Origin of the sequence: Hymenobacter convexus (genome assembly GCF_030580955.1) — a bacterium.
GTDB lineage: Bacteria > Bacteroidota > Bacteroidia > Cytophagales > Hymenobacteraceae > Hymenobacter.
Genome location: NZ_JAUQON010000014.1, coordinates 1 through 57,671, shown reverse-complemented (window position 1 = coordinate 57,671; position 57,671 = coordinate 1). Strand labels below are relative to the sequence as shown.

The 57,671-nt window shown below is 62.8% G+C and carries 38 protein-coding genes, 1 tRNA gene and 1 rRNA gene (1 of these 40 running past the window's edge); 24 read left to right on the top strand and 16 right to left on the bottom strand.

The features are described from left to right. Positions 1 to 920: the 5' end (the start) of a T9SS type A sorting domain-containing protein gene (locus Q4S41_RS22250; RefSeq protein WP_305033343.1), read on the bottom strand. The gene continues 1,387 nt to the left of window position 1, outside the view; 920 of the gene's 2,307 nt are visible here — the first part of the coding sequence; its start codon is at positions 918 to 920; its stop codon lies beyond the left edge, outside the window. 523 nt (positions 921 to 1,443) lie between these two features. On the opposite strand from Q4S41_RS22250, the gene Q4S41_RS22245 reads away from it, so the two are divergent. Both Q4S41_RS22245 and Q4S41_RS22240 read left to right on the top strand, forming a co-directional pair. Next, positions 1,444 to 4,446 (top strand): glycoside hydrolase family 3 N-terminal domain-containing protein, encoded by a 3,003-nt coding sequence (locus Q4S41_RS22245; protein WP_305033342.1) that lies wholly within the window; start codon positions 1,444 to 1,446, stop codon positions 4,444 to 4,446. Between the two features lie 213 nt (positions 4,447 to 4,659). Beyond that, positions 4,660 to 6,285: a 3-(methylthio)propionyl-CoA ligase gene (locus tag Q4S41_RS22240; RefSeq protein ID WP_305033341.1), complete on the top strand. Its 1,626-nt coding sequence runs from the start codon at positions 4,660 to 4,662 to the stop codon at positions 6,283 to 6,285. Between the two features lie 31 nt (positions 6,286 to 6,316). Here Q4S41_RS22240 and Q4S41_RS22235 read toward each other — a convergent pair whose 3' ends face one another. The 7 genes from Q4S41_RS22235 to nagB form a co-directional block, all read right to left on the bottom strand. Beyond that, positions 6,317 to 6,820, bottom strand: a complete 504-nt coding sequence (locus Q4S41_RS22235; RefSeq protein ID WP_305033340.1) for a DUF2059 domain-containing protein — start codon at positions 6,818 to 6,820, stop codon at positions 6,317 to 6,319. 33 nt (positions 6,821 to 6,853) lie between these two features. Continuing rightward, entirely contained in the window at positions 6,854 to 7,654 is an 801-nt protein-coding gene (gene proC, locus Q4S41_RS22230) for a pyrroline-5-carboxylate reductase (protein WP_305033339.1), read from the bottom strand. Between the two features lie 142 nt (positions 7,655 to 7,796). Continuing rightward, positions 7,797 to 8,978, bottom strand: coding sequence for an acyltransferase family protein (locus Q4S41_RS22225; protein WP_305033338.1), 1,182 nt, complete (start codon positions 8,976 to 8,978; stop codon positions 7,797 to 7,799). Positions 8,979 to 9,132: 154 nt separating this feature from the next. Then, the gene (locus tag Q4S41_RS22220; RefSeq protein ID WP_305033337.1) at positions 9,133 to 10,344 is read right to left on the bottom strand and encodes an anhydro-N-acetylmuramic acid kinase; all 1,212 of its coding nucleotides are present in this window, start codon (positions 10,342 to 10,344) and stop codon (positions 9,133 to 9,135) included. 194 nt (positions 10,345 to 10,538) lie between these two features. Further along, complete coding sequence (locus Q4S41_RS22215) at positions 10,539 to 11,855, bottom strand: RagB/SusD family nutrient uptake outer membrane protein (protein ID WP_305033336.1); 1,317 nt, start codon at positions 11,853 to 11,855, stop codon at positions 10,539 to 10,541. Positions 11,856 to 12,036: 181 nt separating this feature from the next. Further along, positions 12,037 to 15,237 (bottom strand): SusC/RagA family TonB-linked outer membrane protein, encoded by a 3,201-nt coding sequence (locus Q4S41_RS22210; RefSeq protein ID WP_305033335.1) that lies wholly within the window; start codon positions 15,235 to 15,237, stop codon positions 12,037 to 12,039. A gap of 169 nt (positions 15,238 to 15,406) precedes the next feature. Then, a complete protein-coding gene (gene nagB / locus Q4S41_RS22205) occupies positions 15,407 to 17,344 on the bottom strand; it encodes a glucosamine-6-phosphate deaminase (protein WP_305033334.1) in 1,938 nt (645 codons plus the stop codon). 276 nt (positions 17,345 to 17,620) lie between these two features. Here nagB and Q4S41_RS22200 point away from each other — a divergent pair, with 276 nt between their 5' ends. The 4 genes from Q4S41_RS22200 to Q4S41_RS22185 all read left to right on the top strand — a co-directional run bounded on the left by Q4S41_RS22200 (position 17,621) and on the right by Q4S41_RS22185 (position 24,788). Beyond that, complete coding sequence (locus tag Q4S41_RS22200; RefSeq protein WP_305033333.1) at positions 17,621 to 20,773, top strand: SusC/RagA family TonB-linked outer membrane protein; 3,153 nt, start codon at positions 17,621 to 17,623, stop codon at positions 20,771 to 20,773. A 90-nt stretch (positions 20,774 to 20,863) separates the two neighbouring features. Continuing rightward, on the top strand, positions 20,864 to 22,429 hold the full coding sequence (locus tag Q4S41_RS22195; protein WP_305033332.1) for a SusD/RagB family nutrient-binding outer membrane lipoprotein: 1,566 nt from the start codon (positions 20,864 to 20,866) through the stop codon (positions 22,427 to 22,429). A gap of 111 nt (positions 22,430 to 22,540) precedes the next feature. Beyond that, positions 22,541 to 23,779 (top strand): hypothetical protein, encoded by a 1,239-nt coding sequence (locus Q4S41_RS22190; RefSeq protein WP_305033331.1) that lies wholly within the window; start codon positions 22,541 to 22,543, stop codon positions 23,777 to 23,779. A 148-nt stretch (positions 23,780 to 23,927) separates the two neighbouring features. Then, positions 23,928 to 24,788, top strand: a complete 861-nt coding sequence (locus Q4S41_RS22185) for a hypothetical protein (protein ID WP_305033330.1) — start codon at positions 23,928 to 23,930, stop codon at positions 24,786 to 24,788. Here Q4S41_RS22185 and Q4S41_RS22180 read toward each other — a convergent pair. Together Q4S41_RS22180 and Q4S41_RS22175 are read right to left on the bottom strand one after the other, a co-directional pair. Further along, positions 24,785 to 26,593 (bottom strand): glycoside hydrolase family 10 protein, encoded by a 1,809-nt coding sequence (locus Q4S41_RS22180; protein WP_305033329.1) that lies wholly within the window; start codon positions 26,591 to 26,593, stop codon positions 24,785 to 24,787. The genes Q4S41_RS22185 and Q4S41_RS22180 overlap by 4 nt on opposite strands. A gap of 206 nt (positions 26,594 to 26,799) precedes the next feature. Further along, positions 26,800 to 27,090 (bottom strand): hypothetical protein, encoded by a 291-nt coding sequence (locus tag Q4S41_RS22175; RefSeq protein ID WP_305033328.1) that lies wholly within the window; start codon positions 27,088 to 27,090, stop codon positions 26,800 to 26,802. A gap of 151 nt (positions 27,091 to 27,241) precedes the next feature. On the opposite strand from Q4S41_RS22175, the gene Q4S41_RS22170 reads away from it, so the two are divergent. From Q4S41_RS22170 to Q4S41_RS22155, 4 genes are all read left to right on the top strand, one after another. Further along, on the top strand, positions 27,242 to 28,084 hold the full coding sequence (locus Q4S41_RS22170) for a hypothetical protein (RefSeq protein ID WP_305033327.1): 843 nt from the start codon (positions 27,242 to 27,244) through the stop codon (positions 28,082 to 28,084). Positions 28,085 to 28,308: 224 nt separating this feature from the next. Then, positions 28,309 to 29,190 carry a rhomboid family intramembrane serine protease gene (locus Q4S41_RS22165; protein WP_305033326.1) on the top strand — a complete coding sequence of 294 codons (882 nt, stop codon included), beginning with the start codon at positions 28,309 to 28,311 and terminating at the stop codon, positions 29,188 to 29,190. Positions 29,191 to 29,279: 89 nt separating this feature from the next. After that, entirely contained in the window at positions 29,280 to 30,287 is a 1,008-nt protein-coding gene (locus Q4S41_RS22160; protein ID WP_305033325.1) for a zinc-binding dehydrogenase, read from the top strand. Between the two features lie 146 nt (positions 30,288 to 30,433). After that, positions 30,434 to 30,700 carry a hypothetical protein gene (locus tag Q4S41_RS22155; protein WP_305033324.1) on the top strand — a complete coding sequence of 89 codons (267 nt, stop codon included), beginning with the start codon at positions 30,434 to 30,436 and terminating at the stop codon, positions 30,698 to 30,700. A gap of 116 nt (positions 30,701 to 30,816) precedes the next feature. Here Q4S41_RS22155 and Q4S41_RS22150 read toward each other — a convergent pair whose 3' ends face one another. Further along, complete coding sequence (locus Q4S41_RS22150; protein WP_305033323.1) at positions 30,817 to 32,211, bottom strand: FAD/NAD(P)-binding protein; 1,395 nt, start codon at positions 32,209 to 32,211, stop codon at positions 30,817 to 30,819. Between the two features lie 79 nt (positions 32,212 to 32,290). Continuing rightward, positions 32,291 to 33,259: an ADP-glyceromanno-heptose 6-epimerase gene (gene rfaD, locus Q4S41_RS22145; protein WP_305033322.1), complete on the bottom strand. Its 969-nt coding sequence runs from the start codon at positions 33,257 to 33,259 to the stop codon at positions 32,291 to 32,293. Positions 33,260 to 33,442: 183 nt separating this feature from the next. On the opposite strand from rfaD, the gene Q4S41_RS22140 reads away from it, so the two are divergent. The 5 genes from Q4S41_RS22140 (at position 33,443) to Q4S41_RS22120 (ending at position 41,444) form a co-directional block, all read left to right on the top strand. Beyond that, entirely contained in the window at positions 33,443 to 34,378 is a 936-nt protein-coding gene (locus tag Q4S41_RS22140) for an ABC transporter substrate-binding protein (RefSeq protein ID WP_305033321.1), read from the top strand. A 98-nt stretch (positions 34,379 to 34,476) separates the two neighbouring features. Then, a complete protein-coding gene (locus Q4S41_RS22135; protein ID WP_305033320.1) occupies positions 34,477 to 35,478 on the top strand; it encodes a FecCD family ABC transporter permease in 1,002 nt (333 codons plus the stop codon). An 87-nt stretch (positions 35,479 to 35,565) separates the two neighbouring features. Beyond that, the gene (locus tag Q4S41_RS22130; protein WP_305033319.1) at positions 35,566 to 35,982 is read left to right on the top strand and encodes a 6-pyruvoyl trahydropterin synthase family protein; all 417 of its coding nucleotides are present in this window, start codon (positions 35,566 to 35,568) and stop codon (positions 35,980 to 35,982) included. Between the two features lie 117 nt (positions 35,983 to 36,099). After that, positions 36,100 to 37,212: a lipid-A-disaccharide synthase gene (gene lpxB, locus Q4S41_RS22125; protein ID WP_305033318.1), complete on the top strand. Its 1,113-nt coding sequence runs from the start codon at positions 36,100 to 36,102 to the stop codon at positions 37,210 to 37,212. 257 nt (positions 37,213 to 37,469) lie between these two features. After that, entirely contained in the window at positions 37,470 to 41,444 is a 3,975-nt protein-coding gene (locus Q4S41_RS22120) for an IPT/TIG domain-containing protein (protein WP_305033317.1), read from the top strand. Between the two features lie 349 nt (positions 41,445 to 41,793). Here the strand turns inward: Q4S41_RS22120 and clpX are convergent, their stop codons facing one another. Continuing rightward, positions 41,794 to 43,017, bottom strand: a complete 1,224-nt coding sequence (gene clpX / locus Q4S41_RS22115) for an ATP-dependent Clp protease ATP-binding subunit ClpX (RefSeq protein ID WP_305033316.1) — start codon at positions 43,015 to 43,017, stop codon at positions 41,794 to 41,796. A 295-nt stretch (positions 43,018 to 43,312) separates the two neighbouring features. Here clpX and Q4S41_RS22110 point away from each other — a divergent pair, with 295 nt between their 5' ends. From Q4S41_RS22110 to Q4S41_RS22100, 3 genes are all read left to right on the top strand, one after another. Next, the gene (locus Q4S41_RS22110; protein ID WP_305033315.1) at positions 43,313 to 47,494 is read left to right on the top strand and encodes a hybrid sensor histidine kinase/response regulator transcription factor; all 4,182 of its coding nucleotides are present in this window, start codon (positions 43,313 to 43,315) and stop codon (positions 47,492 to 47,494) included. Between the two features lie 323 nt (positions 47,495 to 47,817). Further along, positions 47,818 to 48,462 carry a GNAT family N-acetyltransferase gene (locus Q4S41_RS22105; protein WP_305033314.1) on the top strand — a complete coding sequence of 215 codons (645 nt, stop codon included), beginning with the start codon at positions 47,818 to 47,820 and terminating at the stop codon, positions 48,460 to 48,462. Positions 48,463 to 48,535: 73 nt separating this feature from the next. Beyond that, positions 48,536 to 48,700 carry a hypothetical protein gene (locus Q4S41_RS22100; protein WP_305033313.1) on the top strand — a complete coding sequence of 55 codons (165 nt, stop codon included), beginning with the start codon at positions 48,536 to 48,538 and terminating at the stop codon, positions 48,698 to 48,700. A 108-nt stretch (positions 48,701 to 48,808) separates the two neighbouring features. On the opposite strand, the gene Q4S41_RS22095 is transcribed toward Q4S41_RS22100, so the two are convergent. The 3 genes from Q4S41_RS22095 to Q4S41_RS22085 form a co-directional block, all read right to left on the bottom strand. Further along, a complete protein-coding gene (locus tag Q4S41_RS22095) occupies positions 48,809 to 49,525 on the bottom strand; it encodes a ClpP family protease (protein ID WP_168674339.1) in 717 nt (238 codons plus the stop codon). 147 nt (positions 49,526 to 49,672) lie between these two features. After that, positions 49,673 to 50,995, bottom strand: coding sequence for a trigger factor (gene tig / locus Q4S41_RS22090; RefSeq protein ID WP_305033312.1), 1,323 nt, complete (start codon positions 50,993 to 50,995; stop codon positions 49,673 to 49,675). An 88-nt stretch (positions 50,996 to 51,083) separates the two neighbouring features. Further along, positions 51,084 to 51,165 (bottom strand) — tRNA-Leu (locus Q4S41_RS22085). Positions 51,166 to 51,365: 200 nt separating this feature from the next. Between Q4S41_RS22085 and Q4S41_RS22080 the strand changes: the two genes are divergently transcribed. The 6 genes from Q4S41_RS22080 to Q4S41_RS22055 all read left to right on the top strand — a co-directional run. Further along, positions 51,366 to 53,564: a RelA/SpoT family protein gene (locus Q4S41_RS22080; RefSeq protein ID WP_305033311.1), complete on the top strand. Its 2,199-nt coding sequence runs from the start codon at positions 51,366 to 51,368 to the stop codon at positions 53,562 to 53,564. 2 nt (positions 53,565 to 53,566) lie between these two features. Further along, positions 53,567 to 53,899 (top strand): CHY zinc finger protein, encoded by a 333-nt coding sequence (locus Q4S41_RS22075; RefSeq protein ID WP_305033310.1) that lies wholly within the window; start codon positions 53,567 to 53,569, stop codon positions 53,897 to 53,899. 260 nt (positions 53,900 to 54,159) lie between these two features. Further along, positions 54,160 to 54,630 carry a Fur family transcriptional regulator gene (locus tag Q4S41_RS22070; protein WP_305033412.1) on the top strand — a complete coding sequence of 157 codons (471 nt, stop codon included), beginning with the start codon at positions 54,160 to 54,162 and terminating at the stop codon, positions 54,628 to 54,630. Next, a complete protein-coding gene (locus Q4S41_RS22065; RefSeq protein WP_305033309.1) occupies positions 54,627 to 54,977 on the top strand; it encodes an STAS domain-containing protein in 351 nt (116 codons plus the stop codon). The genes Q4S41_RS22070 and Q4S41_RS22065 overlap by 4 nt, the downstream gene beginning before the upstream one ends. Positions 54,978 to 55,089: 112 nt before the next feature. Continuing rightward, positions 55,090 to 56,358, top strand: a complete 1,269-nt coding sequence (locus tag Q4S41_RS22060) for an adenylosuccinate synthase (RefSeq protein ID WP_305033308.1) — start codon at positions 55,090 to 55,092, stop codon at positions 56,356 to 56,358. Positions 56,359 to 57,510: 1,152 nt separating this feature from the next. Next, a 16S ribosomal RNA gene (locus Q4S41_RS22055) occupies positions 57,511 to 57,671 on the top strand; the annotation flags it as partial.

Here is a 57,671-nt window from a genome sequence, read left to right as displayed (position 1 = left end):
ACCGTCAGCGTCTGAGCGCCGCTGGCAGTGGCCGTGCCGCCCGCGAATTCCAGGTTGCCATAGGTCCGGTCGGTGGTGAGCGGGCCAAAGCTGCCGCCCCGGTACTGGAACGTGCTCCCCGCCAAAAACGAAACCGGGCCGTAATTGTCGGAAGCGACTTCCTGGTTTAGCGTGGCGCCGCTTTCAAAGACCGCCAAGCCGGTGGCGCCGCTGAAGGAAGCGCCGGTGTACGCGTCGCCGCTGCCGGCGTAGACGATGGAGAGCGAACCCCCGCTCACAAAACGTACCGTGCCGGCCGTGGCCCCCTGGAAGGTGTGCGTCACCAGACCGTTGCCGTTGCTACTGGACGCATTCGTAAACGTCAGGGCGCCGGCTATGTTGGCCGTGGCGTTGGGAAAAGGCCCCGTGTTGGTGCCCATTAAAAAATTGAGGTTTGAACGCGTGTTGTTGTTGCCGTTCGCGCCGTCGCCAATAACCTTGACCGTGGACCCGCTTTCGGCCACCAAATCGTCAATCGCTGTGGTGGTTTCGTCGAAGGATGTACCGGTGAGCAGGGCCCGGCCCGTAATGGTGATGTTTTTGAAGGTGGCCGCGTTGTTAGCGGTCGGGACGTGCAGTTCCACGTTGCCCCGAAGGATGAGCCGGCCAATCGACTGCGAGGAGGTAGTCCCCGAACTGCCAAAGTTTACGCTCACAATCTTGGGCGAAGCCGTGGTGCCGCCCTGAATGATGAGGATGTCGCTGTCCAGTTGAGTGAGGCGAGTCAGGCCGCCGCCCGTCGGGACGGTGTTCCAACTGGCGGCAGTGGCCCAGTTGGCACTGGTTCCGTTAGCGCCCTGCCAGTAGTACGTCGCTGACTGGGCCTGGGCGGCAGCCGAAAAGAATAGCAGCCCGCACAGGAAGAGTATTGCAGTTTTCACTACGGACAAGCCGGAGCCAGTGAGCGAGGAAGACCGCAATGAATCTGTAGATTTAGTCATAGCTTATGTTGTTTTTTTGCAAGTTTGGCCGCAAGTTACAAGAGAAGTGTCTTGAAATGAAACTAAATAAAGAATAATAACGTAGGGGTAATTCCATTAAGCACGACATTAATAGTATAAAATAATTGATAATCAATGAGTTTTTGATTAAAAAAAAGCCGATAATTAGAATATAAATAGTTAATTTGTTTTATATAAATAGGATTCCCCAATTGGGACCGGGGTGTTAGCAGTAGCAGAGTCGCCTTTATTGGCAAGTAAAAGGTAGTTTGGGAAGGATTATGGTGAGCCGGCAATAAATTGCGCTTGAGCCTTGCTTTTTGCCAAGTCATCAATTCCAAATCCACTTCACGCTACTGCCTTGTCATTTCCCACCTTCCTTGTTTCACTATTCTTAATCAGCTGCTCCTTTGTAGCTCAAGCGCAACACCCAAGAAGTGCCAAGCCTTCGGCTCCGGCCAGGGTGCTGATAAAAAAGTCAATAGCCAAAAAAAACAATATCAAGAAGGCTGTTTCTAAGCCTGCTGCCGCCAAAGCGCCGGCCTTCACCCGCTACCTGCACTCGCCCTGGGTCGATAGCGTGATGCGCACGCTCACGCCCGACCAGCGCGCCGCGCAGCTGTTCATGGTGGCCGCGTATTCCAACCGCAAGCGCATCGACGAGGACTCGATTTCGGCGCTCGTCCAGCATTATGGCATCGGCGGGCTCATTTTCTTTCAGGGCGGGCCGGTGCGGCAGGCCAAGCTGCTGAACCGCTACCAAAGCCAATCGAAAGTGCCCCTGCTGGTGGCGCTGGATGGCGAATGGGGCGTGGGCATGCGCTTGGACAGCATCGTGAAATTCCCGTACCAGATGAGCCTGGGCGGCGAAACCGATACCACGCTGCTCTACGACATGGGCCGCGAAATTGCCCACCAGTTCAAGCGCCTGGGCATGCACGTCAATTTCGCGCCGGTGGTGGACGTGAATAACAACCCCGCCAACCCGGTTATCGGCTTCCGGAGCTGGGGCGAAAACCCGGCCGCCGTGGCCCGCGACGGCCGCCAATACATGCGCGGCATGCAGGACGCCGGCATCCTGGCCGTGGCCAAGCACTTCCCCGGCCACGGCGACGTGGACGCCGACTCCCACCTGGCCCTGCCCACGGTGCGCGTCGACCGCCGCCGCCTCGATTCGCTGGAGCTGCCGCCCTTCCGCAGCCTGATGGCGGGCGGGCTGGGCGGCATGATGGTGGCCCACCTCAACGTGCCCGCCCTGGACACAGTGAGCGGGCCCAGCACGTTGTCGAAACCCATTATTACGGGTTTGCTGCGCGATGAAATGGGCTTTAAAGGCTTGATTTTCACGGATGCCATGAACATGCGCGGCGTTATCAGCATGTTTCCGGCGGGCGAAGCCGATGTGCGCGCCATCATGGCCGGCAACGACATTCTGGAGTTCAGCAAGAACATTCCGCTGGCCTTGCGCATGGTGCGCGCCGCCGTGGACAGCGGCCGCCTCACCCAGCAGGAAATCGACGTGCACTGCCGCCGCGTGCTGGCCCTCAAGCAATGGTCGGGCCTGAACCACTACCGGCCCGTCAAGCTCCAGAACCTCTACGAAGACCTCAACCCGCCGCACGCCCAGTACCTCAGCCACCGCTTAACCGAGCTGAGTATCACGCTGCTGCGCAACCAGAACAACCTGCTGCCCCTGCAGCGCCTCGACACGCTGCGCATTGCCACGCTGGTGCTCGGCGGCTCGCCGCGCGATACCACCGATTTCCAGAAAGCCGTGGCCGACTACGCGCCAGCCGCGCATTTCCACGTTTCGGCCACGCCTTCGCTCGATGAATTGACGAAGCTGCGCGCCGCCCTCAAGCCGTACAACCTGATTTTGGTGGGGCTGCAAAACCTGGGCCGCCTGCCCGCCACCAGCTTCGGCATCACGCCCGAAGACAACCTGCTGCTGCGCGAGCTGGCCGACCAGAAGCAAACCCTGGTGCTCAGCGTGTTCGGCTCGGCCTACGCCGTGGCCAAGGTGCGCGACCTCGACCGCGCCGCCGCCGTGGTGCTGGCCTATCAGGAAAGCGAAAACGCCCAAAGCCTAGCCGCCCAGGCCATTTTTGGCGGCATCGCGGCCACCGGCCGGCTGCCCGTGACGGTGAGCGACCGGTACCCGCGCGGCTTCGGGCTGCGCACCGTGCCGGGCTTCCGCCTGCGCTACGCCAACCCCGAGGACGAAGCCATGGACCCGCGCCTCGAAGCCCGCGTGGACAGCCTGGTGGGCCGGGCGCTGGCGGCGCAAGCCTTTCCGGGCGGGCAGGTGCTCATTGCCCGGCGCGGCACGGTGGTGCTCCGCAAAAGCTATGGCAACCAGACGTACGCGGGCTTCGGCGACGTGGCGACTATTGATAACAAGAAAAAAACCAGAGTCGCAGATGCCGATAAATCAGTGACCGTGCCCCGCCCGGTGCGCAACGACGACCTCTATGACCTGGCTTCCATGACCAAGCTCATGGCCGCCACGCCGGCGCTGCTCCGGCTGCAGGGCCAGGGTAAATTCAGCCCCGACAGCGCGATGGGCAACTATTTCAGTTTCCTGCGCGGCACCAACAAGGCCGATTTGAAGATGCGCGACGTGCTGACCCACCAGGCCCGGCTCAAGGCCTGGATTCCGTTTTGGCAGGAGTTGCGGAAGAAGAACGGCGAAATGCGCCGCCGCTATTTCCGAGCCGATTCGTCGGCGCGGTTTCCGCTGCCGGTGGCGCAGGGTCTGTGGGCGCGCAAGAAGCTGCCGGCCCGCATATATAAGGAGATAGGGGAGTCGCCGCTGAATGAGAAGCCGGGCTACGTGTACTCCGACCTGTCGTTTATTCTTTATCCTGAACTGGTTAAGGCTCGCACGGGGCAGACGTTCGACGCATTTTTGCAGCAGCAGGTGTACCGGCCGCTGGGCGCCACCACGCTGGGCTTCCGGCCCACCAACCGCTTTCCGCTCAGCCGCATCGTGCCTACGGAAGTGGATTCGGCCTTCCGGCGGCAGCTGCTGCACGGCACCGTGCACGACGAAGGCGCGGCCCTGCTCGGCGGCCTCTCGGGCCACGCCGGCCTATTTGGCGATGCCAACGACGTGGCCAAGTTGGCCCAGACCTACGCCTGGGGCGGGCGCTACGGCGGCCAGCAGCTGTTCGACAAAACCATCATGGACGAGTGGACCCGCTGCCAGTTCTGCCCCGACAACCGGCGCGCCTTGGCCTTCGACCGCCCCGCCGCCAACCCGACGGTGAATTCGGCTAAATCGGCCTCGCAGCGCAGCTACGGCCACACGGGCTTCACCGGAACCTACTTCTGGGTCGAGCCGGAAAAGGATTTGGTGGTGATTCTGCTCACCAACCGGGTGCACCCCACGCGTCGGAATAATAAGTTGACCGAGTTGAGCGTGCGCTCGTCGCTGCTGCAGCTGGCCATTGAGGCGGCGCGGTAGGCAGTTATTATTAAAGATTATTGAAGCGTGTAGAAAGCAGAAAGCTCGTCTGGACTATCAGATGAGCTTTCTGCTTTCTACACGCTGGCGTTACTACCTGAACTGGCTCACTTTTACGGAGGTGGCACGAGAAACCTCGCTCTGAAGGCTTAGCGGAAGATAACGCTCAAATCTGCTACCTTACGGGCCTACTCCCATTCCCACCGCCCTGCTATGTTAGGACTAATGATGGCCGAGCCGCTGCGTGTGGCCACAATCATCGAGCACGCCGCCAAGTGGCATTCCGATACCGAAGTTGTATCGCGCCTGCCCGAGGGCGGTATCCACCGCTACACCTACGCTGCCGCCAACCGCCGCACCAAGCAGCTGGCCCAGGCCCTGCACCAGCTCGGCATCGAGAATGGCGACCGGGTGGGTACCCTGGCCTGGAACACGCACCGCCACTTCGAGCTTTACTATGGCGTGGCGGGCATCGGCGCGGTGTGCCACACCATCAACCCGCGTCTGTTTCCGGAACAGCTCGTTTACATCATCAACCACGCCGAGGACCGGCTACTGTTCTTCGACCTCACGTTTCTGCCCCTGGTGGAGCGGCTGGCGCCGGTGTGCCCCACCGTGGAGAAATGGGTGCTGTTGGCCGGACTGGAACACCTGCCCAAGCAGTCGGCCCTGCCCGGGCTGTGTAGCTACGAAGACCTGCTGGCGGCCGAAGATGGCCACTACGAGTGGCCCAGCTTCGACGAAAACACGGCCTGTTCGCTCTGCTACACCTCCGGCACCACCGACCAGCCTAAGGGCGTGCTCTATTCGCACCGCTCCACGGTGCTGCACGCGCTGGGCATCTCGCTGCCCGATTCGCTGGGCTGCTCGGCCCTGGATGTGATAATGCCCGTGGTGCCCATGTTCCACGTCAACGCCTGGGGCCTGCCCTACGCGGCCCCGCTCAACGGCGCTAAGCTGGTGCTGCCCGGCGCCGGCATGGACAGCGCCAGCTTGTATGAGCTGATGGAAGCCGAGGGCGTCACGTTCTCGGCCGGGGTGCCCACCATCTGGCTGGCGCTGCTGCAGTTTATGCGCGAAGGGCACCGGAAATTCAGCACGCTGCGGCGCACGGTGGTAGGTGGCTCCAGCTGCCCGCCGGCCCTGATGAAAGCTTTTGTGGACGAGCTGAACGTGACCATCACCCACGCCTGGGGCATGACGGAAACCAGCCCGCTGGGCACCGCCAGCCGCCTCAAAGCCAACCAGCTGGACCTGCCGGCCGACGAACAAGCGGCCATCCTGACCAAGCAGGGCCGGGTGGTGTTTGGTGTTGATATGAAGATTGTGGGCGACGACGGCCACGAGTTGCCGCACGACGGCGTGGCCTTCGGCGACTTGCTGGTGCGCGGGCCCTGGGTGGTGCGCGACTACTACCGCGCGCCCACGCCCGGCGAAATGACGGCCGACGGCTGGTTTCGCACCGGCGACGTGGCCACCATCGCCCCCGACGGCTTCATGCAAATCACCGACCGCTCGAAGGACGTCATCAAGTCGGGCGGGGAGTGGATTTCCAGCATCGACCTCGAAAACCTGGCCGTGGCCCACCCCGCCGTGGCCGAAGCCGCCGTCATCGGCGTGCCCAGCGCCAAGTGGAGCGAGCGGCCCTTGCTGGTGGTGGTGCGCCGGCCGGGGCTGGATGTGTCGAAGGAAGAGATGCTGGCCTTTTTCCGGGGCAAAGTGGCCCGGTTCAGCGAGCCCGACGCAGTAGAATTCGTGGATGCGTTGCCGCACACGGCCACCGGGAAGATTCTGAAAACGCAGCTGCGGAAGGATTTCGCGGGGTATTCGGTGGCGTGATTCTGAAAGTAAATCGCAGAGCGCCTGACTGCTATTTGGCTTCCATCTTTTTTTGGATGGCTTCCTGTAGTTCCGGGATGTGTTCCGTGACGCGGCGCTGGCCTATTTCCATCCCCGCCTGCATCATTTGCGGCATCATCGAAGCAAACTTTCGGCCCGTCGCAGATTGGTAGAATTTCGTAACCTCACGCAATTCTGATTCTGAGAACTTCTGCGCATAAGCTTCGGCCAAGTCGGGGCGAATCGTTTCGAAGCTCATGTACTTTGAGAAAAAAGCTCGCATCTCGGGCTCATAGGCTTTCAGCTCCGGCCGTTGCTGGAGTTGAGCGGCCAGCATTTGGTCGATGATTTTCATGAAAGACTCAGCAGTATAGATTGAGCCCAGTAATTCGGAAGCAGCTTGGCGCTGGCCGGGAGTGAGAGCATTGAGGCGTGCTTTGTCGGCAGTAGCCGTAGCAGGGGCATTGGATTGGGCTTTGGCAGGTGCGCCCACAGCAAGTAAGGCGGCGGCGAGGGGAAGAAAACGAAGTGTCATGCCCAAATAACGGGAGCAATAATAGAGTACAAACTATTTTCCCAGTTCCTCGGCCCGGTCGCGCGCGGCGCCGGCCCCGGCCATGAGGCCCTCGCGCACTGCACCGGCGCCAAAAGCTTTTAGGGCGGCCTCGGTGGTGCCGCCTTTGGAGGCCACTTTGGCAATCCAGTCCTCGCAGCTCAGGCCCGATTGGGAGTAGAGTTCCACAGCGCCGCGGAAGGTCTGGCTCACCAGTAGCTCGGCTTCGGCGGGGGCGAAGCCCATTTGGGTGGCCGCGTCCATGAGGGCGCCCATGCAGTAGTACACGTAGGCCGGGCCGCTGCCCGAGATGGCCGTGCTGGCATCGATGGCACTTTCTTCTTCCACGTACACCGTTTTACCGGTGGTGCTGAGCAGGTTTTGCACCTGCACCAGTTCGGCCCGGGTTACCTCGTCGGTGCTGGTGAAGGCCGTCATGCCCATGCCAATCTGGGCCGGCAAGTTGGGCATAGCCCGGATGACCTTGGGCGTACCCAACTCCTCCCGGATGGTCGAAATGCGCACGCCGGCCATAATGCTGAGGATGACCTGCTGCGGCTGCACGTAGTCGCGCAGCACTTCAAACAATGCTTTGGAGTCCTGGGGCTTCACAGCCAGAATGATGATGCTGGCGCCCGGCACGCACTCGGCCGGCGCGCCCCACACGGTGCCGATTTCGTGCGCGGCCAGCGCCGGCACCCGCTCCGGCGAGCGGGCCAGCAGGCGCAGGTCGAGCCGCGAGGTGATGTGGGCGCGCACGAAACTGCGGGCGTAGGTGAGGCCCATGTTGCCGCCGCCGATTATGAGAATTTTCATAGGTATGGATGGATTTCCAAGCCGTAAAGAACGTCACCACCTGTCATCCTAAGCGCAGCGAAGGACCTTATCACGCCAGAACAATTTGTCTCAACGTGATAAGGTCCTTCGCTGCGCTCAGGATGACAGGACGAAAACGAAATCACACCTTCAGCACCACGCCCTTCTTATACATCCAGTTCAGTATGAAATACCAGATGACGATGAGCGTGACCGCGCCCACCAGCGAGGCATTGCGTGGGTCCTGGAAAAAGGGCGCGATGCTCCACTCGTAGAGCCACTCCTTCAGCCCCCCGGTTTTGCCGCCGGGCAGCGCCAGCTTGAACAGCCCGAACGTGCGCGAAAGCAACGCCGACAGGCAGAACACCAGAATGGCGTTGACGCCGTAGACCAGCGCCGGCCGCGTCCAGGCGCGGTAGCCCTGCACGTCGCACAGCCAGTAGAGCGCGGCCAGGCCAGCCATGGCCAGCCCGCCGCAGTAGAGCACATAGGGACTGCTCCATAGCGCTTTGTTGATGGGAAACCACGGCGCCCAGCATAGCCCGAAGATGATGAGCCCGCCCGCCGCCACAAACAGCCAGGCCACTTTGGCGGCAGGCTCCTGGTCTTTGCGGCGCAGCCACTGGGCCGTGAGGCAGCCCAGCAGGCCGGTGCCGAGGGCCGGCAGGGTACCGAGCAGGCCTTCGGGGTCCCAGGTTTTGCTTTGTTTCCAGAGGTGAGCTTCGGTGAAGACGGTGCGGTCGAGCCAGGCGCCGAGGTTGGTGGCGGGCTCCAGGTTGGCGGGGCCGAAGCCGGGCACCGGTACCAACTGCATCAGCACCGCGTAGCCGATGAGGAAGCCGACAATCAGCCACACCTGGGTGCGCCAGTTGGTTTTCAGAAAGATGAAGCTGCACCCCAGAAACACCAGCGCAATGCGCTGCAACACGCCCATGATGCGGACCACCGAGAAGTCAAACTTCGGATAAAGCGACAGCAGCAGCCCCAGCCCAAACAGCACGCCCGCCCGGCGTAGCACCCGACCCAGCACCGCGCCCTGCGGTCCACCGTGCTGCTTGATGCCATCGAGCGCATACACCAGGCTCACGCCCACGATGAACAGAAAAAACGGAAAAATCAGGTCCGTGGGCGTACAGCCGTTCCATTCGGCGTGCTCCAGCGGCGGGTAGATGTGGCCCCAGTCGCCGGGGTTGTTCACCAGTATCATGGCCATCACGGTGAGGCCCCGAAACACGTCAAGGCTGATGAGGCGGCCGGGTTGCGAGGCCTCCGCCAGCGGCAGCGTACCGGTGGTTTCGACGGCGGCTTGGGTAGTCGTTTGCATGGGTGGGAGAGATATTTGAATAGCAAAAGAACGTCATGCCGAGCGCAGCCGAGGCATCTCGCGTGCGCAATGCAAATCAATCGATTGGATTACTTCGGCACGCAAGATGCTTCAGCTGCGCTCAGCATGACGTTCTTCATTCGTGCGGGCAATTTCAACCCGGAAACGACACCTTGCCCATGCCCACGGCCGGCACCCGCTGCCGCCCTGTGCCAATAGAAACCGGTTGCCCCGCCACCGCCTCATTGGCCAGCACCGCAAACAATATGGCTTCCTTCGCATCGCCCGACACACCCAGCACATCGGTGCTGGCAAAGCGCGCCGCCGGCAAATGCCGTTGCAAAGCGGCCATCAGCGCCGGGTTGTGGGCACCGCCGCCACTGGCGTACACCGCCGTGGGCGCGGGCCGCTGGGCAAAGGCTGCCTGCACGGCCCGCGCCACGCCCAGCGCGCTCAATTCGGCCAAGGTGGCCAGGGCGTCTTGCAGCGTCAGCGTTTCGGTGTTGGTGCGGTGTTGGGCTTCGGCTAAGTAAGCGGCGCTGAATAACTCGGGGCCGGTGGTTTTGGGCAGGGGCGCGGCGAAGAATGGATGGTCGAGCAATGCCGCCACCAAGCCCTCATGCACGCGGCCGGCCAGGGCCAGGCGGCCGTCCTCGTCGTAGGCCAGCTCTGGGTGGTGGGCGCGCACGGTGGCATCGAGCAGGGTGTTGCCGGGGCCAGTGTCGGTGCTGAAGGCGGTGCTGGCGTCGCCGCCGGTGCGGGGCAGGTAGGTGAAATTGGCAATGCCGCCGAGGTTGAGCAGCAGCCGTTCCTCCTCGGGGCTGCTGAGCAGGAGGAAGTCGCCGTAGGCGGCCAGGGGCGCGCCTTCGCCACCGGCCGCAATGTGCTTCTGGCGGAAGTCGCTGAGCGTGATGATGCCCGTGCCCACGGCCACGTGGTCGCCGTCGCCGAGCTGCAGGGTGGCATTCAGGGCAAAATCGGGGCGCTGGTGTTGGTGGCGCGGGGCGTGGTAAATGGTCTGGCCGTGGCTGGCAATGAGGTCCACTTCAGTTGAGTTGATGCTCCACTCGCGCAGGCAATCCAGCACGGCGCGGGCGTGTAGCTGGCCCAGCCACGGATTCAGCAAAGTCAGGTATTCCAAACTCACCTGCTCGCGGGCAAACACCTGGCGGATGCGGGCCTTCGTGTCCTCGTCATATGGCACAGTGCGGAATTGCTCCAGCTCCAGCCGCGTGCCGGGGCCGTGCCCGGTGAGGCGGCACAGCGCCACATCCAGCCCATCGAGCGAGGTGCCCGACATGAGGCCGATGATGCGACGGCTGGGCTGGGCGGCCAGTTGGCAGAGGCGGGCGAGGTAGGAATTCATGGATTTATCAGGAAGTTTTGAGGGCACAAGAACGCCATTTTGGGACTGCCTGACGCGGGCGCCTCACCCCCTGACCCCCTCTCCCAAAGGAGAGGGGGCACCGGTTATGCTACAAGTCATGAATCGTTTGGCTCCCCTCTCCTTTTGGAGAGGGGCCGGGGGTGAGGCGCCCACGTCAGGCGGACTATCAAATCCTACAGCACCGGGTCCGTCGGCGTTTGCGAGTTGTTTTCGCGCTCGGTGCGGGGGTAGGGGAAGAAGTTGCGGTTGCGCTCGGCGCCGGTGGTGCCGGCAGCGGGGCGGCCGAAGCGGCGGCTGTCGGCCAGGCGGAAGCCCTGGAAGGCCAGCTCGATGTCGCGGTTGCGCAGAATGTCGGTGAGAATGTCGGCGGCGGTGAGCGGGCCGGCGTAGGGCCCCAGCCCGGCGCCGGGAGGCGCGGTGGGCAGCGTGCCCGCAAACGTAGCGGTGGCCGTGCTGGTCCGCACCCGGTTCAGTTCGATAACGGCGTTGGGCAGGTCGCCTTTGCGGGCGTAGGCCTCGGCCCGAATCAGGAGCATTTCGCCCGGGAGGTACACCGGAATGGGCGCGCTATTAGCCGTGTAGAAGCCCGTGCCGAGGTTCTGGGTGGCCGTGGGGTTGGTGCGAATGTAGAAGGGCAGCCGCCGGTCGCCGGCCTCGGGCGTGAGCGCGCCGGTCAGGCCCAAGGTAGCGTTGAAGGGCTCGAACACGTTGCGGTTGCCGAAGGCCACCTCGAAAATGGGATTACGGGTGTTGTCGTCGTAGTTGAAGACGGACCGTTTGGTGAGGTCGACGCGGCCGGCGGCGGCAATGGCCTTGTCGTAGTCGCCGGCCTCCAGGCTGTAGCGCGCAATCAGGGCCTGCAGGGTGTTGGGCAGGTCGATGCCGGGCACAATCTTGGCGTTGAAATCGGCCGAAACGGGCGTGGCGGACAGTTGCGTGGCGGCCGTTTCGAGTTGGGCCACGGCGTTTTGCAAGGCCTGCGCGCGGGGCACGAAGGGCGCGTTTTCCTGCACCGCCAGCGGCACTTGCTCGAAGTATTGCGCCAGCGTGCCCAACGACAGCGCCCGGAAAATGCTGGCGTAGGCCACGATGCCGCTGCGGGTGCCCGCCTCGGGGGCGTTGCCCACGTTGGCCAGCACCAGGTCGGCGTTGGCTTTCACCAGGTTGGCCTGCGTCCAGAGGTTGCGCACCACGCCGTTGGCGTTGGTGACGCTGCCGCCGCCCAGGCTCACGTTATATTCTTCGATGTTGCCCACGTTGAGAATGGTCAACTCGCGGGTGCTGAGGCCGCCGGCCGCCACCGAGTTGTAAATAACACTCAGCAGGCCGCCCGCGCTGTAGCGGTACTGCAGGCCGTTGCAGAGCGTAATCAGCCCGTCGGACGAGGTCACGACCTGCGGCTGCAGGGCCGAGCTGGGGTTGAGGTATTCTTTGTTGCAGCTGCCAAGCGACAGGGTTAGCAGGGCTGCGAGGAGAGTATGGTTTTTCATTGGGATGAAGGCTGGGAAGTGGAGGGAGCACCTGTCTAATAGGCCGTCATGCTGCGCGGAGGCGCAAGCCGTAGTCGAAGCATCTCTACCGCAGAAGTAAATGATTTGCGTTGCGCAGTAGAGATGCTTCGACTGCGCTCAGCATGACGTTCTTTTAACCGATTGCATGTGCTCAACTGAATTAAAACGACGCCGACAGCTTGAGCTGGTAGGTGCGTGGAATGGGCACGTTGCCGAAGTCGATGGCGCGCAGCAGGTCGTTGGAGCCGCCGGCGCTGGTTTCGGGGTCGAAGCCGTTGTAGTTGTCCCACGAAATCAGGTTGCGGCCCACCAGCGACACAGTCAGGTTGCTGATGTACTTGCTGAGCGTGGGCAGCGTGTAGCTCAGTGCCGCCTCGCGCAGCTTCACGAAGGAGCCGTCGTCGACCCGGAATTCCTGGGTGTTGTAGATGGCGAAGATGTAGCCGCGCGGCAGCGTGCCGCGCAGTTCCTGCTCGGCCAAATCGCCAAGGCCTACGCCCTGGCGGGTGCGCTTGTCGGCGTTGAACACGCTGTTGCCCTGCACGGCGTCGGCCAGCAGGTGCAGGCTCAGCTTCTTGTAGGTGAGGTTGGTGCTCAGCGAGCCCGTCCATTTCGGGTTTGGGTCGCCAATAATCAGGTTGGCTATGGCCGAGCCGGCGGCGTAGCTGGGCTGGCCGTTGGCCTCGCGGGCGGGGGTGAAGGTGGTGGCGCCCACGGCCTGTCCGGTGGCGCGCTCGTCTTGCGGGAAGCCCTGCGGCGTGAGCAGCAGCGAGCCATCGGCATTACGCGCGTAGCCCGAGCCGTAGAATACGCCGGCCGGCTGTCCGGCCAGCAAGTACACCGGCGCGCCGGCCGCGTTATCGACGGAAATAGTCTGGGTGCTGCCGTTCGAGCCGGGCAGCTCCAGCACTTTGTTGCGGTTGCGGTTATAGAGCGCCGTCACGTCCCAGGTGAAGTTTTCGGTTTTCACGGGCACCAGCGTCAGCTGCAGCTCCACGCCGCGGTTTTCCATGCGGCCCACGTTGTTGAAAATGGACGAGCCGCCCGTGGAGGCCGCCAGGTTGCGCTGGAGCAGCAGGTCGGTGATTTGCTGGTTATACACCGTGATGCCCAGCCCGATGCGGTCTTTCAGAAAGCCCAGGTCGGCCCCAAATTCCAGCTCCGAGTTGCGTTCGGGCTTCACGTCGGGGTTGGCCAGCTGGGTGCCGGGCGTGAGGGTGTTTTTGCCCAGGAAGCCCACCGGGTTGAACTGGTAGAAGCGGCCGTAGGTGGGCAGAATCACTAGGTTGCCGGCCTCGCCGTAGCTGGCCCGCAGCTTCAGGCTGTTGAAGGTGTTGGCGTAGGCCGCATCGCGCCAGAAGCCCAGGTCCGACACCACCAGCGAGCCGCTGATTTTGGGGTAGAGCTGGTTGGTTTGCGAGGGCGAGAACTTCGTGGCCTGGTCGCGGCGCAGCGCCCCCGTCAGGAAAGCCAGGTTGCGGAAGCCGATGGTGGCCTGCCCATAGTAGCCGCTCAGCGAGAACTTGTCGAGGTTGTAGCTCGACACTACGGTGGTGCTGCTGGCCCCGCTCACGGTGGTGATGAAGGGCGCCAGGTTCTGGCCCTGGGTGGCCGTGAGCTCCTGCTGGCTGTACTGGTAGTTGTAGCCGGCGCGCAGGTTTAGCTTCAGGTCTTCGGTGAAGGACAACTCGTAGGCTGCGTTCAGGTCGGAGTTCAGCTGCAGGGCCACGTTGTTGGCGTTCGAAGCGAAGCCCAGCGGGTAACGGGCCGCCGGCAGGCCGGCCGTGGCCTGGTAGGGGTAGGGCCGGATGTAGCCCTGGCCCACCTGCGCAAAGGCATCAACACCAAACACGTAGTCCAGCGAAAAGCCTTTGAACGGCGTCAGGTTCAGCTGCACGTCGCTGATGGTGCGGTTCACGCCCTGCGTAAACTTCATGTCCTCGATGGTCGAGAGCGGGTTCACGCGGGTGGGCTCCACGGCCAGCAGGTTGCCGCTGGCGTCGCGCTGGGTGATGTCGTAGATGTTGTTGGTGATGTTCACCGAGTTAATCGGGCTGTAGAACACGTTGCCGTTGGCCTTCTCGTTCGAAAAGCTGTTGATATAGCTCACACCCGCCGACACCTTGAACCAGTCCGTCAGGCGCTGGTCCACGCGGGCCCGCAGGTTGTAGCGCGTGAAATCGGTGCCCTTGATGATGCCCTGGTTTTTGAGGTAGCCCGCCGAAATGTAGTACTGCGTGCGCTCCGAGCCGCCGGAAACAGATACGCTGTTGTCGGTGCCGTAACCCTTCTGGAAAATCTGGTCGAAGTAGTTATAGCGCGGTACATCCACCAGGTTGGTGGCCAGCGGCGTAGCCACACCGGCGCGGGTGATGCTGGTGGTCGTGGTGCCCGGGTTGGCCGCAATCTGGGCCGGCGAAATTCCGCCGATGGTGTAGAGGCGCAGCCCCGCAAAGCCGAACTGCTTGCCGTAGGTGTTCACGGGTACCGATTTGCGCAATTCGTTCATCGTCACGCTGGTGCTCACGCTCACGCGCGCCGCGCCCGCCGCCCCGCGCTTGGTGGTGATGAGCACCACGCCGTTGGCCGCGCGCGAGCCGTAGATGGCCGCCGCCGCCGCGCCGTTGATGACGTTGAGGCTGGCAATGTCATTCGGATTAAGGTCAGCCAGACGGTTTTGGCCCGCGTTGGCCACCCCGATGTCGTTGCTCAGCGCCAGTTGCGACACGTTGGTGCTGGCGTTGCTCACAATCACGCCGTCAATGACATACAGCGGGTCGGATGAGCCCGCCAGCGTGTGGATGCCGCGCAGGCGCACCGAAATGGAGCCCGCAGGGTCGCCCGAGTTCTGGGTAATCTGGGCACCGGGCACCTTGCCCTGCAGCGAGTTCAGGGCCCCGCCCGAGCCGCTCTGCGTCAGCTCCGAGCCCTGAATGGTGCTGATGGCGTTGCCCAGCTCGCGCCGGTTCACGGTCACCGTCGAGCCGATTACGACGACTTCGTCCAGCTTTTGCTGGGCCTCGGCCAGGGTCGCATTGGTGGTCACGGTTTCGTCGGGGCCGAGCGTCAGCGGGCGCGCTTCCGACTTGTAGCCCACCAGCGAAATGGTGAGTGTGTAGCTACCCGGCGCCACCGTAGCCGTGAGAGAATAGCCGCCGTCCACGCCCGTGGAGGCGCCCATCGTGGTGCCGTTCAGCAGCACCGTGGCGCCGGGCAAGCCCTGCCCGGCCGCGTCGGTCACCCGGCCTTGCAGGGTGTAGCGCCGGTCCTGGGCCTGGGCCAGCAGCGGCCCCACCAGCAGCAGGAACAGCAAAAGCCCGCCCAGGTGTCGGGCCAGCTTGTCTCGGTATGATTGCAGCATAAAAAAGGGGGTTGAGGGTGAGAAAATGGTGTTTTGGCTGTTTAATTGATAGGAACAATCTGTCATCCTGAGCGCAGCGAAGGACCTTATCACGCAAGAACGATTCGCAGCAACGCAGACGAAGCCACCGTGATAAGGTCCTTCGCGACGCTCAGGATGACAGTGCAGGTCAGAACTCCCAGCGCACAAAGGCCTCAATGCCCTCGTACTCCGGCAATCCCAACTCATCATAAATCTTGGCTGTGGTCCGGTTCCGCGCCTCACTGCGCTGCCAGAACTCGCGCTGGTCGGCGCCGGGGAAGAGGGGCCGGTCCTTCTGAGACTGGTGCTTGAAGATGGCGCGGCGCTTGCGCGTGAGCTCCTGCGGGGAGAGGGGCACGGCCATCTCAATCTGGTCGATGTCCCACTCCTGCCAGGCGCCGCGGTAGAGCCACACCCAGCAGTCGTCGAGCCACGGCGTACCGGAGGCTTTAAGGCGATGGATAGATTCGAAAATGGCCGCCAGACACACGCGGTGGGTGCCGTGCGGGTCCGAGAGGTCGCCGGCGGCGTAAATCTGCTGGGGCTGGATGCGGTTCAGCAGCTCCATCGTCAGGCGGATGTCCTCGTCGCCGAGGGGCTTTTTGCGCACGCGGCCGGTTTCGTAAAAAGGCAAATCCTGGAAGTGGGCGCGCTCGTCGGGGTCGAGGCCGGCGTAGCGCAGGGCGCTTTTGGCCTCGCCGCGCCGGATTAGCCCTTTTATCTGCTGCACTTCGTCGGAGTCGACCTGGCCCGGCGGTTTGTTGCGCAGGAAGTCGGCCACGCGGTGATAGAGGTTGTCGGCCGGCTCGCCGCTGGCAAAGTGGAAGGCCTCATCGTAGTCGGCTACAAAGTCGGCGAAGCGAATGGCCTCGTCATCAAACACCGCGATGTTGCCCGAAGTCTGGTAGGCTACGTGTACTTCGTGGCCCTGGTCCACGAGCCGCAGCAGGGTGCCGCCCATTGAAATCACGTCGTCGTCGGGGTGCGGGCTAAAAATGAGCACGCGCTTCGGAAATGGTTCGGCACGCTCGGGGCGGTAGGTGTCGTCGGCGTCGGGCTTGCCGCCGGGCCAGCCGGTGATGGTGTGCTGCAGCTCGTTGAAGACGCGGATGTTGATGTCGTATGCCGGGCCCGACTGCGCCAGCAGCTCCGAGAGGCCGTTTTCGTTGTAGGCTTCCTCGGTGAGCTTGAGGATGGGCTTGCTCACGGTGCGGGCCAGCCAGGTCACGGCCTTGCGCACCAGAGCGGCGTTGTGCCAGTCGCAGGGCAGGCCCTGGAGCCAGGGCGTTTTGCGGGGCGTAAGCTCGGCGCCGGCGGCTTCGTCCAGCACTACCTGCACGGCAGGGTGGCGCTGCAGGTAAGTGGCCGGCACCGTGTCGGTTACCTCGCCTTCCACCATGCGCTTCACCACGGCGGCCTTGCCTTCGCCCCAGGCCATGAGCACAATCTGGCGGGCTTCGAGAATGGTGCCGACGCCCATGGTCAGGGCCCGGCGCGGCACGTTTTCCTCGCCGTAAAAGTCCGAAGCGGCGTCGGTACGCGTCACGTGGTCCAGCGTAATCAAGCGGGTGCGGGAGGCCGGGCCGGAGCCGGGCTCGTTGAAGCCGATGTGGCCGGTGCGCCCGATGCCCAGCAGCTGCAAATCGATGCCGCCGGCTTCACGAATCTGCGTCTCATAGCGGCGGCAGTACTCGGCTACCTGCTCGGGCGGCACGGTGCCGTCGGGGATGTGCACGTTTTCGGGCTTGATGTCGACGTGGTCGAACAGGTACTCGCGCATGAAGCGCACGTAGCTCTGCAGCGAGCCCGGCGCCATGGGGTAATACTCATCGAGGTTGAAGCTGACGACGTTCTGAAAGCTCAGGCCATCTTCGCGGTGCAGGCGCACCAGTTCCTCGTACACGCGGGTGGGGGAGGAGCCGGTGGCCAGGCCCAGCACGCAGGGGCGGCCCTCGGCGGTGCGGGTGCGGATGAGGTCGGCAATCTGGGCGGCTACGGCGGCGGAGGCCAGCTCCGAATCGGCGTAGATGCTCACGGGCAGGTGGGCGCCGGCCGTGGCGGTAAGAGTGGCAAGAGGAGAAATCATGGGCAGGGTGAAAAGGTGGAACCTGGCAATCGGCAGAAGCGGAAGAAAGACGGTTTGCAACCCTTAGAAACTGTGGCTGCTAAGCCGATTCAAATAAATCAACATCGCTATTACTTCGCCTGCAAGATGCGACTTTTCTGCAAACGTTTGGGGGAATATTACCTGAATATTTCGCACATTTGACGCCCCAAGTTCACAAAGTTCATTTTACACTCATCGAGCGGCTGCGATACGCCGCGGGTATATTCGCTTTTTCCCCACCAAAACCTCTTCCTCATGAAAAAAACCTACTGGCTATTCCTGCTTTTGCTGGGCGTGCTGCTAGCGCCGCCCAGCTGGGCCCAGACGACGGCCCGCACCGTGTCGGGCATCGTCACGTCCAGCACCGACCAAAGCCCACTACCGGGCGTCACCGTTCTGGTGAAGGGCACCACCATCGGCAGCACCTCCGGCACTGACGGCCGCTACTCGGTGCAGGCCGCGCCGGGCGCCACGCTCGTGTTCAGCTTCATCGGCTACGGTTCGCAGGAGCGCAGCGTGCCCGCCGATGGCGCCGTGGACGTGGCCCTGAAGGAAAGCACCACCGGCCTCGACGAGGTGGTGGTGACGTCCTACGGCATTCCGCAGGAGAAGCGGACCTTGGTGACGGCCGTGCAGGAAGTGAAAAGCAAGGACATCATCGACTCGCGCCAAACCAACGTGGTGAACGCCTTGCAGGGCAAAATCGCGGGCGTGAACATCACGTCTTCGGGCGGCGCGCCGGGCGAAGGCGCCAGCATCATCATCCGGGGCGGCACCTCGCTCGATGGCGACAACCAACCGCTGTTCGTCATTGACGGGATGATTATGGACAACGGCTCGTTTCAGGAAAGCACGGCGCCGGGCGGCGGCTCGGCTTTTAACGGCCTACTGGGCCGCTCGGTGGGCGCCTCGAACCGCGCCGGTGACCTCAACCCCGAAGACATCGAAAGCATTACCGTGCTGAAAGGCCCGGCCGCCGCGGCCCTCTACGGCCTGCGCGCGGCGGGCGGCGCCGTGGTCATCACCACCAAAAAAGGCAAGGCCGGCGCCACCACGCTCAACTACCGCACCCAGTACTCGGTGGACGAGGTGAGCCGCCTGCCCAAAATGCAGAGCCTGTACAAGCGCGGCAGCAGCGGCCTGGCCGACCCCACCACGCGCATTTCGTTCGGCCCGCGCTTTGCGCCCGGCGAGGAAGTATACGACAACGTGGGCAACTTTTTCCGCAAGGGCAATACCTTCCAGAACTTCCTGAACATGTCGGGCGGCTCAGAGAAGGCCACTTTTGCCGTGTCGGCCTCCAACCTGCAGCAGCAGGGCGTGACGCCGGGCAGCAAGTACGACAAAAGCACGGTGCGCCTCTCGGGCACGGCCGACATCTCGTCGCGCCTGCAGGTGAGCGCCTCGGCCCAGTACCTGACCTCGGGCGGCGAGCGGCCCATTCAGGGCCCGGGCCTGTTTGGCTCGTCGGGCGGCTTTCTGCTGAGCTTGCTGAACTGGCCGCGCGACGACGATGCCCGCAACTACCTGAACCCCGACGGCACCCGCCGCCGCCTGCTGGCCTTGGGCAACGGCACCGACGCCGACGCCGACAACCCGTACTGGACGGTGAACAACAACCCCCAGACCGACCGCACCAACCGTTTCATCGGCAACGCGCGCCTGAGCTTTAAAGTAGCTCCCTGGCTGACCCTGAGCCACAACCTGGGCACCGACCTTTACACCTCGCGCACCACGTCGGTGCGCGCCGTAGGCACTTCGCAGGTGGGCAACCAGAACGGCGGCATCGCCGAAACGGTGGACCAGTTCCGCCTGACCACGGCCACCACGCTGGCCAGCTTCAACAAGGAGTTTGGCGACAACCTGGGCGGCACGCTGGTGCTGGGCAACACCTTGGAAGAAAACCTGGACCAGGCCGTGGACTACCTCGGCCTGATTTTCCAGAACCCCAACTTTATCGGCCTCAACAACACGGTGAACCGCAACGCTTTGCAGCGTGACAGCAAGCGCCACCTCATCGGCAACTTTGCCCGTTTGAACGTGTCGCTGTTCAACCAGTTGTTCCTCGAATTCCAGGGCCGCTACGACCAGTCCTCGACCCTGCCCCGGCCCGACCAGAACAAGATTTTCGGCAAGGGCTTCTTCTACGGCTCCATCGGGGCGGGCTACGAGTTCACCAAGGCCCTGGGCCTGGAGCAGAACAACATCCTGAACTACGGCAAAATCCGGGCTTCGGTGGCCGGCGTGGGCAAAGACGCGCCGCCCTACCGCGTGCTGGCGCCCCTCACGCAGAACACCTACATCGGCGGCGGTTTCCGCAACGACTTCTTCGGCTCGAACCCCAACCTGCGCCCCGAAAACACCCGCACCTACGAAGCCGGCATCAACCTGCAGTTCCTCAAAAACCGCCTGGGCCTGGACTTCAACTACTACCGCTCGCGCACGTCGGACCAGATTATCGCGCCCCGCGTGAGCCAGTCGGCCGGCTTCATCCTGCAGTACATCAACGGCGGCATCGTGACCAACGAAGGCCAGGAAGTGTCGCTGACGGGCTCGCCCATTAAGTCGAAAGATTTCAGCTGGGACATCATTGCCAACTTCTACCACAACACCAACCGCGTGGAAGAGCTGCCCTTCCCGCTCTCGGTGGTGTACCAGTCCGACGCCTTTATTACCGACATCCACGAGGGGGGCTCCTTTCCCGGCCGTCCCATCTCGGGCCTGGGCGCCACCGACTTCACCCGCGTGACCGACCCCAACAGCGAGTTCTACGGCCAGATGATTGTGAACTCCACCACCGGCTACCCGTCGGTCAACTCGGCCTTCACCTACGCCGGCAACCGGGCTCCCCGCTTCACCACGCAGCTCACCAACACGTTCACCTACAAAGGCCTGTCGCTGACTTCGCTGCTCGACTTCCGCGTGGGCGGCGTGGTGGTGAACGGCAACGACTGGTACCAGACCCGCGTAGGCACTTCGGAGCGCACCGCTGACCGCTACAAGCAGGTGGTGTTCGACGGTGTGGTGGTGACGGCCCGCGACGCGGCCGGCAACCCCACCGCCTACGCCAAAAACACCCGCTCGGTGGAACTGACCCAGACCTACTACACCAGCATTCTGGGTGCGGCAGGGACGGCTTTCGTGGAAGACGGCTCGTGGGCTCGCCTGCGCTACGTGACGCTGAGCTACGCCCTGCCCGCCACGCTGCTCTCGCGCACCGGCTTCATCAAGGGCGCCGAGCTGAGCGTGACCGGCCGCAACCTGGTGCTGCTGACCAAGTACAGCGGTGCCGACCCCGAAACGTCGGCGGCCGGCGCGGGCGTGCGCGGTGGCGGCTCCACCGGCTTCGACTACGGCAACGTGCCCGGCACCCGCGGCGTGGACATGGCCCTGCGCGTGAATTTTTAATGGACTGTGCTTGTCAAAGGCACGTCATGCTTCGACTCCGCTCAGCATGACGGCCTGACGAGCTGCCATCTTCCCTAATAACTCTCGAATATGAATCTGAACCGCTATATAATGGGCCTGGGCTTGCTCCTGGGCACCGCCGCCCTCACGTCGTGCGAGAAATTTCTCGACGTGAACAACAACCCCAACAACCCCGTCGTCTCGACGCCGAACTTCCTGCTGCCGGGTATCATTTCCAACGGCATTCAGACGCAGATGTTCACGGCCCTGCGCACGCCCTACATCACGCAGTATGTGGTGAGCCGCACCGCCAACAGCGGCGGCAACGACCAGTACTTCTTCACCAACGCCCAGAGCACGAACACCTTCAACTACTCCTACTTCCAATCGGGCGGCAACATTCCGGTGATGCAGAAGGCGGCGGAGGCCGAAGGCTCGGTGTACTACGTGGGCGCCGGCAAAATCATGCAGGCCATGATTCTGGCCCATGTCACTGACATGCTCGGCGATGTGCCCTACACCGAAGCCTACCAGGGCGGGGCCAACTTCACGCCGAAGTACGACTCGCAGGAGCAGATTTACGCCACTATCAACCGGCTTTGCGACGAGGGCGCCGTGGAAATGGCCAAGCCCGCCAGCGCCAACTTCCGCCCTCTCTATAGCACCTCGCCCAGCGAAAGCGGCGACATTCTGTACAAGGGCGACCCCGCCAAGTGGGTGCGCTTGGCCTACGCCCTGAAGGCCCGCCAGGCTCAGCACCTCACCAAAAAGGCCAGCTACAGCCCCACCGCCGTGCTGGCCTTGTGCGACCAGGCCTTCAACTCCTCGGCCGACGACGCGCAGATTAACTTCCAGGTGGCCGTGGCGCCGCTCTCGAATACCACCAACATTTTCGGGGTGACACGGGCCAACTTCGGCACGGCGGCCTTCTCCTCAAACGTGGTGAAGCTCCTCAACGGCACCACCTATCCCGGCGTGGTCGACCCGCGCTTCGGGGTGCTCGTGCCCACCACCAGCACGGGCGTCGACCCCGGCCGCGGCACCTCTACTAACCTCACGCCCGGCTCCACCGTCACGGATTTCTACGGCGGCTGGTACGCCCGCGACCTGGGCTACTACGAGGCCATCACCTACCACGAGCTGAAGTTCATCGAGGCCGAAGCGGCCTTTCGGGCCAACAACCTGCCCCGCGCCTTGGCCGCGCTGCGGGCCGGCATCACGGCCCACATGCGCAAGGTGGGCACGGGCGGCACTTTCTCGCCCCCAGCCGTCACGTTTCCCTTCATTTCCGATGCCCAGATTAATGCCTACCTGGCCAGCGCCGCCGTGCCCCAGACCGAGGCCCAGCTCACGCTGCGCAGCATCATGGAGCAGAAGTACATCGCCATGTTCCTGAACCCAGACTCGTGGTCGGACCTGCGCCGCCTGGATTATGACCGGAATATCTACGTCAACTTCCTGTATCCCTTCTACACGGGCACCGGCACGGGGCCCCTGCTGGGTGCCTATCCCCGCCGCCTGCTGCCCGGCGCCACCGAATTGCAGGTGAACCCCAATGCCGTGGCCGGTCTTTACTCGGCCGAGGGCCTGACGTTTGGCACCCCGGCGGCCGACAACAGCTACGTGACCAAAAATCTGTGGTTCGACCGCCCGTAAGCTGGCGTCAATTAAGAACGTCATGTCGAGCGTAGCCGAGACATGACGTTCTTCCATCACCTAGCTCCAGCTTACCCCATCCATCCCTCCCCGATTTTAATAACCCGTTATATGAAGCATTTCTCTTTCCGCCTGCTGCTGCTGTTGCCGCTGCTGGGCCTGCTGCTGGGCAGCTGTAAAAAGGAAATCGACAACTTTTACACCGTCGATTCCGAGCCCGGCTTTGCGGGCCTGGGCCTGCCTCGCTTAGGCATAGCCGCCCGATTCGCCCCCGGTGACGTGGTGCCGCTCTTCGTGTCGTATGCCGAAGCCGACCAGCTGCGCGACGTGACCGTGTTCCAGGTCGTGGCCAAGCTCGACTCTGCCGTGGTGGGCACGTACCCCGCCGCCGGCACCTACAACACCACCGGCGGCCTGCAGGTGATGCCCGTGCCCTACACCGTGCCCAACCGCCCCAACGGTCTGTCGGTGCGCGTCGATGTGACGCTGAACTTCCAGAACGGCAGCTCGCGCATGCGCCGCTTTAGCTACGCCATCGCCGCGCCGACCACGCTGGAATTTACCGCCACCCCCACAGTGCCCACCTACCGCAACGGCTTGGCGGGCACCGCCCAGAGCGAGGGCGACATTGTGGGCTACGCGCTTACGCTGAACCGCAACGGCCTCGGCGCCGTGCCGGTGCCGCCGGCCACGGGCCTGCTGTTTAAAGGCATCGACAGCCTGACCACCTTCTACCGCATCGGCAACCAGCCGCGGGTGCGGGCCGGCGTGGTGCGCAACCCCACCACCGGCGCGGCCAATGCCCGCACCGTGGACGCCACCATCCCGCGCGGCAGCAATGGCCAAGCCGTGACCTTCATTTTTGAAGCTTACGCCGCCGTGCAGACCCTGACCATCACGGCCCCGGCCATCAACGTGACCAACCCCACGCCGCTGGCCACGCTGCGCACCGGCCGCATCGCGGGCGGCCCGAACGTGACGCTCGACTCGCTGGCGTTCAACCTGCGCACCGGCACCATTGAGCCCGCCGCCAACCCCGCCACCGCCAAAGACCTGTTCCTGAGCGGCACAGGCAGCACCGTCACCCTCTCGGCTGCCAACAACACCCGCTTCTACCGCGCCACCGCGGCCCAGGTAGCCGCCGGCTTCTACACCTCGCCCAACGCCAACCTGGTGGCCACCACGCTCTACCAGAACACCACCGTGGCCGATGTGGGTGCCATCGCCCCCAACGACGTATTTGCCGTGCGCGTGCGCGGCGCGGAGGTGATGCTGCTACGCATTCTGAGCGTGAAAGCCGGCTCGGCCGGCGCGGCCGCCCGGGTCCGGTTCGAGTACCGGGCGCTGTAGCAACTTAAGCTGCTGCTAAGGCAGGAAAGGCCTTCCCCGGTTGGGGAAGGCCTTTTTTTGTGCTGCCAGCGCGACTGTATGGAGTGTAAGCTGGAGCTATACCAATTTCAGTCGATACCTCGTTGCAGGACCAATGTCAACGGGCTTTATGAAACACGTCATTACTGTTTTTGCCTTTTTTGGGGCAATTAGTGGGCTCGGCAGTTGTTCGGTGCCGGACCGGCCGGGTTCGGCCCGGTTGGCAGGCCACCGGCCTTCGTTGCCGGAGAGCGTGCCGTGTGATTCAACCACCAGCTACTTCTCCAGCAGCGCTGAAGCTACCCGCCTCGAAGCCGCCGACACCACCCGAACCCTCGCGGCTATCAACCGGGCCGATTGCGCCCAGTCGCGCGAGTACGCATCCCGAAACCTGTGTGCCTTCAATGCCCCCATCCTGAGCAGCGGTTTCATCGGCCACGCCATCTACCGGCTTTTGTATCTGCGTTCCTTCCATCGGCCGGCGTTGCTGACGTTGGATTGCGCCCCGCAAGGAGGAACATTGACGACGCAGTTCTTAAACAAGCCGGCCGATTGGACGGCCTCCGCCGCTGAAATGGCGGCGCGCACTCGCGCCGCCACACGCAAAGTGCAGGAGATAGAGCGCCGCCTGCAAACAGGAAACGCCTGGCCTGCTGATAGTGAGCGGCTGGAAAACGCCAAATTCCAGTTCGTTCATTTGGCGCTTGTCAAGTCGCCCATCAGCATCACCACCGAACAGGCGGTTCACCTCTCCCTAGCAGAAGTTCAACAGTTCAAAGAGTTGTTGGCGAAAGCATCCTTCTGGCAACTCCCAAGCTGTGAGCCTACTCGCTATTTCGATGGCGCAGACTACATTCTCGAAACGCACGAAGCCAAGCGGTACCACATGGTAAAGCAGCAAAGTCCCGCCAGCGGCACCGGGTTTCAGCAGGCCTGCGCCTTTCTACTGAACAAAAGCTCGTTTGACTTCAACGCCGACCAACGCTTCTAATCCCGGCCCCCAAACAGCCGCCCGAAGAACCCTTTCTTCTTCGCCGGCTTCTCCTTGATTTTGACCTTGGTGAAGGGAGCCGCTTTGTCCGGGCTTTCGCCGCTGGGCAGGGTGATGCTGGGCACGGGCTGCGCCGGGCGCGCGGCCACCGGCGGCGAAACGGGCGCGCTAGGCCGCGGGGTGCCGGCCGGCGACTGGCCCACGGCCAGTTCCACGTTCTGCAGGCCGGTGCTGATGACGCGCATGGGCCGGCCCTCGTTGTGCAGGCGGTCGACGGCCGTGACGTAGTAGGCGTAGGCCTGGCCGGGCACGGCGGTGGTGTCCACGTAGGTGGCGGGGTAGCCGGGGGCGGGGCGCGGCAAAGCCAGGATGCGGCTGGGGTCGTTGGGGGTGCTGCGCTCGTTGGCCCCGAAGCGGTAGAGCACGTAGTAGGTGGCGGCATCGCCGTCGGCGGCCGGCGGGCCGGACTGCCAGCTCAATGTAACCGCAGGGCCGGTGCGGCGCAGGGTGAGGTTGGCCACAGGCAGGGGCGGCACGTTGTCTTTCCAGGGCATGGCGGGCACCAGGGCGGGGTAGCGGAATAGGTCCTGGCGCAGGCTATCGGTGGTGTGGAGCGGGTTGCGCAGCACCGATTTGGCCGAAAAAAATACGCTGCCCACGGCCTCGCCCTCGGTGGCGCGGTTGATGCGGATTTGGCGGGGCAACTCGCGCGGGTTGCGCCAGGTGGTGTCGGAACGGGTACTCTCGAACATCCGGTAGGTGCCGTGGCCGATGTAGAGGTGGCGGTCGAAGTGGTTGCGGCTCCACCATTCCACCAGCACGGGGTAGGGGCAGAGGCGGAAATTGGTGCTCCAATACAGCTGCGGCACGATGTAGTCAATCCAGCCCTTTTCCAGCCACAGGCGCGTGTCGGCATACAAATTCGAATACGACGGCTGCCCGGCGCGCGTGTCGGAGCCCTGCGGGAAGTCCTTCGACTTGTTCATCCACACGCCAAAGGGGGAGATGCCGAATTTCACCCAGCGCTTGGCCGTCTGAATGCTGTCGTGCAGGTCGTGAATGAGGATGTTCACGTTCTGGCGGCGCCAGTCGCCCAGCTTCAGGCTGTCGGGGTTGTAGGTGCGGAAGGCGGCTTCGTCGTGTAGCACCTGGCCGGCTTCGGGGTAGGGGTAAAAGTAGTCATCAAAATGCACGGCGTCGATGTCATAGCGCCGCACCACGTCCAGAATCACGCGGGTGATGTGGGCGCGCACCTCCGGCAGGCCGGGGTTATACAACAGCTTGCCCGTGAAGCGCAGAAACCACTCCGGATGCTGCCGAAACGGGTGCGTGGGTGCCAGGCGGCGCGTCACCGAGTCCATGCTGGCGCGGTAGGGGTTGAACCAGGCGTGGAACTCCATGCCGCGCCGGTGCGCTTCGGTGATGAGGAAGGGCAGGGGGTCGTCGCCATCGGCGGGGGCTTTGCCCTGCGTGCCGGTCAGCCACCGGCTCCAGGGCTCCAGGTTCGATTTGTAGAAGGCATCCGAGGCGGGCCGGATTTGCACGAACACGGCGTTAAGCCCGGCCTGCTGGCCGGCATCGAGCAGGCGGCGGTACTCGCGGCGGTACTGCTCGGGCGTTTCGCCGCGCTGGTTGGGCCAGTCGATGTTCTCAACGGTGGCAATCCACATGGCGCGCAGCTCGCGCTTGGGCGGAGGCGGCACCTCGGCCGGCTCGGCGGCGGGTTGGGCGTGGGCCGTTAGCAGGCCGCCGCTCATCATCAACAAAAGAAAAAAGGAGCGGCCAGCGGCGAGGAAACGGGACATCAATAAAATTCAGCAACGCGAATACAAGCCGCAAATTACGGCATTGGGCCGCGAGGCGGGGCGGAAGCGGAAGTTGTTTTAAACAAGAGAACGGTCATGCTGAGCGCAGCCGAAGCATCTCTCCCGCGCAAGTAATTCATTTACTATTGCACGCGAGATGCTTCGGCTGCGCTCAGCATGACCGTTCTTACTATTGCTGGCGGGTCTTACGAGCCCGTCAGCTCCGTGTCGGTTTCGGGGTTGTCGGGCGTATCGGGGCCGCCTTCGAGGCCGTTGGTTTGGCTGGCGTCGCCGTAGTCGCCGCGGATGCCGGCGCCGTCGCCCATATTCTGCTGGGTGCTGCTGGGGATGCTGGTGCCGGTGCTGGGCTGCTCGTCGGGGGCTGCGTCGGGCGTGGGGTTCACGGTGCTGTCTTGTTCCGAGGTTTGGTCAGGAGTCGAGGCGCTGGGCGCGAAATCGGGCTGCGGGTCGGTGGAATTCTGTGTGGGGTCGGGCATGGGACGGAATGGTGAAAGTGGAAAGGGCTAGCCGCCGGTTGGGGCTACGGTTGGCTTTACGGCGAAGGCGCGCCACGGTTGGAAGCGGCAAATTGGCCGACGTTCGCCATCTTGCTACATCAATTCGTCATCAACCCGTTGCCTGCCCGCCGTGTCCGACCACTCGTCTGATTTCTACCACCAAAAAACCGAAGCCGAGCTGCGGTTTTTCATCGAGCACCCCGAGTATTACCAGTCCGATTTGATTGATTCGGCCCGGCGCGAGCTGCGCCGTCGGGGCATCCAGCTGGCGGCGGCGCCCACCGAGCCCCTCGCCATCGACCTCAACGCGCCGGCCAGTCTGGCCAAATCGGGCCGGGGCGTGGGCTTCCTCAACTTGGTGCTGGCGGTGGCGCTGCTGCTGGGCGTGGGCTTCTTTTACTACTCAAAGCAACGCGGCGGGGGCGTGAAAGCCGTGGCCGCGCCGGTCAGGCCCCGCGTGCCGCCGCGCCTGTTTGAGGTGCCCACCTCGGCCATTCCGACCTTCGGCACGTCGGCGGTAGTGGAGCGGGAGCTGGCCACCATTCCGGCGGCCGAAAAGAAGGGCGCGCAGCAAATGCGGCAGTTCCGCGAGCTGGCCCGGCGCTTCTGGGCGGCCGAGATGCAAACCGAATTCCTCACCGGCCAGGCCCACGCCGGCAAGGCCGGGCCCCTGTTTGCCGAGCAAACCCTGGTGGTGCGCCAAACCTGGTCGGACTTCAACAAAGGCGCTGTATACAGCTACCGCTTCGGCCCTACCATGGCGCGCCACTTCGACCGCATGCGCGAAACCGCCAGCAGCCAGCAGCACATTCTGGAGCAGTTCCCCGACCTGCTGGCCGGCAAACGCTTCCTCACCGACAAAGAACTGGTGGCCCGCCAAGCCGACGTGCAGGACTGGATGAAGGACGTGCTGCCCACCTCGCCCGTGACCGGCAAGCCCTACAAAGCCACGGTGCTGACCATAAAATACTAGGGGTTGGATTTTGGGCGGAACTGTCATCCTGAGCACAGCGAAGGACCTTTTCACCGTTGAGTAATTCGTAGCATCTTGACCACTGCAAACCGTTCTCCGGTGAGAAGGTCCTTCGCAGTGCTCAGGATGACGGTTCCGCCCAACCCTTCAACTTCCGCCAACAACCTTCTGGCAAAGTGGCCGGTTGTGCAAGGCTGGCGCGCTCCTTGCCGCGCGCCTTTCCAATGGAAGAAGCCACTCCCTCCGCCGGGCCCGCCCCGGGCTCCACGGCCGCCCTGGCCGCCCAGCTCTTCGCCCAAAAGCCCGAAGCCGAGCTGCTGTACCTGGCCCAGAACGCGGCCCGCTACCCGCCCGCCGTGGGCGCCGCCGCCGTGGCCGAGCTGCGGCGCCGCGACCTGCTGCCCGAGCCCACGGCGCCCCCCACGCCGCCCCCACCCGCCGAAACCCCGGAAACCTGGCCGCAACTGCTGGGCCAGCTGCTGAAGGGACTGTTTATACCCTCGCGCCGCTTCTGGGCCACCCCGCTGCTGCTCGACCTCAACGTGCTGGTTTTCGGGCTCATGGTGCTCAGCGGTGTATCGGCCTCCCAGCCCACCGGGCACCAGTTGGTGCTGTGGGGCTCCAATATTTCCGACCTCACGCTGCCCGGGCAGCCGTGGCGGCTGCTCACCTGCCTGTTTGTGCACGCCGGCCTCACGCATTTGCTGCTGAATATGTTCTCGCTCTGGCTGTTGGGCCTGCTGGTGGAAGACCGGCTGGGGCCGGTACGCCTGCTGCTGGGCTACCTGGCCTGCGGTGTGGGCGGCGGCCTGGCCAGCCTGTGGTGGCATTCTAACGGGGTTAATTCGGTAGGCGCCAGCGGGGCCATTTTTGGCCTCTACGGCCTGCTGCTGGTGCTGCTCATCGGCAAAAGGCTGGTGCTTGATAAGTCTGACCGGCGCGCCATGCTGGGCCTCGTGCTCTACCTTGTACTCAGCAACCTGCTCTCGGGCCTGAGCGGCAACATCGACAACGCCGCGCACCTGGGCGGCCTGGTCACGGGCCTGCTGATAGCTGGCCCGGTTGCCATCACCGGCCTTTCCAAGCACGAGGAAACAAATAGCTAAAGGCAATGAACGCACGTCATGCTTCGGTTGCGCTCCGCATGACGTTCCTTTTCCCGCCTTCCCACCTCCCATCCTTCACCTTCCTCCCCATGCACGCCCTCCAACTCGACGCCATCAACCAGCCCGCCACCGTCCGCGATGTGCCCACGCCCACGCCCGGCCCGGGTGAAATCTTGGTCCAGCTCCACGCCGCTGCCCTCAACCACCGCGACGTCTGGATTCAGAAGGGCCAGTACGGCGGCATCAAGCTGCCCTGCACCCTCGGGGCCGACGGCGCCGGCGAAGTAGCCGCCCACGGCGCCGGCGTGCCGGCCGAGGCGCCTGCCGTGGGCGCCCGCGTGCTCATCTACCCCGGCCTGCGCTGGGGCCACAACCCCAAGGCCCAGGCCAAGGAGTTCGTGGTGCTGGGCATGCCCGACCCCGGCACCTTTGCCGAGTACATCACGCTGCCCGCCGAATATATTCGGCCGCTGCCCGCGCACCTCAGCTTCGAGCAGGGCGCGGCGCTGCCGCTGGGCGGCCTCACCGCCTACCGCGCCGCCTTCACGCGTGCCCAGGTGCAGGCCGGCGAGCGGGTGCTGGTGACGGGCATCGGCGGCGGGGTGGCGCTACTGGCCGCGCAGTTCTGCGCCGCCCGCGGGGCCGAAGTCTGGGTGACGTCCAGTTCGGACGAGAAAATTGCGCGGGCGCAGGAGTTGGGAGCCAAAGGCGGCATCAATTACAACGCCGAAAACTGGGTGAAAACCCTCGTCCAGCAGGCCGGTGGGCCGTTCGATGTCATCATCGACAGCGCCGCCGGGGCCGCCTTCAATTCCCTGCTCGACGCCGCCGCGCCGGGCGGGCGCATCGTGTTCTATGGTGGCACGCTGGGCAATATTCCGGACCTGCCGCCTGCCAAAGTCTTTTGGAAGCAGCTCAGCATCCTGGGCTCCACCATGGGCTCGCCGCAGGATTTCGACGCCATGCTGGCCTTGGTGACGGAAAAGCAGCTCGTGCCCGTGGTCGACGAAGTATTTCCGCTGGCCGCGGGCGAAGCCGCTCTGCGCCGCATGGATGCCGGTGCCCAATTCGGCAAAATCGTGCTGAAAATCGGGTAATTCTTTTGTAATGAAAATTAGACTGTAAATGATTGGTTTACAGCATGAATAATATGTCTGAAAGGAGGCGTCGAAGGAATGAAAAAGCCGGTTGTTTGGTTAGTACAGCAAGCCGTGCATAACCAAACAACCGGCTTGTTTTCCAGATGAAATCTGCCGCCGAATACCTCGAAGGTCATGTATTTGAAGCCCGCCGCCCGCGCCGCGAGTTGCAGCCGGTGGTGGCTCACGCCGATGCCGTGCAAGCCATTGAGCAAGCCCTGGCCGACGCCGAAAAATACCGCTACCTGCTGATGCGCGCCCTGCGCCACCACGATGCGGCCGGTGCCGCGCCCGCCCGTCTGGCCGACATCCGCCCCGCGGTGCCCACCGAGGCGCCCGTTCTGCCCATGTACCCCGCGCTGGCTGCCTAAGCCGGCCGCCCCCAAAGCACGAAGCCGCTTCCATTCGGGAGCGGCTTTTTTGTGGCACCTACTTCTGCCTGTGCCCAGTAGGGCACTGAATTATTCCGCACCGGTGCAAGCAGCCGCTATTTCATCGTCACCCGCCGCGCCAGCTCCCGCGCCAACTCCGCGGCTTGCTGCCGCAATTCCGGCACAGCCGTCGACTCGAAGTAGGCCGGGCGCCGGCTGGGGCCGAGGGTAAAGAGCGTGGTCGAAATTCGGCCATCGGCCCCGCGCAGGGCACCGTGCGGGTCGGTGAGCATGCCCAGGCCAAGCGGGTCGGGCGCGAGGAAGCCTTTGTCGCGCAGGCTCATCACCAGTGGGTCGGCAATGCGGCCGTAATCGAGCAGCGGGCCGGCGCAACATACCACGTGCCGGGCCGTGAGCCACTCGCCCACGCCATCTTTTTGGCCAATGCGCACGCGCAGCAAAGGGCCGTCGGGCACAATTTCGCGCACCGTGCCCAAGCGCAGCTGTACCAGTCCGGCGGCGGTGAGGCGGGCCAGGGCCTCCGCATTTTGCGGGGGGCTGCGGTGCCGCGTCACGGCCCAGAGCCCGGCCAGGTGCCGCAGAAAGCGCCGTTGCTCAGCCAGCGGCCACGCCGCCCAAATTTGCCCCAGGTTTGGCCGCAGCGAATCGAGCACCGGCTGCCAGCCGATGCCCTGCGCCACAGCGGCCCGCAGGTGCCGCTTAAAAATGGCCAGCACGCCCGTCACGGTGGTTTCGGCCGCCAGTTCCGGGTAAAAGCTGGGGTAGGGGGCGGCCCCCGGGCCGTGGGCGCTGGGCCAGCGGCCGTGCCGGGCCACCACCGCCACAGGCGCGCGGTGGCCGTCGTGGTGCAGAGCCAGCAGCACATCCACCGCCGTGAGGCCCGAGCCGATGAGCAACACCGAGTCGTCGGGCCCGATGCGGCGAATGTTGCCCGTGGCCCAGGGGTCGGCGTGGTAGCCGGGGTGGTGCAGGTAGCGGTGGTCGGGCCCGGCCGGGGGCGGGGGCGGGAAGTTGCCGAGGGCCAGCACCACGTAGTCGCTCATCAGCTCGGTGCCGTCGGCCAGCAGCACGTTGCGCTGGCCCGAGGGCAGGAGGGGGGCCGTCAGGGCGCGGCTGTTGTGCCACAGGACGCGGGGAGCGGCGGCAGTGGGTGCCAGCGCCCCGCTCAGCTCCTGGTGCAGGTAGCGGCCGTAGGCGGTGCGGGGCGCGAAATCGGGCGCGCCGGCGGCACTTTCGGGCTGAGTTTTCAGCCAGTCGGCAAAATGGCTGGGGGTTTCGGGATAGAGGCTCAGCGCGGCGGGGCGCACGTTGAGCAGGTATTCGGGCCGGCGGGCGCTGTAGGCGAGGCCGGGACCGGGCACCTCGCGCGGCTCAATCAGGTGAATTTCGGCTTCTCGCAGCGCTGGCTGCTGCCGTAGCTGCAACACCAAGGCCGTGCCCGAAAAGCCGCCGCCCACAACGGTAATGACGGGACGAATGGGCTGAGTCACGGGCGGGGAGCGTAACGCGGACTTTTAGTCCGCGAATAAGTAAGCATAAAGTCATTCGTTCGCGGACTAAAAGTCCGCGCTACATATACCGGCCCGGCACCAGGTAGTTCTGCACGTAATCCTGAATGCCGTCTTCCAGCCGGGTAAACGGTTTTTCGTAGCCAATGCTTTTGAGCTTGCTCATATCGGCTTCGGTGAAGTACTGGTACTTGTCGCGAATGTCCTCCGGCGTGTCCTTGAAGCGGATATCGGCCGGCTGGCCCAGCGCCTGGAACGTGTTCAACGCCAAGTCGAGGAAGGTGCGGGCCTGGCCGCTGCCCAGGTTGTAAATGCCCGAGTGCGTGCGGTGATTCAGCAGAAAGAAGCACACTTCGGCCACGTCCTTCACGTACACAAAATCGCGCATCTGGCCGCCGTCCGTATAGTCGGGGTTGTGCGATTTGAACAGCGTCATCGAGCCCGTTTGCTGAATCTGGTGGAAGGCGTGGAATATCACCGAAGCCATGCGGCCCTTGTGGTACTCGTTGGGCCCGTACACGTTGAAAAACTTCAGGCCGGCCCAGAAATACGGCTTTTCGGCTTGCTGCAAGGCCCAGTTGTCGAAGTCGTTCTTGGAGTCGCCGTAGGGGTTCAGCGGGCGGTAGAGCGGGAACAGGGCCTCGTCGGTATCGGTGTAGCCCAGGGTGCCGTCGCCATAGGTGGCCGCCGATGAGGCGTACACTAGCGGCAGGTGGTACTTCACGCAGGCCAGCCACATCTGCTTGGAATAGTTCAGGTTGAGCAGGTCGAACACGGCCGGGTCCATCTCCGTGGTGTCGGTGCGGGCCCCGAGGTGGAAGACGAATTCCACCTGCTCGTGGTGGGCGTCGAGCCACTCAAAAAACGTTTCGCGGTCGACGTACTCGCGCAGCTTTTTGCCCTCGATGTTGGGCAGCTTCTTTTCAACCGAAAAATTATCCACCACGACCACGTCGTTGAAATTGGCGGCGTTGAGGCGGGAAACAAGGCAGCTGGCAATGAAGCCGGCCGCGCCGGTGACTACTATCATGGGGGCGGGGGTTGGAACGGGGCAAAGGTAGGGCACTGAAAAAAGAACGTCATGCAGAGCGCAGCGAAGCATCTTGCCCGCAAAAGTTAAAATAGTAACTGGTGGCGGGCAAGATGCTTCGCTGCGCTCTGCATGACCTGTAGCCGAAGTATTCCGACTTCATTCCCGGGCTACCTTTGCCGCATGCGTTTTCTGTTGCTGCTTTTACCGCTGGCGTGGCTGGCAAGTTGCCAGTCCGAGTCGAAACCCGCCGCCTCCGTGGCCGTGCACGACGGCCTGGGCCGGGCCCTCACGCTGCCCGCCCACCCGCGCCGGGTGCTGGCCCTGGCCCCCAGCATGACCGAAATGCTCTACGCCGTGGCCGATACTGCCACCATCGTGGCCCGCTGCCCGCAGGACAATTTCCCCGCCGCCGTGCTGAGCAAGCCCGTCGTCAACAACTACCCGCTCGATATGGAGCGCCTCGTCGCGATGAAGCCCGACGTGGTGTTTACCGTCGAAGGCATCACGTCCGTCGACGACGCCAAGCGCCTGCAGGACCTGGGCATTCCGGTGTACTACATGCGTTTTCGCAAGGTGGCAGACGTTTTCACGGGCCTGGAGGAGTTGGGCCGCTTGCTGGGCCGCCGGGCGCAGGCCCGGCACCTGACGGATTCGCTCCGCCGCAACTTGAAGGCCCTCACCAACGCGCCCATCCGCCCGCCTATTCCCAAGGTGCTGGCCATTACCTGGCAGGACCCTATTTATTGTTACGGCCAGAACACGCTGTTTACCGATGAAATCCGCATGGCTGGCGGCCGCAACGCCGTCACCGAAACCTTCCCGCAGCCCTACCCGGCCCTCACCCGCGAGTACATCCTCAAGCTGAACCCCGACGTGCTGCTCGGCGGCACATTCGAGAAGCTTGACAGTACGTTTTTCAAAAACTACCCCGAACTCAAGCGCATCAACGCCTACCGCACCCGCCGCGTGTTCCCCATCACCGGCAACCTGCTGGAACGCCCCGGCCCCCGCGTGGTCGAGTCGGTGCAGGAGTTGCAGGGCTTGCTGCAAAGCGGGAATGCCCAAACCCAGCCTGTCATGTCGAGCGCAGCCGAGACATCTCGCTCAGGGCAGTAATTCAATGGATTAGTGACAGCGCGCGAGATGTCTCGGCTGCGCTCGACATGACAGGCTGTTAAGCATGACGTTCTAATTTCATCGGTCAGCATTCTTCCTTGAAATCCAAACGCCCCCTTTTCTGGCTCATAACCGGCCTGCTGCTCACGCTGCTGCTGCTGGTGCTGGGCCTGCGCGTGGGCAGCTACACCACCTCGTACAGCTTCATCCTGAACACCTTCCGGCACTACGACCCCGCCGACCCGGCCCAGCTCGTGCTGGTGCAGTTGCGGCTGCCGCGCCTGCTGCTGGCGCTGCTGGCCGGCGCCAGCCTGGCCGTGAGTGGCTACCTGCTCCAAACCCTCGTCACCAACCCCCTGGCCGACCCTTACCTGCTGGGCACGGCTTCGGGAGCATCATTGGGGGCCATTGCCTCCTATGTTTTGGTGCCTTCGCTCACTGTTATGGGCGTTTATTTGCCGCCGGTGGCGGCGCTGGCGGGCGCGTTTGGGGCCACGCTGCTGGTGGTGGCGCTGGGCACCCGGCGCGGGCGCATCATGCCGGCGCCGCTGTTGCTGGCGGGCGTGGCGGTGGGGGCGCTGGCGGCGGCGCTGGGCAGCCTGCTCACCTTTATGGCTTCGCCCGAAGGCAGCTTGCGCAGCGTGGTGTTCTGGGCGTTTGGCAGCTTCGAGCGGGCGGGCTGGAACGTGCTGCCCTATCCGGCGGCGGCGCTGGCCGTCAGCCTGGTGGTGCTGGCCTTCATGCAGAAGGACCTGAACCTGCTGCTGCTGGGGGAGGAGCGGGCCGCCGCCCTGGGCCTGCCCGTGGCGCGGCGGCGCTGGCTGCTGGTGGGGCTGGCGGCCGGCCTCACGGGGGGCGTGGTGGCGCTGTGCGGGCCGGTGGGCTTCGTGGGGCTGCTGGTGCCGCACCTCACGCGCGGCCTGCTGGGCACCACGGGCCGGCTGAATCTGCTGTTTTGCGCGGTGCTGGGCGGCGGCTTTTTGCTGGCCTGCGACCTGCTGGCGCGGCTGCTCTACCCGCCGGCCGGGCTGCCGGTGGGCATGGTCACGGCCCTGTTCGGGGTACCCTTCTTCGTATATTTGCTGCGGAAAAATGCTTAGTTGTTGGTTGATAGTTGTCAGTTGTCAGGAAATCATGGCTTCCGCTCAAGACTAACAACTGACAACCAGCAACTGACAACTAATAGAATGATATACATCAGCCGCCAGGAACACTTCAACGCCGCCCACAAGCTCTTCAACCCCAAGTGGAGCGAGGAGCGCAACCGCGAAGTGTTCGGCCCCTGTGCCAACACCAACTGGCACGGCCACAACTACGACCTCATTGTGACGGTGAAGGGCGACCCCGACCCCGAAACTGGCTTCGTGGTCGATTTGAAGGCCCTTTCCGACCTGCTGCGCACGCACATCACCGAGCAGGTCGACCACAAAAACCTCAACCTCGACGTGCCCTTCATGGCCGGCCAGATGGCCAGCACCGAGAACCTGGCCGTAGCCTTCTGGCAAATTCTGGAGCGCGAGCTCCCCACCATCACCCATGCCAAGCTGCACTGCGTAAAGCTCTACGAAACGCCGCGCAACTTCGTGGAATATTACGGCGGCTAGGCCGGCCGTCATGCTGACGAAGGAAGCATCCTATCACGGGCGCTTTTGTCAGAAATACTAACCCCAGCGGCGCGGACGTGATAAGGTCCTTCGCTGCGCTCAGGATGACGTAACACTTTGAAATATTATTTGATAGCCGGCGAACGGTCGGGCGATTTTCACGCCGCGCACCTCATGCGCGAACTCAAGCAGCAGGACAACGCGGCGCAGTTTCGCTTCTGGGGCGGCGACCTGATGGAGGCCGAAGGCGGCGAGCTGGTGCGCCACTACAAAGAGCTGGCCATCATGGGTTTTGTGGAAGCAGCCACCAGCGTCCTCAAGTTCCGCGGCTACCTGAAGCAGTGCCAGCAGGACATCACCGCCTTCAAGCCCGATGTACTGATTTTGGTCGACTACGCCGGTTTCAATCTGCGCATGGCCAAATTTGCCAAGGAGCACGGCATCAAGGTATTCTACTACATATCACCCAAAATATGGGCCTGGAACCAGGGCCGGGTTGAGCGGGTGAAAGCCTACGTCGACAAGATGTTCGCCATCCTGCCCTTTGAGCGCGAGTTTTACCAGAAATTCGGCTACGAAGTAGATTACACCGGCAATCCCACGGCCGACGCCGTGGCCGAATTCGAGCCCTCGACCGACTTCTACGAGCGCAACCGCTTGGAGCCCGACCGACCCATCATTGCCGTGCTGCCGGGCTCGCGCAAGCAGGAAATCGAGGAGATGCTGCACGAAATGATTGCCATTCTGCCCGGTTTTCAGGAGTATCAGTTCGTGGTGGCCGGTGTCACCAACCTCGACCCTAACTACTACAAGCACTTCCATCGCAACGGCATCCGCTTCGTTTTCGACCAGACGTTCGACCTGCTCAGCCACGCCACCGCGGCCTTGGTCACCAGCGGCACAGCTACGCTCGAAACTGCCCTGTTTGGCGTGCCCCAGATTGTGTGCTACCGCACCAGCCTGCTCAGCTATACCATCGGCAAAATGGTCATTAAGGTGCCCTACATCTCGTTGGTGAACCTAATTGTGGGTCGGGAAGTGGTGAAAGAGTTGATTCAGAACGATTTCAACGCCCGCAACCTGCTCGATGAGCTCCGCAACCTGCTCACCGACGCCGACTACCAGGCCCGCATCAAAACCGGCTATGCTGAGCTGCGCGAAAAGCTTGGCCAGCAGCAGGCCGCCAAAAAAACGGCCGAGCTAATGGTGAAATACCTGCGGGCCAGCTAGCGCCAATTTTTTTTCAGTAATATGAAACATACCAAGCATCCTGGCTTTGCCGGTGTGAGTGGTATGTTTTTAATTTTTATCTGTATTTAATACAGTATTTGGGCGCTCAATAGGTTAAACGGATTACGCAGGAGAAATAGAAAAAGCCGGAGCGTGAGCAACCCTTGGCCGACTATCGGGTGTGATTGGTCGATTTTCATCGGGCATACAAGGGGGAGAAGTTATATTTACTGCTCCACCTCAAACACCATTCTTTGATGAAGCATCATTACCAGTCCCGGCCGGCCACCCAACGGCCCGACACCATTCCCGGGGTTCGCAAGGGCCTCAGCCGCCTGGGCGGCATGCTCCTGCTGTCGTTGGGCCTTTCGCTCGGGGCGCAGGCGCAGGAAGCCGGCTCGCAGTTCTTCCAGGCCGACGCCGAAGCCAAGGGGGCCGCTGCTGCCTCGCCGCTGTCGGCCGCCCTGTACCATTCGCAGGCCCTGACGCTGGACGTAAACGGCCTGCGCGCGGCCCTGGCCACTGCCCCCCTCGAAACGCAAATGGGCGCTGCCCCGCTGGTGCTGGCCCTGCCGCTGCCCAACGGCAGCACCGGCCGCTTTGCCGTGCGCGAGGCCCCGGTGATGGAGCCCGCCCTGGCGGCCCGCCACCCCGACATCAAAACCTACGCCGGCGTGGGCCTCGACGATGCGTCGGCCTCGGTGCGCCTCGACCTCACGCCCCAGGGCTTCCACGGCCAAGTGCTGGCTGCCGGTGGCCAGAGTTACTACATCGACCCGGTGACGCGCACCGACGTGCGCCACTACCTGGCTTTTTACCAAAAAGACATGAACCCCGCGGCGGCGGGCAAGACGTCGACTTGCGACTTTGCCCCCACGAAGGAAGAGCTGGCGGCCAGCACGGCCCGCGTGGCGGCTTCGGCCAACCGCACCAATTCGGCCCTGTCAAGCGGCCCGCAGCTGCGCACCTACCGCCTGGCGCTGGCCAATACGCCGGAATACGCCGTGGCCCGCGGCAACACCTTTGCCAGCGTAACGTCGGCCAAGGTGACCACCGTGAACCGCGTGGTGGGCGTATATGAGAAGGAACTGGCCGTGCGCATGGTGCTCATCGCCAACAACGACCTGCTGACCTTCCTGAGCGGCAGCGGCACGCAGCCGCCCACCACCTACAGCAATGCCAACGGCAGCGCCATGCTGGGCCAGAACCAGACCAACGTGGACAACCTCATTGGCTCGGCCAACTACGACATCGGCCACGTGGTGAGCACCGGCGGCGGCGGCGTAGCCTACCTGGGCGTGGTATGCAACTCGGCCCGCAAAGCCGGCGGAGTAACGGGCTTGTCCAACCCCGTGGGCGATGCCTTCGACATCGACTACGTGGCGCACGAAATGGGTCACCAGTTTTCGGGCAACCACACGTTCAATAACAATGCGTCCGGCAGCTGCTCGGGCAACCGCAACGCCAACACGGCGTTTGAGCCCGGCTCGGGCTCGACCATTATGGCCTATGCCGGCATCTGTGGCACCGCCAACGACCTGCAGCCGCACTCCGACCCGTATTTCCACACCGGCAACTACCAGGAAATGCGCGCCTTCATCGATGGCACGACTTGCAGCGTGAACTCGGCCACCGGTAACACCGCTCCCGTGGTGACGCCTCCGGCCAGCGGCAAAACCTTGCCCATCGGCACACCCTTCAAGCTGACGGCCACGGCCACCGATGCTGAAAATGACGCCCTGACGTATATGTGGGAAGAAGTGGACCTCGGCACTGCCGGCACGCCCAACGATGCCCAGGTAGCCGGCCAGACCATCCCGCTGTTCCGCTCCTTTGTGCCCCTGACCAGCGGCACGCGCTACTTCCCGCGCATCAGCGACCTGGTGAACAACACCACCGTCATCGGCGAGCGCCTGCCCACGGTGACGCGCCCGCTCAACTTCCGCTGCACCGTGCGCGACGAACACGTCGGCTCGGTGGGCGTGATTGGTGGCGTGAACTACAGTTCCACGGTGAGCCTGAGCACGACTTCGACGGCTGGCCCATTCGTGGTGCAATTCCCTAATACGGCGGTGAGCTGGATTGGCGGCGCTGCCCAAACCGTGACCTGGGACGTGGCCAACACCGTGGCCGCACCCGTGAGCTGCGCCCTGGTTAACATCCGCCTCAGCCTCGACGGCGGCCTGACTTACCCGACCACCCTCGCTACCAACGTGCCCAACAACGGTTCGGCCGTTGTGGTAGCGCCCAGCCCCACTGCTGCCGAAACCCAGGCCCGCATTATGGTGGAAGCCGCTGACAACTACTTCTTTGATATCTCGAACACCAACTTCACCATTACGCCGGCCGCAGTAGGGCCCACCATCACCAGCTTCACGCCGGGCGGTGGCCTGGCTGGTACGGTCGTTACGGTGCTGGGCTCGAATTTCACGGGCGCTACAGCCGTTAGCTTCAACGGCACGGCCGCGGCCAACTTCACGGTGGTTTCGGCCACGCAACTGACGGCCGTTGTGGCCGCCGGCACCACCACAGGCACCATCACCGTGACGACGCCCCAGGGCACGGCCACGTCGGCATTGCCGTTTGTGGTAGGCCCGCCGCCCACCATCACCAGCTTCACGCCCACCACGGGCGCCGTGGGCGGCACGGTGGTTATCACGGGTACCAACTTCACGGGTGCTACGCAAGTAACCTTCAACGGCACGGTGGCCCCGACGTTCACCGTCAACTCGGCTACCCAGATTACGGTGACGGTGCCCGCCGGCGCTACCACCGGCGTCATTGGCCTGACGGCGCCTACGGGCGTGGTCACGTCCACCGGCGTATTCACGGTGGTTCCGGCCCCGACCGTTACCTCGTTCACGCCCACTTACGGCCAGGCAGGCACGGTGGTGACCCTGACCGGCACCAATTTCACAGGTGCTACGCAAGTGACGTTCAACGGCACGGTGGCCCCGACGTTCACCGTCGTTTCGGCCACCCAGATTACGGTGACGGTGCCCACGGGCGCTACCACCGGTTTCATCGGTGTGACCACCGCGGGCGGCACCGGCACCTCGAGCACCGTCTTCACGGTGCCCGTGCTGATAAATGACCTGTGCACCGGCGCCATTTTCCTGACCTGCGGCCAGACCGTGAACGGCACGACGGTGGGCGCTACCACCGTCAGCGACCCGACGGGCAGCTGCTCTACCGTCACCATCGACGGCGGCGGGGTGTTCTATGCCATCGTGGGCACGGGCCGTGCCATCACGCTTTCCACTTGCGCCACGGCCACCAGCTTCGATACTAAGCTTTTTGTTTACCGCGGCGGCTGCGGTGCTTTCATCTGCGTGGCGGCCAACGACGACATCACCTGCGCCGCCCGCCAGTACGCGTCGGGCCTCACGTTTAACTCGACCCTCGGCACCACCTACTACATCATGGTGAGCGGCTACGGCACGGCCACTGGCACGTTTGCCCTGAACGTAAACTGCGTGCCGCCGGCGCCGGTCATCACCAGCCTGAGCCCGGTTACCGGCCCCGTGGGTACCAACGTGACCGTAACCGGCACGGACTTTACCGGCGCCACCTCGGTTACGCTGAATGGCCAGAATGTGTCCAACATCAACGTGGTTAATGCGACCACCATCACCTTCACCGTACCGGCTAGCGCCAGCACGGGCAACGTGGTCGTGACCACGGCCGGTGGTGCCAGCAACGGCGTGCTGTTCACGGTGGTGGCCCCCGCCATTACGTCGATGAGCCCGGCCAGCGGCCCGGTTGGCACCAGCGTTACCCTGACGGGTACCGGCCTGGCGGGTGTGACGTCGGTGACGCTAAACGGCGTGACCATCACCAACTTCACGGTGGTGAACGGCACGACCATCACCTTCACCATTCCCACCGGTGCTACCACCGGCAACGTGGTGCTGACGTCGCCCGCCGGTGCTAGTGCGGGTAGCCCCTTCACCGTGACAATCCTTACGGCGGCCACCAACGCCGCTAAGAGCGAGTTCAGCGTGTGGCCCAACCCCGTGGCGGGCAAAGGCGCCCTGCACGTAACGCTGGCCGTGCCTTCGGCTTCGGCCACCCTCACGCTTTACAACGTGCTGGGCCAGGTGGTGAGCACCCGCTCTTTCGGCGGCAGCGGCACCGAACTGCCCACGGCTGGCCTGGCCTCGGGTACCTACCTGCTGAGCGTGCAGACGCCGGGCCGTGCGCCCAGCATCCAGCGCGTGGTGGTGGAATAGATTGAATCTGGCCGGGAGCGTTTCCCGGCTGAACGAGAAAAAGGCCCGCCAATTGGCGGGCCTTTTTTTGTGGCTTAAGCTAGCTATCCATCTGCATGCCGGGCTTAGGCGTGTCGCCGTGCATGTAAATGGTAAATGTGTGGTTGGTATAGTGCACGGTTTCGAACGACCAATCCCATGCTACGCCCGGTCTGGTGTAGGCATGTTGTGGAACAGATATCGAGGGAAACCGGCCGGTGAAACCGAGATGAAAAGAAACCCATACATCCAATTCTACACTGTGAAGCAACAAAAATGGGAAGCCCGGCCGAAACCGAACTTCCCATTTTCTGATACTTGCTACTAAAACCTACGCCGCCCGCATGTGACGCAAGGGCGACTTTTCGAACTTGCTGCGGCAGTAGCTCAGGTTGATTTGCAGCTTGTCGGCGCCTTCTTCCGAGGGCATTTCGAACATGGCATCGGTCATGATGCTCTCGCAGATGGAGCGCAGGCCGCGCGCGCCGAGGCGGTACTCGTCGGCCTTCTCCACGATGTATTCGAGTGCGTCCTCGGTGAAGTCGAGCGCGATGTTTTCCATGCCGAACAGGCGCTTGTACTGGCGCACGAGCGAGTTTTTGGGCTCGGTCAGAATCATGCGCAGGGTGGTGCGGTCCAGCGGGTTGAGGTGGGTGAGCACCGGCAGGCGGCCAATCAGCTCCGGAATCAGGCCGAAGCTCTTGATGTCTTGGGCCGACACGTAGCGCAGGAAATTCTGGGTGTCTACCTGCTCGTCGAGGTTCGTTTTGGCGAAGCCCATCGGCTTGGTGTTCAGGCGGCTCTTGATGATGCGGTCGAGGCCCGAGAAAGCGCCGCCGCAAATGAAGAGGATGTTCTCGGTGTTCACCGAAATCATCTTTTGCTCGGGGTGCTTGCGCCCGCCCTGGGGCGGCACGTTGATATTGGTGCCCTCCAGCAGCTTCAGCAGGGCCTGCTGCACACCCTCGCCGCTCACGTCGCGCGTGATGCTGGGGTTGTCGCTCTTGCGAGCAATCTTGTCGATTTCGTCGATGTACACGATGCCGCGCTCGGCCGCTTCGAGGTTGTAGTCAGCGGCTTGCAGCAGGCGGGTCAGGATGCTTTCCACGTCTTCGCCCACGTAGCCGGCCTCGGTGAGCACCGTGGCGTCGGCAATGCAGAAGGGCACCTGCAGGATTTTGGCCAGCATGCGGGCCAGGAACGTTTTGCCGGTGCCGGTTTCGCCCACCATGATGATGTTCGACTTCTCAATCTGCACTTCGTCTTCCTGGGGCTTCTGCATCAGGCGCTTGTAGTGGTTGTACACCGCCACGCTCATCACGCGCTTGGCTTCGTCCTGGCCTACCACGTACTGGTCGAGGTGCTCCTTGATGGCCTTGGGCTTGATGAGGTTGAATTTTGGCTGCTTGCTGGCATCCTGAGCTTTAGCTTCTTCGTCGAGGATGTGCTGGGCCTGGCCCACGCACTTCTCGCAGATGTGGGCGTTGATGCCCGAAATCATGACGGCGACTTCGCGCTTGCTCTTATTGCAAAAGGAACAGGATATTTCGGCCACGGAATAGGGAATAGAGAGGGATGGAGAAGCAGGTTTTTGGACAAGCGGGCTCAAAGGTACGACATGCCCAACGCCTGCGGCGAGAAAAATGGTGCCCCGTCGCAAAGACTAAGATACTGCGCTAGACAGATATTGTGTAGCTTTAAAAGTTCCGGCACCGCAGCAAGCCAATTGCATCACAGGTAATTACTGGCTGGTTGAAACCTGGTCCGCTATGTTTAACAGACGATTAAGGACACTAATTATTCGCCAAAGGTGGCGTGGGCTGCTCCGGATAATTCGGACCGTTCTGCTTGTGGCCGGGGCCGGGCTGCCGCTGGCCCACGCCCAAACGCTGCCCTTCCGCAGCTTCGGCCTGAGCCAGGGCTTGCCCGAAACCAGCGTGAGCGCCCTCGCCCAAGACGGCCAAGGCCGGCTCTGGCTGGTGTCGGAAGTGGGCGCGGCTTGGTACGATGGGCACGAATTTCATTCCCTCACCACCCGCTCGGGCCTGCCCAATACCCGCGTCACCACCCTCGCGCCCGACCCCGGCCCCGGCGCCAACCTTTGGCTGGGCATGCGCGACGGCTCCATTTGCTACTACAGCTCGGCCGCTAGCCGCGCCCGGCGCATCACCCCGCGCCGCGCCCAGGGCCGTTTCAATCAGGTGCTCACACTGCTGCCGCAAGGGGAGGGGGCGGGCCGCCGCCTGTGGGTAGGCACGGCCGGCGGCGCCCTCTATTGCCTGCGCTGGCCCCGTGCCTCCCTGCCCGCCGACAGCCTGGCCGCGCCCGCTGTGCAGCAAGTGCAGGCCCAGGCCGGCTCCGACGACCAGCCCTTGGCCATCAACGCCCTGGCTGCGGCGCCGGCGGGAGGCCTCTGGGTGGGTTCTGATGAAGGCCTGCGCCTGCTGGACGAAGCCACCGGCCGCCCGCGCCCCCTGCCCGCCGGCCTGCCTGCCGAACTGCGCACCGGCGCCGTGCTGGGCCTGAGCGCCGCCCCCGATGGCCGCCTGTGGTGCAGCACGCCCACAGCCGGCCTGTTTGTGCTCGACCCCGTTGTCGCCGGCAGCTACCGGGCCCGGCACTACACCACCGCCCAGGGCCTGTGCTCCGACCGCGTGCTGCGCGCCACCGCCGAGGCGGGCCCCACGGGCCGGGTGTGGGTGCTCACCGGCAAGGGCCTGTGCTATCTGCCCACCGCCACGGCGGCCCTGGCGCGCTGCCTGCCCGGCACCGGCCTCGTGACGCACAGCTACCGCCGCGGCGATTTGCTGCTCGACCGTGAAGGCAACCTGTGGGCTACGTCGGCCAACGGCCTCACGCAGTACCTGCCCGATAGCCGCTTCGTGCTCTTTGATGCCGCCGACGGGCTGCCGGGCACCAAAGTATATGCACTGGCGCCCGCCGTGGGCGAAACCGGAGCCTACTGGGTGGGCACTAACAACGGCCTGGCGCTGCTGCATCCCGGGACGGCCACTTCGGCCGCGCGCTGCCTGGTGTTGCCCCGGCGCGAGCCCGATACCTACAACGTGGTGCGGGCCGTGCTGCCCCGCGCCAACGGCGAGGTGTGGGTGGGCACCACGCAGGGCGGCTCGGGGGTGTGGGAGGCGAGCCGAAAGCGCTGGCGCCTGCTCAGTGCTGAAATCCCGCCCCTGGCCGAAACCACAGTGGCCAACATGCTGGAAGACCGGTACGGCCGTATCTGGCTGGCCACCGAAACCAATGGCCTGGTGGTGTACGACCCCGCCACGGCCCGCTTCGAGCAATATGTGGGGCCCACCCTGGCCGGGGCCCGGCGCGTCATGAAGCTATTGCGCGGCCGCACGGGCACCATCTGGCTGGGCACCGAAGGCGCCGGGCTGGTGCAAGCCGAAGAAGTGGCGCCCGCCCGCGCCGGTGCGGCACCGGGCCTGCGCTTCCGGGCGGTGGCGCCGCGTGCGGCCTCAGCTGAACCACTTTCGGTGTTTTCCATCAGCGAAGACGGGCGTGGCCGGCTGTGGCTGAGCAGCTTTGGCGAAGGCATTTTTACCTATGACCCTGCCCAACCGGCGGATGGCCTGCACCCGGTGCCCTTGCACGACGCGCCGGGCGTGCACATCAACAACCCCTATTTTGTGCAGTGCGATGCCGCTGGGGCCGTGTGGCTGGGCACCACCCGCGGCTTGGTACGCTACCAGCCCGCTACCGGCCAACAGGCGTTTTTTGGGTATGAAGAAGGTTTTATTGGGCAGGAAACCGGCATCAATGCCGTGCTGGCCGAGCCCAACGGCACCCTCTGGGCCGGCACCGTGGCGGGGCTGATGCGCTACCTACCCACCGACGCCCGCCCCAACCGAGTACCGCCCTACCCGCACCTGACGGGCCTGCGCCTGTTCATGCGCGACACGGCCCTGCTGCCCGGTGCCGTCCTGCCGCACCAGTTCAACCATCTCACCTTCGGCTACGGCGCCGTCAGCCTCACCAACCCCGGCCGCGTGCGCTATCAGTACCGGCTGGCGGGGTTCGAGAACCAATGGAGCGGCCCGCTGGCGGCCCGCTCGGCCACCTACACCAACCTGCCGCCTGGCCACTACCGCTTCGAACTGCGGGCCGCCAACGAATCGGGCGTGTGGAGCCCCCGGCCCATGACTTATTCGTTCAGCATCCGGCCGCCGTGGTGGCGCACCTGGTGGGCTTACCTGCTCTACGCGAGCGGCTTTGGCCTGCTCCTCTACGCCGTCCGCGCTTATACTAAAGCCCGGGAGCGCGACCGCGCCGAACGCCAGCTCGAACACCAGGCCCTGACCTACCTCAAAGAGCTGGACCGGGTGAAAACCGACTTTTTTACCAACGTCAGCCACGAGCTGCGCACGCCGCTCACCCTCATTCTGGGCCCGGCCGAGGTGCTGGCCACCACCCCTGCCGACCCCGCCGTGCGGCAGCAGGGCAGCGTGGTGTTGCGCAGCGCCCGGCGCCTTCTCACGCTCATCAACCAGCTCCTCGACCTCAGCAAGCTTGAAGCCGGGGCCCTCCGCCTGCTGCCCACCTCCGGCGACGCTGCGGCCGAGGTGCGCCAGCTGGTGGTTTCGTTCGCGCCTTTGGCCGAAAGCCGTCAGATTACGCTACAGTGCGAAATTCCCGCCGAACCCGTCCCGCTGGTGTTCGATGCCGCCAAGCTGGAGGAAATGATGACCAATTTGTTGGCGAACGCCTTGCGCTTCACGCCGGCCGGCGGCTGCGTCACGGTTTCGGTGATGGAGGGGCCGGCTACTCCCGCGGCGCCGGCAGGCAGCGTGGCCATGGCCGTGCGCGACACCGGCCCCGGCATTGCCGCCGAAGACTTGCCGCACCTGTTCGACCGGTTTTACCAAGCCAACAATCCGACCGACCAACAGCGCACCGGCACCGGCATCGGTTTGGCGCTGGTGCGCGAGCTGGCGGGCCTGCACGGCGGCTCCGTGGCCGTAACGAGCGCGCCCGGCGCTGGTGCCACTTTCACGGTTGAAATTCCGCGCGGCCTGCGGCCAGTAGCGGGCGCCGGTGCAGGGGCCAATGGGAAGAATGCCCCGGCTGCTGGTTTGGAAGCAACTCCAACCGCCGCGTCCAACCCAGCCAATACAGAACCATCGGCGGTCGATTTGGACTGTGAAACGGTACTCATCATCGAAGACAATGACGAGGTGCGAGAGTTCATCAGGGCCACGCTGGCGCCGGCTGGCTACCGGCTGCTGCTGGCCACCGACGGCCTGGCTGGCTTGGCCACCGCGCGAGCCGAAGTGCCCGATTTGGTGCTGAGCGACGTGATGATGCCCGGCCTGGACGGCTACCAGGCCTGCCAGCAGCTCAAAACCGACCCCGCCACCAGCCACATTCCGGTGGTGCTGCTCACCGCCAAATCGAGCCCCGACGCCAAGCTGGAAGGCCTCGAAACCGGCGCCGACAGTTTTCTGGCCAAACCCTTCAGCCCGCGTGAGTTGCAGGCCCAGGTACGCAACCTGCTGGCCCTGCGCCGCCGGGTGCAAGCCCGCTTCGCCGCCGAACTGGCGGCCCAGGCAAACGCCGCCGCGGATAGGAGCGAGGAGGCACCGGCAACTCCAGCGCCCGACCCGCTGGCCGCTCATTTGGCCGCCGTGGCCGGCCGCCCTTCGCTCGACCAGGAGTTTCTGCGCCGCATCAGCGAAGCCGTGCTGCGGCACCTGGCCGATGAAACCTTTGGTGTCGACCAGCTGGGCAACGACATCGGCATGAGCCGCACCCAGGTTCACCGCAAGCTCAAGGCCCTCACCGGGCAGTCGCCGGGCGAATACATCCGGAGCATGCGCCTTCACCGTGCGCTGGCCTTGCTGCGGGCGCAGGTGGGCACGGTGGCGGAGGTGTCGTACCAGGTGGGATTTGGCAGCCCGGCGGCTTTCTCCACGGCTTTTTCGCGGCAGTTTGGCTACCCGCCCAGCGCGGCCGTGCGCCACGCCGAAGCCGCCAACACCGACGCTTTGGCTACGGAAGGGGAGGCGGTATAATCCGGAAGAGCAGCGCCACCCGCGTTGATTAAGTAACTGGTATCCTGATTTTTTGTGGGATGGACGGGGGGATTTGGAAGGCCATTCCAAATTCGAAAGGCTTTGCAACGCCCGCCAAACCCGTGCAACGTCCACGCACGCATTTGCAACACCAGCGAATGGTAACCGGCTGGGAAAAGGCTTTTTTTGGCAATAACAAACGCCCTGCCTTTCGCCGGCTTCGGTACCGTCCTTCCGCTCGCTCTGCATCCCCAACACCGGCTATGGAAACGCTCACTCGCCCCGCCTGGCCGCCTCGTCTCTTCGTTCCTTTCCTCTCCCACATGGCTCCCCCCATCGCGCTACCCGCCCGCCGCCTCGACGCTGCCGACTTGTCCTGGGCCACGTTGCTACTCACCGATGCCTGCGCCGACCACCCGGTGCTGCGCTACTGCTGCTCCGAGCCCGATGCGCCCGCACAGCGCACCTGGCTGATGGAGCAGCTGCTGCGCTTCGGCATGCGCTTCGGCCGGGTGTATACCAACGCCACCAGCACGGCCTTGGCTATTTGGGTTAGGCCGGGCCAATCAGTTGCCAACGGATGGCAGCTTTTGCAATCGGGCTTCTTGCCCGCCGCCCTGTGGCGCCTGCCCGGCAAAAGCTGGCTCCGGCTGCGCCAGCACCTAGGGGCCGCCGCCAGGTTGCGACGCGCAAGTGGGGCCGCGGCCTGCCACCATCACCTATTGGCGCTCGCCGTGAGTCCCCTGCACCGCGGCCAGGGCCAGGGCCGCCGCCTGCTGCAAGCCACGCTGGCCGCCATGCAAGCCACCCACGCGCCCTGCTACCTCGATACGCAAGTACCCGAACAATTGCCCTTTTATCAGCGCATCGGCTTCCGGCTGACGGGCCAGTGCCCGGCCAGCGCCGGCACCGATACCCCGCTTATGTGGGGGCTGGTGCGCGAAGCTAGCCAGCAATCAATGCGTTAATCATTCTTTCTGTTTCTCCATCTCGCACTTCTTTCCTCACACTCATCCCCTTCACACTTTCTGTACTCCGGCCATGGAACCGCACGCTCAACACCTGCAACTCGTCTTTCTCGCCTCCACCGTCACGCCGGCCTGGGCCGCGGGTTGGGCTTTCACCACCACGCCGGCGCCCCGGCCGCGGCCCGTCAGGTTTGCCGCCGCGCCAGTGCATGTGCGGCTGGCAGTCATCAGTGCCTAATAGCAGCCGCACCATTATTCGCATCCACAGCTATGAACAAACACAAAAAGGCCCCTGCTTTGCGGCAGGGGCCTTTTTGTGCATTATCAACTCAGTGATAACTAACGCTTAGGCTTTCTTCTTTTCCAGCACCTCGTCAATCAGGCCGTACTCTTTGGCTTCGTCGGCGCGCATCCAGTAGTCGCGGTCCGAATTGTCGTGGATTTCCTGGTAGGTTTTGCCGGTGTGCTGCGCCAGAATGTCATACAGCTCCTTCTTCAGCTTCAGGATTTCGCGGGCCGTGATTTCAATGTCCGACGACTGGCCCTGCGCCCCGCCCGAAGGCTGGTGAATCATCACGCGGGCGTGGGGGAGGGCCGAACGCTTGTTCGGCGCGCCGCCGGCCAGCAGCACGGCGCCCATCGAAGCGGCCAGGCCGGTGCAGATGGTGGCCACGTCGGGGTTCACGTACTGCATCGTGTCGTAAATGCCGAGGCCGGCATACACCGAGCCACCGGGCGAGTTGATGTAGAGCAGGATATCCTTCTTGGCATCGGCCGACTCCAGGAACAGCATCTGCGCCGTCAGGATATTGGCGATGTAGTCGTCCACGGCCGTGCCCAGGAACACGATGCGGTCCATGATGAGGCGCGAAAACACGTCGATTTCGCGGAAGTTCTGCGGACGCTCCTCAATGACCGAGCGGGTCATGTTGGTGGGCAGCATCATGCCGTTGCGCACCTGGCCTTCCATGTGGTTCAGGTATTGGTCTACGCCCAGGCCGCTCAGGCCCTGTCCTTTCACCGCGAACTTGCGAAACTCTTGTCTATTCAGTAATGGATTCATGAGGGGAAATTGGCGCGCACGCTTCCGCTTGCGCAGGTGAGGTGTGAGGTTAGAAAGACGGGCGAAGAAAGCAAATGTTGTTGGAACCCCAACAAAAAAGCCCCTACGTTTCCGTAAGGGCTTTTCCAAAAACTGGTCTGCGCAGGCTTAGCTGTGCAGGGTCCGGAATTCTTCGGCCGTTACGGGCTTGTCCGTAACAACAACTTTGCCGCGCAGGTTTTCCAGCACTTTCTCTGCCAGAATGGCCTCGTACTCGTTCACGTAGTTCTTGCCGTTTTCCTGCTTGAGGTACTGGTCGGCGTAGCTGCGCATCGATTCGCGCATCTCGTCGGGCATGTTCGGCATGTTGAACTGGCCCATGATTTTGTCGAGGGTGCGGTTCACAATCTCGTCGTTGCTCACCTTCAGGCCGGCTTCTTCCACCACCTTGTTGCGAATCATGCTCCACTTCAGTTCCTTCACGTAGTCGTCGTAGTGCTCTTCCACCATTTCGGGCGTCAGTTTGCCTTCGTTGGCGCGCACCAGCCACTTCTTGAAGAACTCCGTGGGCACTTTGATGTCGGTGTTTTCCACCAGCTGCTTCACTATGGCGTTGTTCAGCGCGCCTTCGCTCTCGCGGTCGTAGTTCGACTGAATCGTCTCGCGCACCTTGGCGTCAAACTCTTCCTGGCTCGAAACCGCCTCGGGGCCGAACACTTTGTCGAACAGTTCCTGGTTCATCTCAGGTGCCGCCGTGCGGTTCACCTTCTCCACGCTGAATTCGTAGTCGCCGGTGGCTTCTTCAGCCTCTTTTTTGCTCAGGCCGGTGAAGTTCGAAATCGAAGCCGCGTCGTTGCCGAAAGCCGCCTGCAGGTCAAACGTCACCACGTCGCCAGCCTTCTTGCCGATGAACTGGGCCTGGTCGCCGGTCACCTTGCTGATGGGCAGCAACACCGTGCGGCCTTCGCCTTCCTCGCCAGCTTTCTTGAACTTGCCAAACAGGTAGTCGCCCGCTTCCGACTCGTCGGGGTTGGTCGTCTCGCCGTACTGACGGGCAATCTGCTCGTTGGTCTGGGCCAGCGTGTCATCGTCGATGGTCACCTTGTGCAGGTCGGCCTTCAACTCAGCAGGCAACTCAAAAGCAGGCAGCAGACCGAGTTCGAACGAGAAATCGAAGTCCTTATCGGTATCGAAATCCACGTTGCTGGCCACCGGCAGGGGCTCACCCAGCAGGTTGATTTTGTTCTCCTTAATATAGGAGTCCACTGCTTTGCCCAGCATCTTGTTGATTTCCTCGGCCAGAATGCCTTTGCCGTACATCTTGCGCACCATGCCTACGGGCACCATGCCGGGGCGGAAGCCCTTCACCTGGGCGCGCTTGCTGTACTCTTTGATTTGCTTGTCGACGGTGGGCGCGTAGTCGGCTTCGGTCAGGTGTACGGTCAGCAGCCCGGTCAGCTGCTCGTCGTTCTTGTCGAGGGTGATGTTCAAAACAGGGAACCAGCTGCTGCTGGCCAGGTTGAAAGGTTGAAAAAAAAGCCTCCAGCCTATACGACTGAAGGCCTGCATCAGATAAAAGTGCGGATAGAGGGACTCGAACCCACACGCCTTGCGGCACCAGATCCTAAGTCTGGCACGTCTACCAATTTCGCCATATCCGCATACGGGGCGCCCATGGCCGTTTGCTACGGGCCCGCAAAGGTACTCGGGAAAACCGTTGCGCGCAAAGGTGTAGCGCGGACTTTGTAGTTCGCGCCCCCGCGCCGTTAAAACCGTATGCCGGATGTCCGGATGCGGACTGCAAAGTCCGCGCTACGATTCCCGCCACCTTTTCCGCCCCGGCGTTGTTACTTTACCCATTATGCCTCCCGTTATCTCTCCCGAAGCCGAGCGCCAGGAAATCCTGCGCCATTACCGGCGCCTGCTGCGCACCGCCAAGCCATACTTGAAAGATGGTGACCCCAAGCTGATTAAAAAGGCTTTTAACCAGAGCCTGGAGGCGCACAAGGAGATGCGCCGCAAATCGGGGGAGCCCTACATTCTGCACCCGCTGGCCGTGGCGCAGATTGCGGTGGAGGAAATTGGACTGGGCACCACCAGCATTGTGGCCGCACTGCTGCATGATGTGGTGGAGGACACGCCCACCGAAATTTCTGACATCGAGCGCGAGTTCGGCACCAAGGTGGCCCGCATTATTGACGGGCTCACCAAGATTTCGGGCGTTTTTGAGTACGGCACGAGCGAGCAGGCGGAAAATTTCCGCAAGATGCTGCTCACGCTGAGCGAGGACGTGCGCGTGATTCTAATCAAAATTGCCGACCGCCTGCACAACATGCGGACGCTGGACTCAATGCCGCGGCATAAGCAGCTGAAAATTGCGTCGGAAACGCTGTATCTGTACGCGCCGCTGGCCCACCGCCTCGGCCTCTATACTATAAAGAGTGAGTTGGAGGACTTGTACCTCAAGTTCACCGATACCGAGACATACAACGAACTCAAGGCCAAAGTGCGGCAGAGCCAGGCGGCGCGTAATCGGTTCATCAAGGAATTCGTGCAGCCAATTGATGAAGAACTGAAGGCGCAGGGCTTCGACTACGAAATTAAAGGCCGCCCGAAAAGCATCTATTCCATCCTGAAGAAGATGAAGAAGCAGAACATTACCTTCGAGGAGGTGTATGATTTGTTTGCCATCCGCGTAATTCTGGATGTGCCGCCGGAGCAGGAAAAAGCCGCCTGCTGGCAGGTGTATAGCATCGTGACGGACTTCTACCAGCCCAACCCTGACCGCCTGCGCGACTGGGTTTCGACGCCGAAAGCCAATGGCTACGAGAGCCTGCACACCACCGTGATGTCGCGCGCCGGCCAATGGGTGGAGGTGCAAATCCGCTCGCGCCGCATGGACGACATCGCCGAGAAAGGCTACGCCGCGCACTGGAAATACAAAGACACCGGCAGCATCCAGCCCGAAAGCTCGCTCGAGGGCTGGGTGAACAAGGTGCGCGAAATGCTGGAATCCAACAATTCCAGCGCCTTGGAATTCATGGACGAGTTCCGCCAGAACCTTTTTGTGAAGGAGGTGTACGCCTTTACGCCCAAGGGCAAGCTGGTGATTTTGCCCGATAAAGCCACCGCGCTCGATTTTGCTTTTGATATTCACTCCCAAATCGGCATCCACTGCCTCGGGGCCAAGGTTAACCAGAAGCTAGAGCCGCTCAGCTACCAGCTGCATAACGGCGACCAGGTCGAAATCCTGACCTCACACAAGCAGCGTCCCACCGCCGAGTGGCTCAACTACGTTATTACGACCAAGGCGCGCTCCAAAATCAAAGATTTCCTGCGCGACGATAAGCGTGCCAAAGCTGAAGACGGCCGCTTCATCCTCGAAAAGCGCTTGGAGCTCATCAACGTGCCCTTCACGCAGGACAACTTCAACCGCCTGCTGGCTTACTTCAACGCGCCCTCGGCCCAGGAATTCTACTACCGCCTGGCCGTGGGGCAGATTGACGGCCGCGCCATCCGCGAGTCGCTCTTCACCTCTGAAAAGCCGCTGCCGGCCGTGCTCGAACCCAAAACTTTCGACAACGAAGTCCAGAAAATCCGGGGTGTGCGCCCGGATATGCTGGTGGTAGGGGAGCACACCGACAAATTCAACTACAGCATCGCCCGCTGTTGCAACCCCATTCCCGGCGACGACGTGTTCGGCTTCGAAACCGACCAAGGCCTCATCATCCACCGCACCAGCTGCCCCCGCGCCGTCGACCTTATGTCGAACTACGGCAACCGCATCGTGCGCGCCAAGTGGACCGACCAGCTCGAACTGGCCTTCTTGGCCGGCGTCCGTCTCAAAGGTTCCGACCGCGTGGGCCTCGTCAACGACGTCACGCGCATCATCAGCACCAGCCTTAAGGTGAATATGCGCTCCATCACCATCACCGCCGATGATGGCTTCTTCGAAGGCCAGATTATGGTTTTCGTCAACGACACCGACCATTTGAACAAGCTCATCCAGCGCCTCAAAAAAGTTGATGGCGTGCTCCAGGTCGAGCGGTTCGATTCGTAAAAGTGAAAGCTGCCCAACCCATCACCATCCACGGCACCGATGTTAATGAGCGCACCCAATGCTCCCACTGGCATTCTGAGCGCGACATCATCGCCATCAAGCACAAATGCTGCGGCGAGTTTTACGCCTGCATTCAGTGCCACAACGAAGCCGCCGGCCACCCGACCCAAGTCTGGCCCAAAGCCGAATTTCAAACCGAAGCCATCTACTGCGGCAACTGCCACCAAACCTTAAGCATCACCAGCTACTTAAGCTGCAACAGCACCTGCCCACACTGCCAGGCCGCCTTCAACCCCGGCTGCGCTAACCATTACCACCTCTATTTCGAACAGTAAAGCGTGGCAAATGCGCCGTCTCGTTTCTCCTCTCCACTGGCTTCGCGCATTAAGCGAACCGGGAGCCGGTGGGGGAGACGTTCCGCCAGAACAGCCGTACTTTTGTCCTGCCGACTTACGCCTTATAATATACAGTGAGTAAATCACCCGACGTTTCTATCCCAATTGCTCCCGCCGATGCGGCCGGCCAGGGCACGGGCGGCTCCTCCGAAACCGGCTACGCGGCCAAGCACACGCCCAGCCCCGCCTCCGAGGCTACACTGAATACCGATAAGCTCGACGAAGTCCGCAAGCTCTTCACCGCTCACCTCGAAAACAAAGGCCTGCGCAAAACCGGCGAGCGCTACGCCATTCTCGAAGAAATCTACGCCCGCTCCGGCCACTTCGATGTGGATGAACTCTACGCCGGGATGAAGGAGCGCGGCCTGCAGGTCAGCCGCGCCACCGTCTACAACACCCTCGACCTGCTGGTCGAGCAGGGCCTCGTTAGCAAGCACCAGTTCGGCCGCAACCTCGCCCAGTACGAGAAGAGCTACGGCTACCGCCAGCACGACCATGTCATTTGCACCGAATGCCATAAAGTGGTGGAGTTCTGTGACCCGCGCATCCACGGCATCCAGACCATGGTCGGCGACCTGCTGAACTTCCATATCTTGCACCATTCTTTAAATCTGTACGGCATCTGCGGCGACTGTCGCGCCCAGGCCGCTGCCCGAAACCCCCACGCATGACCACCACCAGCACCGTCGACAACGGCATCCTGTTCGTCCGCCTCAACGGCGACCTCATCGGCAGCCCCGATACCGACCAACTCCTCCAATCCGTCAACACGCACCTCGGCGAAGACCTCAACCAGTGCGCCGTCGACCTCTCCGAAATCCGCTACATCAACAGCACCGGCATCGGCGTCCTCGTCTCGCTCCTCACCAAGTTCCGCAGCCGCGGCGGTGAGATGGTCCTCATCAACCCCGCCGACCACCCCAAAAAGATGCTGGCCATCACCAAGCTGAACAACATCTTCACCGTTTCGCCCGACGAAGCCACTGCCCGCCAACAGCTTACCCCGGCCGCCAATTAGGCGGCCGTTTTTTTGCCCTAATCAATCGTAAATCAAACTTTTAGTATTCACCGTCAGGCTTCCGCTTCCTATATAAGCTGGGCCGACGAGGGTGAGGTTTTCACACAAACACATGCCAGTAGACGTATTAGTAGGCCTCCAGTGGGGCGATGAAGGCAAAGGCAAAATCGTAGACGTCCTCGCACCGACCTACGATGCCGTAGCCCGCTTCCAAGGCGGCCCCAACGCCGGCCACACCCTGTTCTTCGATGGCGTAAAGCACGTCCTGCATCAGGTTCCCAGCGGCATATTCCACCCGCACATTATCAACGTCGTCGGCAACGGCGTCGTCCTCGACCCCGTCGTCTTCCGCCAGGAGCTCCAAAAACTCACTGATAGGGGAATAGACTGGTCTAAAAACCTCTACATCTCCAAGAAAGCCCAACTCATTCTTCCGTCGCACCGCGCCCTCGACCGCATCAGCGAAGAAGCCCGCGGCAACACCAAAATCGGCAGCACCCTTAAAGGCATCGGCCCCACCTATTCCGATAAAATCGGCCGCGTCGGCCTCCGCGTCAGCCATATCCTCCTGCCCGATTTCGAGCAGCGCTATAAGGAAGCCGTTGCCCAGCACGCCGCTATCGCTGGCCACAACCACAAAGAGCTGGAAATCCAGTCCCTTGAAGCCGACTTCTTTTCCGCCGTCGAGTTCCTGCGCACCCTGCAGCTCACCGACACCGAATACCTACTCAACGACCTCCTCACCCAAGGCAAGCGCATCCTCGCCGAAGGCGCCCAAGGCTCCTTATTAGATATCGATTTCGGCTCCTATCCTTACGTCACCTCGTCGAGTACCATCGCTGCCGGCGCCTGCACCGGCCTCGGCATCGCCCCACGTCATATCGATAAGGTGTACGGCATCACCAAAGCCTACTGCACCCGCGTCGGCAGCGGCCCATTCCCCACCGAGCTTCACGACGAAGTCGGCGAGCAAATCCGCCAAGCCGGCCGCGAGTTCGGCTCCACCACCGGCCGTCCCCGCCGCACCGGCTGGATAGACCTGCCCGCCCTCCGCTACGCCATCATGCTCAACGGCGTCACCGAACTCCACCTCATGAAAGCCGACGTCCTCGACGCTTTCACCGAAATCCAGGCCTGCACGCACTACCGCACCGCCACCGGCGAAAGCACCCCCCAACTGCCCGACCCCGGCGAGCTCACCACCGTCACGCCCGAGTATATCACCCTCCCCGGCTGGAATTCCGACCTCACCACCCTCACCGACGCAGCCCAGCTTCCCACCAACCTCGTCGCCTACCTCGAATTACTGGAAAAGGAGCTCCAAGTTCCCATCAGCATCGTCAGCGTCGGCCCCGACCGCGTCAGCACCCTCCACCGCTAAGCGCTAAACTCGGCCACCGCCGCCGCTTCACGCTGCTTCCTCCAGCCCCGCATCCCTCGCCAGCCTCAAACTGGAGCCGGATGCGGGGCTTTTGCATAGAAAAAGCCCGTCCCCATCATCATTCCACCCCTCCCAAAACACTGTCACCGCAAATACGCCTGTCCCAAAACCATCCATCAGCAACAAGAGGGTAGGGGGAAAGACGCTCCATCCAGCCAGGTTTCTAACCCCAAACTCTCATTTATAACGACTATCCCGCCCTATCCGGCAAGCATCCCATCCAGGCACCGCTATGCCAAGCGATGCCTGTTCACCCCGAATCAGTCCGCATTTGAAGCCCATTCGCCAGCACGGTTGATTTTTTTAGCCGCATCAATCAGCTACTTACAACCCTGGGGTCAGCTATTTCGTAAAAGGATGCTTGCCGCCCCAAAAAGTCCTCCTACCTTTGCAGTCCCGAAACGTCAAACGGACCAACGGAAACGCCAAAAGCATCTGCTGCGGCACAAATTGAAAGGCCGGGAACTACAGCAGAAGACAAGTTGTCTTGTCCACCGCAGCCAGCCGCAAGCATCAAGATTTATTTCTCGAATAGCTTGCACAGGCGAAAAAAGCCACCGTACCTTTGCAACCCGCTTCAACCCGAAGCAGCCAGACTTGAAAATCGAAGCAAAAAGTTTCTAAAAAAATTTTCGCTGAAAAATTTGAAAGTCGAAAAAAACTACTACCTTTGCACTCCCAAAGCGAACAGAGGTCATCAATAATCAGTCATAACAAACTGATTAATAAACAAAAAAGCTGCTTTGATCGAAGGCTGTTGATTTGAAAACCAAATCGAAAAATAGAAATTTTTTCGAAAAGAAGTTGTCAAATCAAAAAATAGTTTCTACCTTTGCAATCCCAAAACGAACAAAGGTTTATAACGAAAACCCCGGGTTAAATCATCAGCCCGCACTGACGCTTCAAATGGAAGCATCACACGTTCTTTGAATGACGGAAATAGACAAAATAGTAAGTGTTCCACTTGCTGCTTCTTCTTCGGAAGAAACACAGTGAAACAAACCAAGCGAAACGAATTTGACCATAATGTCAATATGTGAGCAAGGTCAGCACTCGACATCAGCCATGGTTCGCCATGGTGTAGAACATTTTACAATGGAGAGTTTGATCTTGGCTCAGGATGAACGCTAGCGGCAGGCCTAATACATGCAAGTCGAACGGTTGTTAGCAATAACAATAGTGGCGCACGGGTGCGTAACGCGTAGCCAACCTACCCGAATCTGGGGGATAGCCCGCCGAAAGGCGGATTAATA

Excerpts from the sequence above, each read along its gene's own strand:
- Q4S41_RS22240 (WP_305033341.1), top strand. The coding sequence starts at position 4,660 with ATGTTAGGACTAATGATGGCCGAGCCGCTGCGTGTGGCCACAATCATC.
- Q4S41_RS22235 (WP_305033340.1), bottom strand. The coding sequence starts at position 6,820 with ATGACACTTCGTTTTCTTCCCCTCGCCGCCGCCTTACTTGCTGTGGGC.
- proC (WP_305033339.1), bottom strand. The coding sequence starts at position 7,654 with ATGAAAATTCTCATAATCGGCGGCGGCAACATGGGCCTCACCTACGCC.
- Q4S41_RS22225 (WP_305033338.1), bottom strand. The coding sequence starts at position 8,978 with ATGCAAACGACTACCCAAGCCGCCGTCGAAACCACCGGTACGCTGCCG.
- Q4S41_RS22220 (WP_305033337.1), bottom strand. The coding sequence starts at position 10,344 with ATGAATTCCTACCTCGCCCGCCTCTGCCAACTGGCCGCCCAGCCCAGC.
- Q4S41_RS22215 (WP_305033336.1), bottom strand. The coding sequence starts at position 11,855 with ATGAAAAACCATACTCTCCTCGCAGCCCTGCTAACCCTGTCGCTTGGC.
- Q4S41_RS22210 (WP_305033335.1), bottom strand. The coding sequence starts at position 15,237 with ATGCTGCAATCATACCGAGACAAGCTGGCCCGACACCTGGGCGGGCTT.
- nagB (WP_305033334.1), bottom strand. The coding sequence starts at position 17,344 with ATGATTTCTCCTCTTGCCACTCTTACCGCCACGGCCGGCGCCCACCTG.
- Q4S41_RS22200 (WP_305033333.1), top strand. The coding sequence starts at position 17,621 with ATGAAAAAAACCTACTGGCTATTCCTGCTTTTGCTGGGCGTGCTGCTA.
- Q4S41_RS22195 (WP_305033332.1), top strand. The coding sequence starts at position 20,864 with ATGAATCTGAACCGCTATATAATGGGCCTGGGCTTGCTCCTGGGCACC.
- Q4S41_RS22190 (WP_305033331.1), top strand. The coding sequence starts at position 22,541 with ATGAAGCATTTCTCTTTCCGCCTGCTGCTGCTGTTGCCGCTGCTGGGC.
- Q4S41_RS22185 (WP_305033330.1), top strand. The coding sequence starts at position 23,928 with ATGAAACACGTCATTACTGTTTTTGCCTTTTTTGGGGCAATTAGTGGG.
- Q4S41_RS22180 (WP_305033329.1), bottom strand. The coding sequence starts at position 26,593 with ATGTCCCGTTTCCTCGCCGCTGGCCGCTCCTTTTTTCTTTTGTTGATG.
- Q4S41_RS22175 (WP_305033328.1), bottom strand. The coding sequence starts at position 27,090 with ATGCCCGACCCCACACAGAATTCCACCGACCCGCAGCCCGATTTCGCG.
- Q4S41_RS22165 (WP_305033326.1), top strand. The coding sequence starts at position 28,309 with ATGGAAGAAGCCACTCCCTCCGCCGGGCCCGCCCCGGGCTCCACGGCC.
- Q4S41_RS22160 (WP_305033325.1), top strand. The coding sequence starts at position 29,280 with ATGCACGCCCTCCAACTCGACGCCATCAACCAGCCCGCCACCGTCCGC.
- Q4S41_RS22155 (WP_305033324.1), top strand. The coding sequence starts at position 30,434 with ATGAAATCTGCCGCCGAATACCTCGAAGGTCATGTATTTGAAGCCCGC.
- rfaD (WP_305033322.1), bottom strand. The coding sequence starts at position 33,259 with ATGATAGTAGTCACCGGCGCGGCCGGCTTCATTGCCAGCTGCCTTGTT.
- Q4S41_RS22140 (WP_305033321.1), top strand. The coding sequence starts at position 33,443 with ATGCGTTTTCTGTTGCTGCTTTTACCGCTGGCGTGGCTGGCAAGTTGC.
- Q4S41_RS22130 (WP_305033319.1), top strand. The coding sequence starts at position 35,566 with ATGATATACATCAGCCGCCAGGAACACTTCAACGCCGCCCACAAGCTC.
- Q4S41_RS22120 (WP_305033317.1), top strand. The coding sequence starts at position 37,470 with ATGAAGCATCATTACCAGTCCCGGCCGGCCACCCAACGGCCCGACACC.
- Q4S41_RS22105 (WP_305033314.1), top strand. The coding sequence starts at position 47,818 with ATGGCTCCCCCCATCGCGCTACCCGCCCGCCGCCTCGACGCTGCCGAC.
- Q4S41_RS22100 (WP_305033313.1), top strand. The coding sequence starts at position 48,536 with ATGGAACCGCACGCTCAACACCTGCAACTCGTCTTTCTCGCCTCCACC.
- Q4S41_RS22095 (WP_168674339.1), bottom strand. The coding sequence starts at position 49,525 with ATGAATCCATTACTGAATAGACAAGAGTTTCGCAAGTTCGCGGTGAAA.
- Q4S41_RS22080 (WP_305033311.1), top strand. The coding sequence starts at position 51,366 with ATGCCTCCCGTTATCTCTCCCGAAGCCGAGCGCCAGGAAATCCTGCGC.
- Q4S41_RS22065 (WP_305033309.1), top strand. The coding sequence starts at position 54,627 with ATGACCACCACCAGCACCGTCGACAACGGCATCCTGTTCGTCCGCCTC.
- Q4S41_RS22060 (WP_305033308.1), top strand. The coding sequence starts at position 55,090 with ATGCCAGTAGACGTATTAGTAGGCCTCCAGTGGGGCGATGAAGGCAAA.